This window comes from Pseudomonas sp. B424, from assembly GCF_055408345.1.
The window spans coordinates 1-57105 of sequence record NZ_JBUZTL010000007.1 but is presented as its reverse complement, the minus strand read 5'-3'; the positions used below and the strand labels follow the sequence as shown (position 1 = coordinate 57105).

Annotated in this window: 52 protein-coding genes and 1 pseudogene (1 of these 53 only partly in view); 24 read left to right on the top strand and 29 right to left on the bottom strand. The window is 57.8% G+C overall.

What is annotated here, in order from left to right:
• Together ACZRMS_RS10655 and ACZRMS_RS10650 are read left to right on the top strand one after the other, a co-directional pair.
• Window positions 1–47: the 3' end of a DUF1826 domain-containing protein gene (locus tag ACZRMS_RS10655; RefSeq protein ID WP_463995318.1), read on the top strand. The gene continues 604 nt to the left of window position 1, outside the view; the window shows 47 of its 651 coding nt (coding positions 605–651); its start codon lies off the left edge, out of view; it ends in the stop codon at window positions 45–47.
• A 40-nt stretch (window positions 48–87) separates the two neighbouring features.
• On the top strand, window positions 88–1062 hold the full coding sequence (locus tag ACZRMS_RS10650; protein ID WP_463995317.1) for a CobW family GTP-binding protein: 975 nt from the start codon (window positions 88–90) through the stop codon (window positions 1060–1062).
• A gap of 196 nt (window positions 1063–1258) precedes the next feature.
• Here the strand turns inward: ACZRMS_RS10650 and ACZRMS_RS10645 are convergent, their stop codons facing one another.
• Window positions 1259–1660, bottom strand: coding sequence for a DUF3301 domain-containing protein (locus ACZRMS_RS10645; RefSeq protein ID WP_463995316.1), 402 nt, complete (start codon window positions 1658–1660; stop codon window positions 1259–1261).
• Between the two features lie 113 nt (window positions 1661–1773).
• Between ACZRMS_RS10645 and pdxY the strand changes: the two genes are divergently transcribed.
• On the top strand, window positions 1774–2646 hold the full coding sequence (pdxY, locus tag ACZRMS_RS10640; RefSeq protein ID WP_463995315.1) for a pyridoxal kinase PdxY: 873 nt from the start codon (window positions 1774–1776) through the stop codon (window positions 2644–2646).
• Window positions 2647–2755: 109 nt separating this feature from the next.
• Here the strand turns inward: pdxY and ACZRMS_RS10635 are convergent, their stop codons facing one another.
• Window positions 2756–3241, bottom strand: coding sequence for an acyl-CoA thioesterase (locus ACZRMS_RS10635; RefSeq protein ID WP_019826917.1), 486 nt, complete (start codon window positions 3239–3241; stop codon window positions 2756–2758).
• 287 nt (window positions 3242–3528) lie between these two features.
• Here ACZRMS_RS10635 and ACZRMS_RS10630 point away from each other — a divergent pair, with 287 nt between their 5' ends.
• Window positions 3529–5289 (top strand): cation:proton antiporter, encoded by a 1761-nt coding sequence (locus ACZRMS_RS10630; RefSeq protein ID WP_463995314.1) that lies wholly within the window; start codon window positions 3529–3531, stop codon window positions 5287–5289.
• A 95-nt stretch (window positions 5290–5384) separates the two neighbouring features.
• On the opposite strand, the gene ACZRMS_RS10625 is transcribed toward ACZRMS_RS10630, so the two are convergent.
• The 3 genes from ACZRMS_RS10625 to uvrD all read right to left on the bottom strand — a co-directional run bounded on the left by ACZRMS_RS10625 (window position 5385) and on the right by uvrD (window position 9232).
• Entirely contained in the window at window positions 5385–5792 is a 408-nt protein-coding gene (locus tag ACZRMS_RS10625) for an SMI1/KNR4 family protein (protein ID WP_016782918.1), read from the bottom strand.
• A gap of 134 nt (window positions 5793–5926) precedes the next feature.
• Window positions 5927–6778, bottom strand: a complete 852-nt coding sequence (locus tag ACZRMS_RS10620; protein WP_463995313.1) for a Tim44 domain-containing protein — start codon at window positions 6776–6778, stop codon at window positions 5927–5929.
• A 270-nt stretch (window positions 6779–7048) separates the two neighbouring features.
• The gene (gene uvrD, locus ACZRMS_RS10615) at window positions 7049–9232 is read right to left on the bottom strand and encodes a DNA helicase II (RefSeq protein ID WP_463995312.1); all 2184 of its coding nucleotides are present in this window, start codon (window positions 9230–9232) and stop codon (window positions 7049–7051) included.
• Between the two features lie 203 nt (window positions 9233–9435).
• On the opposite strand from uvrD, the gene ACZRMS_RS10610 reads away from it, so the two are divergent.
• The 3 genes from ACZRMS_RS10610 (at window position 9436) to ACZRMS_RS10600 (ending at window position 12403) form a co-directional block, all read left to right on the top strand.
• Complete coding sequence (locus ACZRMS_RS10610; protein ID WP_463995311.1) at window positions 9436–10974, top strand: putative bifunctional diguanylate cyclase/phosphodiesterase; 1539 nt, start codon at window positions 9436–9438, stop codon at window positions 10972–10974.
• Window positions 10975–11131: 157 nt separating this feature from the next.
• Window positions 11132–11998, top strand: a complete 867-nt coding sequence (gene hexR, locus ACZRMS_RS10605) for a transcriptional regulator HexR (RefSeq protein ID WP_048362251.1) — start codon at window positions 11132–11134, stop codon at window positions 11996–11998.
• A gap of 192 nt (window positions 11999–12190) precedes the next feature.
• Complete coding sequence (locus tag ACZRMS_RS10600; protein ID WP_463995310.1) at window positions 12191–12403, top strand: PA3496 family putative envelope integrity protein; 213 nt, start codon at window positions 12191–12193, stop codon at window positions 12401–12403.
• On the opposite strand, the gene ACZRMS_RS10595 is transcribed toward ACZRMS_RS10600, so the two are convergent.
• A complete protein-coding gene (locus tag ACZRMS_RS10595; RefSeq protein ID WP_463995309.1) occupies window positions 12345–13307 on the bottom strand; it encodes a LysR family transcriptional regulator in 963 nt (320 codons plus the stop codon). The two genes, ACZRMS_RS10600 and ACZRMS_RS10595, sit on opposite strands and share 59 nt — an antisense overlap.
• Before the next feature lie 189 nt (window positions 13308–13496).
• Between ACZRMS_RS10595 and ACZRMS_RS10590 the strand changes: the two genes are divergently transcribed.
• Window positions 13497–14912: an acetyl-CoA carboxylase biotin carboxylase subunit gene (locus tag ACZRMS_RS10590; protein ID WP_019826929.1), complete on the top strand. Its 1416-nt coding sequence runs from the start codon at window positions 13497–13499 to the stop codon at window positions 14910–14912.
• 11 nt (window positions 14913–14923) lie between these two features.
• Window positions 14924–16732 carry a sodium-extruding oxaloacetate decarboxylase subunit alpha gene (gene oadA, locus ACZRMS_RS10585; RefSeq protein ID WP_463995308.1) on the top strand — a complete coding sequence of 603 codons (1809 nt, stop codon included), beginning with the start codon at window positions 14924–14926 and terminating at the stop codon, window positions 16730–16732.
• Between the two features lie 329 nt (window positions 16733–17061).
• On the opposite strand, the gene ACZRMS_RS10580 is transcribed toward oadA, so the two are convergent.
• The 3 genes and pseudogenes from ACZRMS_RS10580 to ACZRMS_RS10570 all read right to left on the bottom strand — a co-directional run bounded on the left by ACZRMS_RS10580 (window position 17062) and on the right by ACZRMS_RS10570 (window position 18831).
• The gene (locus tag ACZRMS_RS10580; protein WP_463995307.1) at window positions 17062–17742 is read right to left on the bottom strand and encodes a GNAT family N-acetyltransferase; all 681 of its coding nucleotides are present in this window, start codon (window positions 17740–17742) and stop codon (window positions 17062–17064) included.
• Window positions 17743–17756: 14 nt separating this feature from the next.
• The gene (locus ACZRMS_RS10575) at window positions 17757–18206 is read right to left on the bottom strand and encodes an N-acetyltransferase family protein (protein ID WP_463995306.1); all 450 of its coding nucleotides are present in this window, start codon (window positions 18204–18206) and stop codon (window positions 17757–17759) included.
• A gap of 5 nt (window positions 18207–18211) precedes the next feature.
• Window positions 18212–18831, bottom strand: a pseudogene (locus ACZRMS_RS10570) (FMN-binding negative transcriptional regulator).
• 89 nt (window positions 18832–18920) lie between these two features.
• Between ACZRMS_RS10570 and pdxR the strand changes: the two are divergent.
• On the top strand, window positions 18921–20477 hold the full coding sequence (gene pdxR / locus ACZRMS_RS10565; protein WP_463995305.1) for a MocR-like pyridoxine biosynthesis transcription factor PdxR: 1557 nt from the start codon (window positions 18921–18923) through the stop codon (window positions 20475–20477).
• A 54-nt stretch (window positions 20478–20531) separates the two neighbouring features.
• Here pdxR and ACZRMS_RS10560 read toward each other — a convergent pair whose 3' ends face one another.
• The 7 genes from ACZRMS_RS10560 to aspA all read right to left on the bottom strand — a co-directional run bounded on the left by ACZRMS_RS10560 (window position 20532) and on the right by aspA (window position 28441).
• Window positions 20532–21368, bottom strand: a complete 837-nt coding sequence (locus ACZRMS_RS10560; RefSeq protein WP_463995304.1) for an IS3 family transposase — start codon at window positions 21366–21368, stop codon at window positions 20532–20534.
• Window positions 21365–21667, bottom strand: a complete 303-nt coding sequence (locus ACZRMS_RS10555; protein WP_463995303.1) for a transposase — start codon at window positions 21665–21667, stop codon at window positions 21365–21367. Before ACZRMS_RS10555 ends, ACZRMS_RS10560 begins: the two co-directional genes overlap by 4 nt.
• Window positions 21668–21826: 159 nt before the next feature.
• Complete coding sequence (locus ACZRMS_RS10550; protein WP_463995302.1) at window positions 21827–22858, bottom strand: histone deacetylase family protein; 1032 nt, start codon at window positions 22856–22858, stop codon at window positions 21827–21829.
• A 138-nt stretch (window positions 22859–22996) separates the two neighbouring features.
• Window positions 22997–23989, bottom strand: a complete 993-nt coding sequence (locus tag ACZRMS_RS10545; RefSeq protein WP_463995301.1) for an AraC family transcriptional regulator — start codon at window positions 23987–23989, stop codon at window positions 22997–22999.
• 53 nt (window positions 23990–24042) lie between these two features.
• On the bottom strand, window positions 24043–25047 hold the full coding sequence (locus ACZRMS_RS10540; RefSeq protein ID WP_463995300.1) for an asparaginase: 1005 nt from the start codon (window positions 25045–25047) through the stop codon (window positions 24043–24045).
• A gap of 56 nt (window positions 25048–25103) precedes the next feature.
• Window positions 25104–26525 (bottom strand): alanine/glycine:cation symporter family protein, encoded by a 1422-nt coding sequence (locus ACZRMS_RS10535; protein WP_463995299.1) that lies wholly within the window; start codon window positions 26523–26525, stop codon window positions 25104–25106.
• 491 nt (window positions 26526–27016) lie between these two features.
• A complete protein-coding gene (gene aspA, locus ACZRMS_RS10530) occupies window positions 27017–28441 on the bottom strand; it encodes an aspartate ammonia-lyase (RefSeq protein ID WP_463995298.1) in 1425 nt (474 codons plus the stop codon).
• A 180-nt stretch (window positions 28442–28621) separates the two neighbouring features.
• On the opposite strand from aspA, the gene ACZRMS_RS10525 reads away from it, so the two are divergent.
• Window positions 28622–29527 carry a LysR substrate-binding domain-containing protein gene (locus tag ACZRMS_RS10525; protein ID WP_463995297.1) on the top strand — a complete coding sequence of 302 codons (906 nt, stop codon included), beginning with the start codon at window positions 28622–28624 and terminating at the stop codon, window positions 29525–29527.
• Between the two features lie 21 nt (window positions 29528–29548).
• Here the strand turns inward: ACZRMS_RS10525 and ACZRMS_RS10520 are convergent, their stop codons facing one another.
• Window positions 29549–30118, bottom strand: coding sequence for a M12 family metallo-peptidase (locus ACZRMS_RS10520; protein WP_463995296.1), 570 nt, complete (start codon window positions 30116–30118; stop codon window positions 29549–29551).
• 379 nt (window positions 30119–30497) lie between these two features.
• Here ACZRMS_RS10520 and purE point away from each other — a divergent pair, with 379 nt between their 5' ends.
• From purE to ACZRMS_RS10500, 4 genes are all read left to right on the top strand, one after another.
• The gene (gene purE / locus ACZRMS_RS10515) at window positions 30498–30989 is read left to right on the top strand and encodes a 5-(carboxyamino)imidazole ribonucleotide mutase (protein WP_003438120.1); all 492 of its coding nucleotides are present in this window, start codon (window positions 30498–30500) and stop codon (window positions 30987–30989) included.
• An 11-nt stretch (window positions 30990–31000) separates the two neighbouring features.
• On the top strand, window positions 31001–32086 hold the full coding sequence (locus ACZRMS_RS10510; protein ID WP_463995295.1) for a 5-(carboxyamino)imidazole ribonucleotide synthase: 1086 nt from the start codon (window positions 31001–31003) through the stop codon (window positions 32084–32086).
• 108 nt (window positions 32087–32194) lie between these two features.
• Window positions 32195–32443: a GlsB/YeaQ/YmgE family stress response membrane protein gene (locus ACZRMS_RS10505; protein WP_047279090.1), complete on the top strand. Its 249-nt coding sequence runs from the start codon at window positions 32195–32197 to the stop codon at window positions 32441–32443.
• An 83-nt stretch (window positions 32444–32526) separates the two neighbouring features.
• A complete protein-coding gene (locus ACZRMS_RS10500; protein WP_463995294.1) occupies window positions 32527–33063 on the top strand; it encodes a DUF3299 domain-containing protein in 537 nt (178 codons plus the stop codon).
• Between the two features lie 113 nt (window positions 33064–33176).
• Here ACZRMS_RS10500 and ACZRMS_RS10495 read toward each other — a convergent pair whose 3' ends face one another.
• Together ACZRMS_RS10495 and ACZRMS_RS10490 are read right to left on the bottom strand one after the other, a co-directional pair.
• The gene (locus ACZRMS_RS10495) at window positions 33177–34076 is read right to left on the bottom strand and encodes a D-hexose-6-phosphate mutarotase (protein ID WP_463995293.1); all 900 of its coding nucleotides are present in this window, start codon (window positions 34074–34076) and stop codon (window positions 33177–33179) included.
• 33 nt (window positions 34077–34109) lie between these two features.
• Window positions 34110–34511, bottom strand: coding sequence for an acyl-CoA thioesterase (locus tag ACZRMS_RS10490; protein ID WP_003438129.1), 402 nt, complete (start codon window positions 34509–34511; stop codon window positions 34110–34112).
• Between the two features lie 375 nt (window positions 34512–34886).
• Here ACZRMS_RS10490 and ACZRMS_RS10485 point away from each other — a divergent pair, with 375 nt between their 5' ends.
• The 7 genes from ACZRMS_RS10485 (at window position 34887) to ACZRMS_RS10455 (ending at window position 44285) form a co-directional block, all read left to right on the top strand.
• Complete coding sequence (locus tag ACZRMS_RS10485) at window positions 34887–36176, top strand: MFS transporter (protein WP_048362270.1); 1290 nt, start codon at window positions 34887–34889, stop codon at window positions 36174–36176.
• 166 nt (window positions 36177–36342) lie between these two features.
• Window positions 36343–37329 (top strand): phosphate ABC transporter substrate-binding protein PstS, encoded by a 987-nt coding sequence (locus ACZRMS_RS10480; protein ID WP_463995292.1) that lies wholly within the window; start codon window positions 36343–36345, stop codon window positions 37327–37329.
• Between the two features lie 218 nt (window positions 37330–37547).
• Complete coding sequence (locus ACZRMS_RS10475; protein ID WP_463995291.1) at window positions 37548–39833, top strand: ABC transporter permease subunit; 2286 nt, start codon at window positions 37548–37550, stop codon at window positions 39831–39833.
• Between the two features lie 15 nt (window positions 39834–39848).
• Window positions 39849–41519, top strand: a complete 1671-nt coding sequence (pstA, locus tag ACZRMS_RS10470) for a phosphate ABC transporter permease PstA (RefSeq protein ID WP_463995290.1) — start codon at window positions 39849–39851, stop codon at window positions 41517–41519.
• A 132-nt stretch (window positions 41520–41651) separates the two neighbouring features.
• Window positions 41652–42485, top strand: coding sequence for a phosphate ABC transporter ATP-binding protein PstB (pstB, locus tag ACZRMS_RS10465; RefSeq protein WP_463995289.1), 834 nt, complete (start codon window positions 41652–41654; stop codon window positions 42483–42485).
• 85 nt (window positions 42486–42570) lie between these two features.
• Window positions 42571–43332 carry a phosphate signaling complex protein PhoU gene (gene phoU / locus ACZRMS_RS10460; RefSeq protein ID WP_463995288.1) on the top strand — a complete coding sequence of 254 codons (762 nt, stop codon included), beginning with the start codon at window positions 42571–42573 and terminating at the stop codon, window positions 43330–43332.
• A 77-nt stretch (window positions 43333–43409) separates the two neighbouring features.
• Window positions 43410–44285, top strand: a complete 876-nt coding sequence (locus ACZRMS_RS10455; RefSeq protein WP_463995287.1) for a response regulator — start codon at window positions 43410–43412, stop codon at window positions 44283–44285.
• Between the two features lie 108 nt (window positions 44286–44393).
• Here the strand turns inward: ACZRMS_RS10455 and ACZRMS_RS10450 are convergent, their stop codons facing one another.
• The 10 genes from ACZRMS_RS10450 to gcvA all read right to left on the bottom strand — a co-directional run bounded on the left by ACZRMS_RS10450 (window position 44394) and on the right by gcvA (window position 54187).
• On the bottom strand, window positions 44394–46355 hold the full coding sequence (locus ACZRMS_RS10450; RefSeq protein WP_463995286.1) for a DUF7844 domain-containing protein: 1962 nt from the start codon (window positions 46353–46355) through the stop codon (window positions 44394–44396).
• On the bottom strand, window positions 46352–46672 hold the full coding sequence (locus ACZRMS_RS10445; RefSeq protein WP_048362278.1) for a DUF2388 domain-containing protein: 321 nt from the start codon (window positions 46670–46672) through the stop codon (window positions 46352–46354). The genes ACZRMS_RS10450 and ACZRMS_RS10445 overlap by 4 nt, the downstream gene beginning before the upstream one ends.
• Before the next feature lie 26 nt (window positions 46673–46698).
• Complete coding sequence (locus ACZRMS_RS10440) at window positions 46699–46992, bottom strand: DUF2388 domain-containing protein (RefSeq protein ID WP_463995285.1); 294 nt, start codon at window positions 46990–46992, stop codon at window positions 46699–46701.
• Between the two features lie 149 nt (window positions 46993–47141).
• Window positions 47142–47459: a DUF2388 domain-containing protein gene (locus ACZRMS_RS10435; protein WP_463946586.1), complete on the bottom strand. Its 318-nt coding sequence runs from the start codon at window positions 47457–47459 to the stop codon at window positions 47142–47144.
• 300 nt (window positions 47460–47759) lie between these two features.
• Window positions 47760–47975, bottom strand: a complete 216-nt coding sequence (locus ACZRMS_RS10430) for a DUF1127 domain-containing protein (RefSeq protein ID WP_095031303.1) — start codon at window positions 47973–47975, stop codon at window positions 47760–47762.
• 317 nt (window positions 47976–48292) lie between these two features.
• The gene (locus ACZRMS_RS10425) at window positions 48293–49783 is read right to left on the bottom strand and encodes an acetyl-CoA hydrolase/transferase family protein (protein WP_463995284.1); all 1491 of its coding nucleotides are present in this window, start codon (window positions 49781–49783) and stop codon (window positions 48293–48295) included.
• A 181-nt stretch (window positions 49784–49964) separates the two neighbouring features.
• Window positions 49965–51401, bottom strand: a complete 1437-nt coding sequence (locus ACZRMS_RS10420; RefSeq protein ID WP_048362283.1) for an NAD(P)(+) transhydrogenase (Re/Si-specific) subunit beta — start codon at window positions 51399–51401, stop codon at window positions 49965–49967.
• A complete protein-coding gene (locus ACZRMS_RS10415; protein WP_003438157.1) occupies window positions 51398–51721 on the bottom strand; it encodes an NAD(P) transhydrogenase subunit alpha part 2 in 324 nt (107 codons plus the stop codon). The genes ACZRMS_RS10420 and ACZRMS_RS10415 overlap by 4 nt, the downstream gene beginning before the upstream one ends.
• Window positions 51722–51732: 11 nt before the next feature.
• Entirely contained in the window at window positions 51733–52854 is a 1122-nt protein-coding gene (locus ACZRMS_RS10410) for a Re/Si-specific NAD(P)(+) transhydrogenase subunit alpha (RefSeq protein WP_463995283.1), read from the bottom strand.
• Window positions 52855–53290: 436 nt separating this feature from the next.
• Window positions 53291–54187 (bottom strand): transcriptional regulator GcvA, encoded by an 897-nt coding sequence (gene gcvA, locus ACZRMS_RS10405; protein ID WP_463995282.1) that lies wholly within the window; start codon window positions 54185–54187, stop codon window positions 53291–53293.
• Between the two features lie 158 nt (window positions 54188–54345).
• Here gcvA and ACZRMS_RS10400 point away from each other — a divergent pair, with 158 nt between their 5' ends.
• Window positions 54346–55527 (top strand): acyl-CoA dehydrogenase, encoded by a 1182-nt coding sequence (locus ACZRMS_RS10400; RefSeq protein WP_463995281.1) that lies wholly within the window; start codon window positions 54346–54348, stop codon window positions 55525–55527.
• Between the two features lie 14 nt (window positions 55528–55541).
• Window positions 55542–56762 carry a CaiB/BaiF CoA transferase family protein gene (locus ACZRMS_RS10395; protein WP_463995280.1) on the top strand — a complete coding sequence of 407 codons (1221 nt, stop codon included), beginning with the start codon at window positions 55542–55544 and terminating at the stop codon, window positions 56760–56762.
• Window positions 56763–57105 lie beyond the last annotated feature (343 nt).

Below are 57105 nucleotides of genomic sequence, written 5' to 3'. Positions count from 1 at the left end.
CGCAGGGCGAACGACGTCTGATTTTGACCCTCGACTGGCTGGCCTGAGGCATATTGCTTGCTTGGACCTCTACAGAAGCTGGCGATCATGCTGCAGAACATTCCTACCCACTTGATTGCCGGGCCCCTTGGCGCCGGCAAAACCAGTCTGATTCAGCACCTGATGGCGCACAAGCCCGCACACGAACGCTGGGCGGTACTGGTTAATGAGTTCGGCCAAATCGGCCTGGATGCCGCGCTGATGAGTCAGGCAGACGACGCAATCGCAATTGCCGAAGTAGCAGGCGGATGCGTGTGTTGCGTCAACGGCGCACCTTTTCAAATTGGCTTGAGCCGTCTATTACGCAAGGCTCGCCCGGATCGACTGTTTATCGAACCCTCCGGTTTGGGTCATCCCGTACAGCTTTTGAAACAACTCAGCGAAGCGCCCTGGCTCGGCGTTCTGGCCTTGCAGCCGTGTGTGATGGTGCTGGATGCGCAAGCAATGGCCCAGGGCAAATCCTTGCCTGAAACCCAGCAAGAGGCCCTGAAAAGTGCCGGTTTAGTGGTCATGAATAAATCTAATAGTGTCCCAAATGAGCAACGTGAACAGATTGCATACAGTCTGCCAAAGTGCCCTGTTTTATGGGTCGAGCATGGGCGAATCCCTTTAAATACGCTGCCTGCAGCCCACGTGAATATTGCTCATGCTGTGGATAACTCCTTGATTTATAAGGATTTTAATCAAGTTCACAGTGTGTTTTCCGATCCCCGGACACCGATTGTGATGACTCAGTCGCAGCCCGAAGGGTGGAGTGTGGGCTGGCGCTGGCATGCCTCGCGGCAATTCGACTTGGGCTTGCTGGAACAGTGGCTTCAAAGCCTGGACTGGCGACGTGCGAAGTTGGTTATTCACGGCTCGGGAGGCTGGTTTTCAACTAATTCTGTGGATAACTCGATCGCACAATGGAAGTCGAGCGAGTGGCGCAAGGATTCACGCCTGGAACTGATCTTTGATCGCCCACAAAATCTGGAATTGCTACGGTCAGGACTGGAAAACTGCCTGCTAAAAGAAGTTTTTTAGGGGGGAGGGGGGTGACGCGACCCTGTAATCAGGGGGTTTTAGGCTAAATCTGTGCTGGTAAAATTGTCCTACAATTAAAAGTGTTCGCACTGCATTTTCTGGCTAAAACCCTTTCGATGTGTCTATCTCAGGGGTTTTAGCTTGGTTGACGGAAAAGTTATCCACAGGCAAGAGGTGTTGGCACGGTCGGGCAGGGTCAGTGGCGTGTCTTGCTGTGTTCCTGACGCCATTGGCTGAGCTCAATCACCTGAGCAGTGGGAATTTCGCTCGGCTGGGGCTCAGTCTGCATCGGGTAGGGTGGCAATTCGATTTTTGCGCTATGGGCGCCGAATTGGGTAATGGACCCCGTATGGCGCTGATCGCCTGTGACCGTGAATTCGAAGTTATACACACGGGCCAGACGCTTGTTGCCGCTGGCATCGGCGATAAAGCCAATCTTTTTAAGGGCCACGTTTTCATCCAGCAACTCGATATCAAGTTTTTTACAGTGCTGTTTGACTCGTTCCAGCGCCCGCTCGCGCATGCCGTGGTTATGCCACAGCCAGGCAGCAGCCGTTGCCAGCAGCATCAGCACAAACATATTTCCAAGGGTCAGCATTACATGTGCTCCAACAGATTGTGCTCAGCTTAACTGCGTGTTCAACCTGTCGTACAGGCCGCGTTTCGTCGCATACTGCGTGGCTTGAATCCACCCGTAGTCTGGAATCCGGCATGAAACGTACACCTCATTTACTCGCCATCCAATCCCACGTGGTTTTCGGCCATGCCGGCAACAGCGCAGCGGTTTTTCCTATGCAGCGCGTCGGGGTGAATGTCTGGCCTTTGAACACGGTGCAGTTCTCGAACCACACTCAGTATGGTCAGTGGACAGGCGAAGTGTTGGCTCCCGAGCAAATTCCTTCGCTGGTCGACGGGATCGCCGCCATCGGTGAGCTGGGTAACTGTGATGCGGTTTTGTCCGGTTATCTGGGCAGTGCGGCTCAGGGGCGAGCCATTTTAAGCGGTGTGGCGCGCATTAAAGCCGTCAACCCACATGCGCTGTATCTGTGTGACCCGGTCATGGGGCACCCCGAGAAAGGTTGCATCGTCCCACAAGAAGTCAGTGATTTTCTGCTTGAAGAAGCCGTCGCGATGGCGGATTTCCTGTGCCCCAATCAGCTGGAACTGGACAGTTTCTGCGGTCGCCACCCGCAATCCTTGTTCGACTGCCTGGCCATGGCCCGCAGCTTGCTGGCCCGAGGTCCGAAAGCGGTGCTGGTGAAGCATTTGTATTATCCCGGCAAACCGGCAGAAAATTTTGAGATGCTGTTGGTAACGGCAGAGGGGAGCTGGCATTTACGCCGTCCGTTGCTGGCCTTCCCGCGTCAGCCCGTGGGCGTGGGCGATTTGACGTCAGGGTTATTTCTGGCTCGGGTTTTACTGGGTGACAGTCTGGTGGCTGCGTTTGAATTTACGGCGGCGGCGGTGCATGAAGTGTTGCTGGAAACCCAGGCATGCACCAGCTACGAATTGCAACTGGTGCGGGCCCAGGACCGCATCGCTCATCCGCGTGTGCGGTTTGAGGCGGTGCCGATCAGTTTGTAAGCAAACTAAAAAAAATTTGTGGGAGCGGACTTGCTCGCGATTCTGGCGACTCGGTTTATCTGTAAGACCGAGGTGATGCAATCGCGAGCAGCCCGTTCCCACAGATCATTTACACCGTTTCGTCTTTCAGTTCGCGATAACGCTGCTCCAGCTCCTGACGGATCTGGCGGCGTTGCTTGCCCTGAATAAAGCGGCGCTTGTCTTCGCTGTTCAATGGCTGCAACGGCGGAACAGCGGCCGGTTTGCGATCATCGTCCACCGCCACCATGGTGAAAAAGCAACTGTTGGTGTGGCGCACCGAGCGTTCACGAATATTTTCAGTGACGACTTTGATCCCGACTTCCATCGAGGTGTTGCCGGTGTAGTTGACCGATGCGAGGAAGGTCACCAGCTCTCCGACATGAATTGGCTCACGAAAAATAACCTGGTCCACCGACAGGGTGACCACATAGCGCCCCGCATAGCGGCTGGCGCAGGCATAAGCGACTTCATCGAGGTACTTGAGCAGGGTTCCGCCGTGAACATTGCCAGAGAAATTGGCCATATCCGGGGTCATCAAGACCGTCATCGACAGTTGGGCGTTTCCGGGTTCCATAGCAGCAGGCTCGCGGTTGTATTGCAGCAGTGAAGTGGGTATCTCTGCGGATACTTGTCGATTTTTGAAACAGTTAATAACGGGACGTTGCCGTTTTGACTGCCGTCACGCTTATGTCCATCTGTTTCCATATATTGCACCGCCTTTCCGCTGGAAGTCGCGGTGTTAACCTGCAAAAGCCCATTTATTGGGTAATTCCTATATTTAAAACAGTCGATGCTCACCGCCTGATAAGTGGTGTGTATCGTCTTGTTGCCTGATGAAAATTAAACAAGGAGTACCGCGCCATGCATGCCATCAGTTTTATTCAGGATCTGGCAGTCATCATGCTGGTCGCAGGTGTGGTGACGATTCTTTTTCACAGGTTCAAGCAGCCAGTGGTGCTGGGCTACATCGTGGCGGGTTTTATTATTGGCCCGCACACACCGCCGTTTGGCCTGATCCACGATGAAGAAACGATCAAGACCCTGGCCGAGCTGGGGGTGATTTTTTTGATGTTTTGCCTGGGTCTGGAGTTCAGCCTGCGCAAATTGTTCAAGGTCGGAGCTACCGCCTTTATCGCAGCGTTTATGGAAATTACGCTGATGATCTGGATCGGCTACGAAATTGGCCGCTGGTTCGACTGGAGCACCATGGATTCGCTGTTTTTAGGCGCCATCCTGGCGATTTCGTCGACCACCATCATCGTTAAGGCGCTTAACGACCTGAAGATGAAAAACGAGCGCTTCGCGCAGCTTATTTTTGGCGTGTTGATCGTTGAAGACATCCTGGGTATCGGGATTATTGCGCTGTTGTCGAGTATCGCTGTCAGCGGCAGTGTCAGCCCGGAGGAAGTATTTTCGACGGTCGGTAAATTGTCGTTGTTCATGATTGTGGCGCTGGTTATCGGCATTTTGCTGGTGCCGCGTGTGCTGGCGTATGTGGCCAAATTCGAAAGCAATGAGATGCTGCTGATTACCGTCCTGGGGCTGTGCTTTGGCTTCTGCCTGCTGGTGGTCAAGCTGGAATACAGCATGGTGCTCGGTGCGTTTTTGATCGGTGCGATCATGGCCGAGTCGCGTCAGTTGCTGAAGATTGAACGTCTGATCGAGCCGGTACGTGATTTGTTCAGCGCGATCTTTTTTGTCGCCATCGGGCTGATGCTCGACCCGGCAATCCTGCTGGAATACGCGCTGCCAATCGTAGTGATCACCATCGCGGTGGTACTGGGCAAGGTGCTGTCCTGCGGGCTTGGGGCGTTTATCGCAGGCAATGACGGGCGCACCTCGCTACGGGTTGGGATGGGGCTGTCTCAGATTGGAGAGTTTTCTTTCATCATTGCGGCGCTGGGTATGACACTGCAGGTCACCAGCAGCTTCCTGTACCCCGTGGCGGTTGCGGTATCGGTGTTGACCACCCTGATGACGCCTTACCTGATTCGCGCCGCAGACCCGCTCTCACTCAAGCTGGCGCAGGTGGTACCTGATCGCCTGTCGCGGGTTTTGGGGTTGTATGGCGAATGGCTGCGCAGTATTCAGCCCCAGGGTGAGGGCGCGCTATTGGCAGCAATGATCCGAAAAATCTTGCTGCAAGTGGGCGTCAATCTGGCTTTGGTTATCGCTATTTTCTTCGCCGGCGGTTATTTCGCCCCGCGCATCGGGCGCTACCTGCAGGGCTGGATTCTGGAGCCGAGCTGGCAAAAAGGGATGATCTGGGGCGCGGCCTTGCTGTTGTCGCTACCGTTCCTGATCGCGGCATATCGCAAGCTCAAAGCGCTGTCGATGCTGCTGGCGGAGATGGGGGTCAAGCCTGAAATGGCCGGGCGCCATACACAGCGCGTGCGTCGGGTGATATCTGAAGTGATCCCGATTTTGTCATTGCTGGTGATTTTTCTGCTGCTGTCGGCATTGTCGGCGAGCATCTTGCCCACCAATGAATTACTGATGGTGATTGCAGTGGTGGCCGCGGGGGTAGCTGCACTGTTGTGGCGCTGGTTTATCCGGATTCACACGCGGATGCAGGTTGCACTCCTGGAGACCCTGGATAACCACAAGGAGGGTGGGCACTGACTGCCCGCTGACCAAGGGCTGGAAAGCGGGCATGCCCAGGGCCTGTTGACGTTTCGTTGTGAGCCACAATGAAGCGTCAACAGGCCCTGGCGGTATCAGCTTTCCAGCCAGACGTCCCGCGCCCAGTGCCAGACCGATTCCCAGGTCTCTTCGGTGACGAGTTCTTCTTCGCCGGACCACAGCACCACGGTGCCGTCTTCTTCCACGCAGTAGTAGTCGTCGCCGTCCTGGCAAATAGGGATCAAGCTGCGATCAACGCCGGCATCCCAGGCGTTGGCCGCCACTTCCGGCAGGTAGGTATGCGACTGCGGGTCGGTCACGGTGACCGGCTCCAGGCTGCCATACACCACGTCACTGACGGTCAGCAAAAACTCTCTGAAGACAAACGGGATATCAATGAACAGCTGTTCTTCGATTTCCACCAACTGGTCTTCTTCAGGCAGTTCCAGAGGAACTGGTACAGGCTCGTTTTTTTCGCGTAGCTCTTCGATGATCTCTTCCACGACCTCAATCCTCATACTCTATGGCGCGGTTTATATGACGCGCTTTATACAGTAGCTCGTTATAAGTGCAATCGTGAAATGCAAAGCCCCGGACAAGTCCGGGGCTTTGTTTAACGCATGTACAGCCTGTGGGATCAGCCGTTCTGGCGGATACCGGCAACCAGCCAAGGCTGGTTATCGCCTTGTTGACGTTCCATGTTCCAGCTTTCGCTGAAGGCTTCGCCCTGGTCAAAGCGCGAGTTTTTCGACACGCCGCTGAAGGTCAGGGTTGCGATGGTTTTGTCCGCCCGATCGTCCAGGCCGTCCAGTTGAACGCTCAGGTTGTCGATGTAGGTGGACTGGAAGCCATCACCCAGCTCAGCGCGTTCACGCTTGAGGAAGTCGAGCATCTGTGGCGTCACGAACTCGGCGATCTTGTCCATTTCGTTGGCATCCCAGTGCTGTTGCAGGGACTGGAAATGGCTGCGCGCAGCTTCAAGGAAGTTTTGTTCGTTGAACCAGGCCGGAGCATTGATTACCGGACGGGCCGCAGGTGCAGCCGAACCGCCACCGAAGATCGACGAAGGAGCAGGTTTGTCTTCGAACACCTGACGCTGCATTGGCGAGTGACCCGCTGGGGCCATGTCAGCCTGTTGCTTGCGGCGACGGGCGGCAATGAAGCGAAAGATCAGGAAGGCGATGACGCCCATGATCAGGATGTCGAAGAACTGCATGCCCTGGAAGCCGCCGCCCATGAACATGGACGCCAGCAGGCCACCGGCAGCGAGGCCGGCCAGAGGGCCGAGCCAGCGCGAAGCACCACCGGCTTTAGCGGCTGCGCCTGCAGCGCCGGCAGCCGCAGGGGCTGCAGCTGGAGCGGCCTGGCGCGTTTGGTGGCTAGGCGCTGCACCGGCGCTTTTGCCGCCGCCGAAGCGTTTGGCGTTCGCGTCGAGGCTCATCGTCAAACCGATGCACAACGCCATGGCGATGCTAAGAAAGCGTTTCATAAGGGGTTCCCATTTGTGGATACACGCGCGCCATGTTGCACAGGTGAGGTGTGACTGGCTAGGTGTGAAGTGTTTCGGGCTTTTGCCTAATTGGCTGTAAGAGATGGTTTTTTTTGGTGTAGGACGTATGTAATTGTGGGAACGGGCTTGCTCGCGATAAATACAACTCGGTACATCAGACCTCCGAGGTAATCCCATCGCGAGCAAACCCGCTCCCACATCTAGTTATCTATTAACCCAGACTATTCCCGGAAAGCTGTCGGGTTGCTGTCAGACAGCTTCAAGTTTGGCGTAGCCCATCATCAGCCACTTGCTGCCTTCCGAGAAATTCACCTGCACCCGGGCCTGCGCGCCTGCGCCCTCGAAGTTGAGGATGACGCCCTCGCCGAAGACCGCATGCTTGACCATCTGGCCAAGCTTGAACTCGGTCTCTGGAATCTCCGAGCCACCAAACAGGCTGCTGGCGCTCTGCTTTTGGCCGCCACCGAAAGGACGGCTGACACTGTTGGACAGCCGTACTTCCTGAATCAGGCCTTTTGGCACTTCGCGCACGAAGCGCGAAACCTTGTTGTAGGTCTCGCTGCCGTACAGGCGTCGGGTTTCAGCGTAAGTCATCACCAGATTTTGCATTGCACGGGTAATGCCCACGTAAGCCAGGCGTCGCTCCTCTTCAAGGCGGCCGGGTTCTTCCAGGCTCATCTTGTGCGGGAACAAACCTTCTTCCATGCCGACCAGGAACACATACGGGAACTCCAGACCTTTGGCGCTGTGCAGCGTCATCAGCTGAATACCGTCTTCATGCTCTTCGGCCTGGGTATCGCCTGCTTCCAGCGAGGCATGACCGAGGAAGGCGGCCAATGGCGACAGCTCTTCGTCTTCGTCATTGTTTTCGAAGTTGCGAGCCGCGCTTACCAGTTCCTCAAGGTTTTCTACCCGGGCCTGGCCTTTTTCACCTTTTTCCGCCTGATGGTAGGCAATCAGCCCGCTTTGCTCGATCACGGTCTGGGTCATCAGATGCAGTGGCATCTCCATGACTTTTGCCGCGAGGCTTTCAATCAGTTCGATAAAGCCGGCAATGGCGCCCGACGCACGACCGGGCAGGGCTTTATTGGCAATCAACTGGCGCATCGCCTCCCACATCGACACATCGCTGTGGCGGGCGTGATCGCGAATGGCTTCGACGGTTTTTTCACCGATGCCGCGGGCCGGTACGTTAATCACCCGTTCCAGCGCCGCATCGTTGCCACGGCCTTCGAGCAGGCGCATGTAGGCCATGGCATTTTTGATTTCAGCGCGTTCGAAGAAGCGCTGGCCGCCATAGATACGGTATGGAATACGCTCGCGCAGCAAGGCTTCTTCAAGCACCCGCGACTGGGCGTTGGAGCGATACAAAATAGCGATGTCGCTGTGGGCCAGGCCGGTTTTCAGGGCGCTTTCGATGGTCTCGACCACGTAGCGTGCTTCGTCGTGTTCGTTGAACGCGGCGTACAAGTTAATTGCTTCGCCTTCGCCGCCGTCGGTCCACAGCTCTTTGCCCATGCGCCCGGTGTTGTTGGCAATCAGGGCATTGGCCGCTTTGAGGATGCCGGCGGTGGAACGGTAGTTTTGTTCCAGGCGGATGGTTTCGGCGTCCGGGAAGTCGGTCGAGTACTGGTAAATATTCTCGATTTTCGCGCCGCGCCAGCCGTAGATCGACTGGTCGTCATCGCCTACTACCATCAGGCTGTCGCCGCCCTGGGCCAGTAGTCGCAACCAGGCGTATTGAACGGCGTTGGTGTCCTGGAATTCGTCCACCAGGATGTGCCGGAAGCGCTTTTGGTAGTGCGCCAGCAAGCCCGGGTTGTCGCGCCACAGGTCCAGGGCGCGCAGCAGCAACTCGGAAAAGTCGATGACACCGGCGCGTTGGCACGCGATCTCATAGGCTTCGTAGATGTTGCGCATGGTGGCCAGGAACAAATCACCACTGGCCTGGATATGTTTGGGGCGCAAGCCTTCGTCTTTTTGGCCGTTGATAAACCACTGTGCCTGACGTACGGGCCAGCGTTGTTCATCTAGCCCCAGTTCACGGATCACACGCTTGACCAAACGTTGCTGGTCATCGCTGTCGAGGATCTGGAAGGTCTGGCTCAGACCGGCTTCTTGCCAGTGAGCCCGCAACAGGCGGTGCGCCAGGCCGTGGAAGGTGCCGACCCACATGCCGGCCGGGCTGATGCCCATCAACTGCTCGATGCGGTGACGCATCTCGGCAGCGGCCTTGTTGGTGAAGGTCACCGACAGCACGGAGTGTGGGGATGCGTTTTCGACCTGGATCAACCAGGCGATACGGTGCACCAGCACACGGGTTTTGCCGGAACCTGCGCCGGCCAGAACCAACTGACGCCCAACACTGGCCGTGACGGCCTGACGTTGGGCATCGTTGAGAGAATTTAACAAGAGAGAGAGATCATCGCGCATCGGGGCATTTTAGGGGCTGTTGCCGTTTCAATGCTAGCTACTGGGCCCAGTGGTCAAAAAGGTTGCCGGCCTGGAGCACGGGGAGGGAGTGACGGTGCCCTGTTTATTTCGCCGGATTAATGGTGTCTCTGCGTTTGGTCGCACGCATTGCTTGTGTATGCTCGGGCGACTTTTTGGCTCATCTACTGATAAGAATTTTGCCGATGGTTCAGAGTTTAAATTCGCCGGGTAATTTTTTCGGCATAGGGTTCGGCTTTTTTGTGCTGCTGCTGGGTGTTGCGGGTTGGCAAGTCAGGAAGATCAAGCTGCGCAACAAGGTGCGTCGCTTGCGTCGCCAAGGCTTGTTCGAGGACTTGCAGCAAGCCAATGTGCGCAGCGAGCAGCTCAATACCGAACTTGCGCGGGAAGTGGAGCAGCGCCGTCTGGTAGAGGCGCGTGTGCGCCGCCTTACCCATTTTGATGAGCTGACCGGTCTGGCCAATCGTCTCTTGTTCAAGGAGCGTCTGGAGGAGGCCAGTCGGCGGGTGCGCCAGGGCTCGTGCAACCTGACGTTGCTGCATATCAATCTCGACCGTTTCAAACTGCTCAACGACAACCTCGGGCACGAGCTGGCGGATCATGTGCTGCAAAAAATGGCTGAACGCATTACCAAGGCCTTGCCTGAGGCCGATACCATCGCGCGACTGTCAGGCGATGAGTTTGGTGTGCTGTTTGATGCCTACACCAGCCTGACCAGCCTGGCGCGGGTATCGACCCGCTTGCTGGAAAGGCTGGGTCGGCCGCTGGTGGTGGATGGCCATGAGCTGATCATCAGTGTGTCGATGGGCATCAGTCTGTTGCCTGACAGTGCGCGTGACATTGCCACTCTGGTTCATCAGGCCAACAAGGCCATGCAGCAAGCCAAACACCTGGGTGGCGGCACTTTTCAGTTCTACAGTCACAGCTTGCAACGCAGCACCCTGGAGAGCTTGCAGCTCGAGAACCAGCTGCGCAAAGCCATTGCCGAGCGCCAGCTCAACGTTCTCTACCAACCCAAGTTATGCCTGGCTACCGGGCAGTTGCACGCGGTTGAAGCGCTGGTGCGCTGGGATCATCCACAAATGGGCAGTGTCCCTCCGAGCGACTTTATCGCCCTGGCCGAGGAGACCGGCCTGATCAGCACCATCGGTGAGTTTGTGCTGCGTCAGGCCTGCCGTCAGGCGTGTGAATGGCAGCGTGCCGGGCTGGCGCCGATCCGGGTGTCGGTGAACTTGTCCGGGCATCAGTTGCGACAGGGCAAGCTGGTCAGCCTGGTGCGTCAGGTGCTGGAAGACACCGGTCTGGCGCCTCACTGCCTGGAGCTGGAACTGACCGAAAGCCAGTTGCTCGACAACGTTGAATACGTCATCGCGACTTTTCAGCAGTTGCACGAGTTGGGGGTGAAGCTGGCGATTGATGACTTCGGTACCGGCTATTCATCGCTCAGCTACCTCAAGCGCTTTGCCGTGGATTACGTGAAGATCGATCAGACCTTTATTCACGGCGTGGGGCGTTGCAGTGAAGACGAGGCCATCACCAACGCGATTATCGCCATGGCCCACAGCCTGGACCTCAAAGTGGTGGCCGAAGGTGTTGAAAACGAAGCGCAAATGGCATTTCTCAAAGCCCGAAAGTGTGACGAAGTGCAGGGTTATTTGATCAGCCGTCCGGTAAACGCTGTGGAATTGGGTGATTTGCTGCGTACCCGGGTTGCTGTTTTGTAGTGCCAAAAAGGGCTACACAGCCTTCAGGCGGCTTGATTTCAGGGGGAGGGCGGGTATTTGGGTGGTGTATTGACTGGGCAGAAAACGAATTCTTGTAGTATAACTACAAGATTGCTACATCCCCGGCGCCCGCCGCTTACAGACCGAGTCCTGCCCTTTGAACCTGCTGCAACATATCGCCCAGTCACGCCACCTGTTACGTAAATCGGAACTCAAGGTCGCCGATCACGTGCTGCTTGATCCTGCGGCTGTAATGCACAGTTCCATGGCCGACCTTGCTCACAGTGTCGGCATCAGTGAACCCACCATCGTGCGTTTTTGCCGGGCGATTGGCTGTTCCGGGTTCCAGGACTTGAAGCTCAAGCTGGCGCAAAGCCTGGCAGCGGGCGCCAGTTTTGGTCAGTTCGCTATCCATGAAGACGATTCGGTTGCGGACTACAGCCTGAAAATTTTCGACACCACGTTGCACACCTTGATGGACGTGCGCGAGAAGCTTGATCCGGTAGCGCTGCAGCGCGCCGTGACGGCCATGTCGCAAGCGCAGCGGGTCGAGTTCTACGGTTTTGGCGCATCGGGTGCCGTTGCTGCGGATGCCCAGCACAAGTTTTTCCGTCTGTTGCTGACGGCGGCTGCGTATTCCGACCCGCACATGCAAGCGATGTCGGCCGTGACCCTTAAACCTACTGACGTGGCGATTTGTATCTCCCAGTCGGGTCGCTCCAAGGACTTGCTGATTACGGCCAACCTGGTGCGTGAAAGCGGCGCGACCTTGATCACTCTTTGCCCAAGCCAGACGCCGTTGGCGGAGCTTGCGACCGTCAATCTGGCGATCGATGTGCATGAAGACACCGAAATCTATACCCCGCTGACCTCTCGTATCGCTCACCTGGTGGTTATTGACGTGCTGGCGATGGGTGTTGCCATGGCCCGCGGCCCGAGCCTGGTCAACCACCTCAAGAGCGTCAAGCGCAGCCTGCGCAGCTTGCGCCTGTCGCCCAAGTCGTTGAAGAACCACGACGACTAAGCGCACCTGAAATCTATTGCGGGAGCAGGCTTGCTCGCGATCCAGGCACCGCGGTCCTCCAGATACACCGCGTTGATACCATCGCGAGCAAGCCCGCTCCCACAGTTTCATCGCGCTGTCATCGAGCTTTCGCCAAGTCGTCACAAACAAAGTCCATCTTGAAACTCCCGTACACGCCTTGGGAGACTCGAAATGGCTCAGCCTTACGAAGAACGCAACAGCGCCGTCAAAACCCGCCGTCAGCAAGAAGATCAGCGCCGCATGGTCTTTCGCCGCGCGATTGAAGACCATGACAATCAGCGCCAGCTGACCCTCGAGACCGCGGACTACCCCGACCTCAACGCAATCAATTATTGGCAGGCAGCCCCGGCAAGTGGCCGTCGAAGCGCTCAACCAGCGCGCTGATTTGCAGGCGTTCGCTGCGAATAAACCCCAGAAATGCATGCGCTACCGGTGACAGGCGCTTGGCTTTGGCCTGTACCACGCACCAGCTGCGATACAGCGGCAACTCTTCGACCGGCAGCTCGCGCAGCAGGCCGGTCGCCAGCTCCAGGCTGACGGCGTGGCGTGTCAACAGCGCTACGCCCAACCCGGCCACTGCACATTCACGCTGGGACTCGTTGGACGCCACCTCCAGCGTTTGACTGAAGTGCACACGCTTCTCCTTGAAGTACTCCTCACACGCCATGCGCGTGCCTGACCCCTGCTCGCGCATCAGCAAGGTGTAGGGCTCCAGATCCTGCAAATGCAGCGGGCCCCGGTCGCACAGCGGATGGTCCGCCGGCACGACGGCAACGATCGGATTATTCAGGAACGGCAGAAATTCCAGGCCCATGTCCTGCGGCACCATCGACATGATCACCAGATCGTCACGGTTGTCTGAAAGCCTGCGAATGGCTTGTGCCCGATTGACCACCGTCAGCTGTAAATTGACTTCCGGGTGCTGGCGCTTGAACGCGGCAAACAGATGCGGGACGAAATACTTCGCACTCGATTCAACCGCCAGTTTCAGTTGGCCCTGCAACGACCCGAGCATGTCCGAAAGTTGCATGTCGAGGTTTTCCAGGCGCCCGAAAATATCTCGGCTGGCCAACTGAAGCGCTTCAGCCGCTTCGGTCATGTACAGTTTTTTGCCCACGTAATCGAACAAAGGCTGGCCAATCAGCTCTTCAAGCTGGCGAATTTGTAGACTTACGGCGGGTTGCGTCAGCGACATTTCCTCTGCGGCCCGGCTGTAAGAGCGTAAATCACAGACTTCGTTGAATACTTGAAGTTGACGAAAAGTTATACGCATCAATGACTTACGCATTTTTTATTAATTATCCGAGTTTGTCAGTGGCTCAACTATAAGTCTTTACTTATGGTAGACCCAAGAAAGATTGATTTTTGTTTATTGCTGCGTGGGTCTAGTGTGACGACACAACGGTTCAGACACATTTGGACACGTGCCGACCTGGTCTAGCAGGTCGTTTGTTCATGGGCTTTAGGGAAAATCCAAGTGATAAAAAAGATCCTGATCGCCAACCGCGGAGAAATTGCCGTCCGCATCGTGCGTGCTTGCGCCGAGATGGGGATTCGCTCTGTAGCGGTCTACTCCGAAGCTGACCGGCATGCCTTGCACGTCAAACGCGCTGACGAAGCACACAGCATTGGCGAAGACCCGCTGGCCGGTTATTTGAATCCGCGCAAGCTGGTGAACCTGGCTGTCGAAACCGGTTGTGATGCCCTGCATCCCGGTTACGGTTTTCTGTCAGAAAACGCCGAGCTGGCTGATATCTGCGCCGAGCGCGGGATCAAGTTCATCGGCCCGTCCGCTGAAGTCATTCGCCGCATGGGCGACAAGACCGAAGCGCGCCGCAGCATGATCAAGGCCGGTGTCCCGGTGACGCCCGGCACTGAAGGCAACGTTGCCGACATCCACGAAGCATTGCTCGAAGGCGAGCGCATTGGCTATCCGGTCATGCTCAAAGCCACCTCGGGTGGTGGCGGTCGCGGGATTCGTCGCTGCAACAGCCGTGAAGAACTGGAACAAGCCTTTCCTCGAGTGATCTCTGAAGCCACCAAAGCCTTTGGCTCGGCAGAAGTGTTCCTCGAAAAATGCATCGTTAACCCCAAGCACATCGAAGCGCAGATCCTCGGTGACAGTTTTGGCAACGTGGTGCACCTGTTTGAGCGCGACTGCTCGATCCAGCGTCGCAACCAGAAGCTTATCGAAATCGCCCCAAGCCCTCAGCTGACCCCGGAACAGCGCGCCTATATCGGCGATCTGTCAGTGCGCGCAGCCAAGGCGGTGGGTTACGAGAACGCCGGTACCGTGGAGTTCCTGCTCGCCGAAGGCGAGGTGTACTTCATGGAGATGAACACCCGGGTGCAGGTGGAACACACCATCACCGAAGAAATCACCGGCATCGATATTGTTCGTGAACAAATCCGCATCGCCTCCGGCCTGCCGTTGTCGATCAAGCAAGAAGACATTCAGCACCGCGGCTTTGCCCTGCAGTTCCGGATCAACGCTGAAGACCCGAAAAACAACTTCCTGCCCAGCTTTGGCAAGATCACCCGTTACTACGCGCCCGGCGGTCCAGGTGTGCGTACAGACACGGCGATCTATACCGGCTACACCATCCCTCCGTATTACGACTCCATGTGTCTGAAACTGGTGGTATGGGCACTGACCTGGGAAGAAGCGATGGACCGTGGTTTGCGCGCCCTGGACGACATGCGTCTGCAAGGGGTCAAAACCACCGCCGCGTATTACCAGGAAATCCTGCGTAACCCGGAATTCCGTAGTGGCCAGTTCAATACCAGCTTCGTAGAAAGCCATCCGGAACTGACCAACTACTCGATCAAGCGCAAACCCGAAGAGCTGGCCCTGGCCATCGCTGCCGCCATCGCCGCCCACGCAGGCCTGTGAGGAATATTTTCATGTCCAAGAAGATCTTTGTAACCGACACCATCCTGCGTGACGCTCACCAGTCGCTGCTGGCTACCCGCATGCGCACTGAAGACATGCTGCCGATCTGCGACAAGCTCGACAAAGTCGGCTACTGGTCGCTGGAAGTCTGGGGCGGCGCAACGTTTGATGCCTGTGTACGCTTCCTTAAGGAAGACCCGTGGGAGCGTCTGCGCCAACTGCGTGCAGCCTTGCCCAACACGCGTCTGCAAATGCTGCTGCGCGGCCAGAACCTGCTGGGCTATCGCCACTACAGCGATGACGTGGTTAAAGCCTTCGTCGCCAAAGCAGCCGTGAATGGTATCGACGTATTCCGAATTTTCGACGCCATGAACGACGTGCGTAACCTGCGCGTTGCTATCGAAGCGGTCAAGGCTGCCGGCAAGCACGCTCAGGGCACCATCGCCTACACCACGAGCCCGGTGCACACCACCGAGGCGTTTGTGGCCCAGGCCAAGCAAATGGAAGCCATGGGTTGCGACTCGGTGGCGATCAAGGACATGGCTGGCCTGCTGACCCCTTACGCCACCGGCGAACTGGTCAAGGCGCTGAAAGCAGAAATAACCCTGCCGATCTTCATCCACTCCCACGACACTGCCGGCCTGGCTGCCATGTGTCAGTTGAAGGCTATCGAGAACGGCGCCGAGCATATCGACACCGCGATCTCCAGCTTCGCGTGGGGCACCAGCCACCCGGGCACCGAGTCGATGGTTGCCGCCCTTAAAGGCAGCGAATACGACACCGGCCTGGACCTGTCGCTGTTGCAGGAAATCGGTATGTACTTCTACGCAGTGCGTAAGAAGTACCACCAGTTTGAAAGCGAATTCACCGCTGTCGACACCCGAGTTCAAGTCAATCAGGTACCGGGCGGGATGATCTCCAACCTCGCCAACCAGCTCAAAGAGCAGGGCGCCCTGAACCGCATGAGCGAAGTGCTGGCCGAAATCCCGCGTGTGCGTGAAGACCTGGGCTTCCCGCCGCTGGTGACACCGACCTCGCAAATTGTCGGCACCCAGGCGTTCTTCAACGTACTGGCTGGCGAGCGCTACAAGACCATCACCAACGAAGTGAAGCTCTACCTGCAAGGCGGCTACGGCAAGGCTCCGGGCGTGGTCAACGAGCAACTGCGTCGTCAGGCCATCGGTAACGAAGAACTGATCGACGTACGCCCGGCTGACCTGCTCAAGCCAGAAATGGTCAAGTTGCGTGGCGAAATTGGCGCGTTGGCCAAGTCCGAAGAAGACGTGCTGACCTACGCCATGTTCCCGGATATCGGCCGTAAATTCCTCGAAGAGCGTGCGGCGGGCACCCTGTCACCAGAAGCATTGCTGCCAATCCCTGAAGCGGGCGGCGTGAGCAAGGCGGGCGGCGAAGGCGTACCGACCGAGTTCGTTATCGACGTACACGGCGAAAGCTACCGCGTTGATATCACCGGTGTCGGCGTCAAGGCTGAAGGCAAGCGTCACTTCTACCTGTCCATCGACGGCATGCCGGAAGAAGTGGTGTTCGAGCCGCTCAACGAATTCGTCGGCAGTGCCATCGGCAAGCGCAAGCAAGCCAGCGAACCGGGCCATGTCAGCACTGCCATGCCGGGCAACATCGTTGATGTACTGGTTGCTGTAGGCGACGTCGTCAAGGCTGGCCAGTCGGTACTGATTACCGAAGCGATGAAAATGGAGACCGAAGTACAGGCCGCCATTGCAGGCAAAATTGTCACCATCCACGTGATCAAAGGCGACCGCGTTAACCCGGGCGAAATTCTGATCGAAATCGAAGCCTGATACCGCCTTTGATGTAAACGCTTTAAACCTCGGGGGAGCATGTGCTCCCCTTTTTTTTGCCCGGGTTTTGAGGTGTCTCATAACGCCTGTAATCGTTGAGGGTCGTAACGAGGCTGCGGTCGGTTGCGCAACAGGCGCGAAACCATGCCGCACTGCGCCTCATGCACACCACAACAATCAGGCTGAAAATGACTTCGCGATGGTGCGCTCTTCTTCAATCGCAGCCTCGCTACGTCCCTTCGCGACTAACTACGAGGTTAGTACCGGAAATGTCCTCACTCTGAATACAAAAACGCCCAACAGTTCTTGCCGGGCGTATTGATCAAATTTTATACAGTTGATGCTCTGCATTCTTCCAGGGACTTTATTTGGCCGCTTTCTGGTTGGTTATCCAGTGCCAGCCATTTTTCGAAGCCTGCCGCTATAGAGGGCCATTCCGTACTGATAATGCTGTACCACGTGGTATCTCGATTCTTGCCTTTGGCCACCATATGCTGGCGGAATACGCCTTCGTATGTGTACCCCAATCGTACTGCCGTACGCTTTGATCGCGCATTGTCGTTGTTGCACTTCCACTCCAGGCGTCGGTTGCCCAATGCGAAGGCCTCCTTGGCCAGCAGGTAAACCGCCTCGGTACTTTTTGGCGAACGCTGCATGGGGGCGCCAAAGGTCACGTGGCCGATCTCGATGCGCCCGTGTTCTGGAACGATGCACATCAGGCTGATCAAGCCTTGCGCCTCTGCGCTCGACTTATCAATAACGGTATAAAAATGCGGGTCACGGCTGGCAGCATGGTTTTGCAACCAGGTATCAAAGGTCGGACGCTCATTGAAGGGCCCGTAGGGTAAATAGTCCCAAAGCTTGGGATCGGCCTGCGGTCCTTGTAAGGCTAGCCATAGTTCATCGCCATGCCGTGTCGGGTCGAGCTTTTCCAGACGAATGAATTGCCCTTCAAGGGTTCGGGTGTCGGGTGTTTTGGCCGCCAGCCAGTGTTCTAGAGAGTCGGGCATTGCGCGTTCCTTAGTTATGACAAGGTTTTGCGAAACTGAATAAAGCCGGAGCGCTCGGCAATGCGTTCATACAGCTGGATCGCCGTGGCGTTGGTTTCCTGGGTCATCCAATAGACTTTGGCACAGTCTTTATCGTGAGCAACGCCATATACGTGCTCGATCAGCTGGCGACCAACGCCTTTGCCGCGCACCTGAGGGCTGACAAACAGGTCTTGAAGGTAGCAGGCGTTTTTAATGCTCCAGTTGGTGCGGTGATAAACGCACTGGACCATGCCCACGGCTTTATCGTCCTGCCAGGCCAGGGCCAGGGAAGTCGGTTCTGCCGGATCGAAAAAACGTGCCCAGGTGGTTTGGGTTATTTCGTCGGACAGCTCGGTTTTGTAGAAGCGCAAATACGCCTGCCAGAGGGGGAGCCACTGTGCGTGATCGGCGGCGGTTGCGGGTTTGATCCGGATTTGAGTCATGGGGGCTATTCCTTGGCCATTAAGTGAGCGAGTGCGTGGTCTTGCGGGTTGCTGTTGGCCAAGAGTCCCTTGCGTACGCCTGCCTGGTCGGCGGCGTCGCGGTTCTGGCTGAGTTTGCGTTTGCCGTCCAGGCGGGTGATGGGCAGGCGAAAACCCACGATGGCCTTGAGCATGCTGTCGATGTAGTCCACGGGTGCATCACTGACTGACCAAGGGTCAGATCGGTCTGCCTCGTGCCTGTTGCTCAAGCGGCTGACCAGCGCCAGTAAGCGTTCGGCATCATCGAAGACTTCGGCGGTGCCATAAGCGTGCACGGCGAGGTAATTCCAGGTAGGCACTGCTTTGCCGTGCTCAGCCTTGCTGGGATAGAAAGACGGACTGATGTAGGCCTGTTCTCCGGCGAAAATCACCAGGGTCTCGGCTCCTTCGGCCAGCGCCTTCCAGTGCGGATTGGCACGGGCAAGGTGGCCGTACAGCGTGCCGTAGGCACCTTCATCCGTAAAGGCACATGGCTTGCGATCAAGCCTTGGCTGGCGTGGGTAACGAGCACGGGCAGGGGCGTGGCCAGTATTTGCTGATGCAGGGCTGGAACGTCGTCTACTGCGAAGGCGCGGGGAACGTACATAGAAATTATCCTTGGCGAATGGCTTCATCCTAGGCAGGCTATTGGTTTGTTGTAAGAGCCATTAATGGTCATTTTCATAGGTCCAATCCATGACGGATTCAGCGCTGTCCATCGCCTTCAACCCAGCCGGAATTGAGCTTGATCCGAAAAAAGGCCTGAGTCGCCAGCTGTATCAGGCATTGCGCCAACGCGTGCTTGATGGCCGTTTGAGTGGCGGTGCGCGGCTGCCCGCCAGCCGCGATCTGGCCTGCGCCCTCGGTATTTCCCGCAATAGCGTGGTGCGGGCCTATGACCAGTTGTATGCCGAGGGTTTTATTGAGGGGCGAGTAGGGGATGGCACTTACGTCGCAAAACTGCCTGAAAAAGCGCTGCCGATAAAAAAGTTGTCCACCAACTTGTCCACAGGGTTTTCAACAGGCTTATCCCCAGGGTTATCCACAAAACAGGCCGAATTACCTGTAATTACATCCAGTAAAGTTATCCACAGCACAGCCTTGAGCAGGGTCGCAAAGCACGCATTGGACCTCCCTCCCAGCGGCGTTCCGCGTGCATTTCGAGTGGGCGTTCCGGCTTTTGACTTATTCCCTTTCGAGGTATGGAGCAAGCTGCAGGCGGCTTTTTGGCGTAAGCCGGACTTGGAGCAACTGTGTTACGGCGATCCGGCTGGGGATGAGCGCTTGCGTGGACTGATTGCGGCGTATTTGCGCACTTCGCGGGGTTTATCGTGTACGACTGATCAAATTTTGATCACCTGCGGCGCGCAGCAGGGGATTAGCCTTTGTGCACAGCTGCTGGTAGAGCCGGGCGAGGGGGTGGCTGTGGAGAACCCTGGCTACCGCGCAGCAGCCCATGCGTTCGCGATTGCCGGAGCCCATGTCCAGGGTGTGGCGGTGGATCAGGACGGCATGGATTGTTCGGCATTGGCTCACTTGAGTAACTGTCGACTGGCCTACGTGACCCCCTCTCACCAGTACCCCAGCGGTGTCACTTTGAGCCTGGCCCGGCGTTTGGAGCTGTTGGCCTGGGCTGAGCGCACCCAGGGCTGGATAGTCGAAGACGACTACGATGGCGAGTACCGTTACAGCGGTGCGCCGCTGGCCCCGTTGGCTGCGCTGGACCGCAGCGGGCGAGTGATTTATGTCGGTACCTTCGGCAAGGTCGCCTTTCCGGCGCTGCGCTTGGGGTACCTGGTGCTTCCCAAAGGCTTGACCGAGCCGTTTGCCCGGCGCCGCTCTCTCGATATGCGCCATTCGGAAGTCAGCACCCAAGCGGTGATGGCTGAATTTATGGCATCGGGGCATTTTCAGCGGCATATCCGGCGGATGCGTCGCGCTGCCTTGAGCCGGCGCGATGTGTTGCTGGCAAGCTGGCCCCATGAGCTGGCAGGAGTGGGGCTGATGCCGGCAATAAACGCGGGGTTGCACGTTGCTGTGCCGGTGAGCAGTTTGGCCCGTGAGCAGGAACTGCTGGCGCAGGCCAGGGCGGTGGACGTGGAAATCAACGGGCTGAGCAGTTATTGGCTGCAGGATTCGATCGAGCCTGTGGATAACCGTGCCGGATTGGTGCTGGGGTTTGCGGCGGTGCCGGAGGCGGATATCAAGGCGGCGCTGGGGCGGCTGCGCAAGGTATGGAATGGCAGCCGTTGAACCTGTGGGAGCGGGCTTGAACTGGTCAAGTAATCTTGGACACCGATTAAGGTTTCACGCCGCCAACTTCTCCTTGGCGACTGGTGACCGATAGTCATTGTAGCTATGCGGCCTGGTGATGTTGTAGCGCGATACATAGCGCTGCACATCCGCCCGGGCCTCATGTTCCGATCCGTAGCCTACTTCTGGCACCCACTCTGATTTCAAACTACCAAAGAAACGCTCCATCGGAGCGTTGTCCCAGCATTCGCCTTTACGGCTCATGCTCTGCCGGAGTCCATGTTTCAGCAGCTCATTTCTGAATTTATGGCTGGTGTACTGGCAACCTTGATCGGAGTGAAACAGTACGTCTTTTGGGCGCCCGCGTAGTTCAATCGCCATCCGCAGGGCTTCGCAGGTCAGCGTGGCATCGGAGATCATCGAAAATGACCAGCCCACGATCCGGCGAGCGAACAAGTCCAGAACTGCCGCGAAATACAGCCAGCGCTTGCCGACTTTGATGTACGTCACGTCCCCACACCACACCTGATTGACCGCCGTAACCTCAAACTTGCGTTTGAGCACATGCGGTGCCACCAAAGCTTCCACGCCGGGTGACTTGTACTTATGGCGCCGGCGTTGACGGCTGACAATGCCTGCTTCTCGCATCAAACTGCGAGCCATGAACCGCCCGACATCATGCCCGTCGGCTTGCAGTTGCCTGGCCAAGGTGCGAGCGCCCGCAGACTCTCTCGACGCCCTGTGGTGCTTGACCAGTATGGCCTTGAGCTTCTCTCGCTTAGGGTTCACTTTGCCCTGGCGCTGACGCCATGCGTAAAAGCTACTGCGGTTTACTCCGAACACACGACAACAATCATTAACGCCGTACTGCTCGCCCAGCTCACAGATCAACGAGAGTGATCTTTGGCGTCCAAAAGCAGGAGAGCACTGGCCTTTTTTAGGATTTCGATATCCCGGTCTCTTTGCCTGAGCAAGGCTTTAAGTTCCTGGATCTCTCGCTGGTCCGCGGTGATCGCCCTGGCTCCCACCGGAGTCGAGCCCAAGCGTTCCTTGCAAACCTGATCGACCCAGCGACGCAAGGCCGTAGGGCCAATATCCAAACTGGCACAGACCTCGGGAACCGACTGCCCCTCGTCCAGCACCATGCTGGCAGCCTTGAGTTTGAACTCACATGAATAAGATTTACGCATATCCAAACACCTCAGATTTGGGCGCCATCATAGCGCCCGATTGAGGTGTCCAAAATCATTAGGCCAGTTCAGCTTGCTCGCGAGAGGAGCACCGCATTAATTCAGACAGACCGCACTGACTTAATCGCGAGCAAGCCCGCTCCCACAGGAAGGGATTGATCATTGCGCGCTTTCAAACCCTTCCAGCACGTTCACCGCATTCACACCGATTTCTTCTACCGCGTAGCCGCCTTCCATCACGAACAGAGTCGGTTTACCCAGGCGCGCAATACGTTCGCCCATGCGCAGGTAGTCCGGGCTGTCGAGCTTGAACTGGGAAATCGGGTCGTTCTTGAAGGTATCCACACCCAGCGAGACCACGATTACGTCAGCGTCGTAGCTTTCGATTTCGGTGCAGGCCAATTCGAGTGCAGCGCTCCAACGATCCCAGGCTGAGCCCGCTGGCAGCGGATAGTTGAAGTTGAAACCTTCGCCCGGCCCATCGCCGAGCTCATCTTCGTAGCCCAGAAAGAACGGAAACTCGGCTTCAGGATGACCGTGGATCGAGGTGAACAGGACGTCGCTGCGGTCATAAAAAATCGACTGCGTGCCATTACCGTGGTGGTAGTCCACGTCGAGGATCGCCACTTTGCGGCGGCCCTGATCCAGAAATGCCTGCGCGGCAATGGCGGCGTTATTCAGATAGCAGTAGCCGCCCATCAAATCGCTGGCGGCGTGATGGCCGGGTGGTCGGCACAAGGCGAAGGCGCTGTAGGCCCCGCTCTGGATTTCGGCCTGGGCGGTCAGGGCCACTTGCGCGGCACTGTAGGCCGCCTGCCATGTGCCGGCAGTAATGGGTGCGCCGCCGTCGAAGCTGTAATAACCAAGCTGGCCGTGCAGGCTGGTGGGCAAAACGGCGCGCAGGGTACGGGCTGGCCAGGTGTAGGGCAGCAAGTCGCCGTCGCGGCCATGCTCGGTCCAGCGAGCCCAGGCCCCATGGAAAAAGTCCAGATACGCTGCGCTGTGGACCCGCTCTATCGGGCCGCGACCGAAGTCTTGCGGAGCGCGTACCGGCCCGAGTTCGCGGGTTTGCACGCGCTGCAAAATATGGTCGGCGCGCGAGGGCATTTCGAAGCAGGGCATCAATTGCCCGTCCATCAACTCACAACGGCCATGATGCAGGTGATGATCATCCGAGTAGATCGTCAGCATTTTCTTGTTCTCCCAGGGCTTGGTCGGTGGCCTACAGTTTTGCGTCGCGGGGTGCTTGAGAGAACGGCAGGAGCGGCCAAAAGGAGATGGATACGGCCAAAATAGCTGACCGCAATTCGCCCCCGAATGTGTGAGGTTTCAAGCGCGGAACTGGCTGGGCGCGACCCCGCTCCAGCGTACGAAGGCATGGCGAAAGCTCGCGGTTTCACTGAAGCCCAGGGTTTCGGCAATCCGGTAAATGGGCCACTCGGTTTCATTGAGCAGCAACTTGGCCCGCTCAAAGCGCAGGTCGTCGAGCAGCGTCTGATAGCTGCACCCCACCGCGTGCAAATGGCGGCGCAGGGTGCGCGGGGAGCAGTTCATTTGTGCGGCCAGGCCTTCGAGCCCCGGGGCGGCGTGCAGTTGTGCACCGAGGAGCTGGCGGATTCGCTCCAGCCAGGTTTGACGCCCGGTGAACTCAAGATTCTGTTTGCGGCAGCGCTCGGCCATTGCCTGATGGGTGACGGTATCAGCCAGTGGCAAGGGTTGGTCGAGCCAGCTTTTGGCGAACGAGAATGCATTGTCGCCGGCATCGAATGTGCGCAGGCAAGGGAAGCTTTGCCCGTAGCTGGCGTGATAGTCCGGGGCACTGTGGCTGAAACGTGCACCCTCCAGTGGCAACGGCCGGCCGAGCAAGTCTTCGCAAATGACTTTGAGCGAGACCAGGCACAGCTCGGTATTGAATACGGCCAGTTGTGGGTTCTCGCCATAACCGTTGGCGCAGAACCACACCTGCTCGCCTTCGATCTCAAGGCTCAGTTCAAAAAGTGTTCCCAGCAGCGCCGGGTAGCGCAACGCCAGACGCAATGCGTCACCTAAGGTGGCACTGGTGAGTAGGGCATAACCGAGCATGCCGTAAGAAGACACATGCATGCGCCGTCCCAGTTCCAGGCCGATTTCGCGACGCAAGGCCACGGCGTTGGCGCACACGCGCATTTCCTGATTGGTGGTAATGCGCGTGTCTGCGCGGCTCAAGTCCGCCGCCCGTATGCCACTGCCCGCCAGCAGCGCTTCGCTGGGCAAGCCTTCATCCTTGAAAGTGTTGAGCACCAGCGAGACGGCGTTGAGGGTAGTGAGATGAGAGTGCAGCATGCCGGCTTCCTGCGTGAGGGTGCAGGAAACCAGCAAGTTGTGTGCCGGGAGAGTTAAGCCAGTTCGCCGCACACGTCCAGTTCGATCAGGCGACGCACTTCAGCCAGTGGCAAGTCTGCACCGAGCAAGGCATGCAGTTTGCCGAACACGGCCTCACGGGTCATGCCACCCCCCGACAGCACGCCAACCCCACGCAAGCGGCTGCCTGCTTCGTACACGTCCAGTTCCACACCGCCTTCATGGCATTGGGTGATGGCCACCACCACAATGCCGTTCTCCTGCGCCCGTTGCAGGCTGGCGAGGAAGTCCGGGTTATCGCTGGGGCCGGTGCCGCTGCCGAAGCACTCGAGCACCAGCGCTTCGATCCCGCTGTTGAGCAGTGCGTCGAGTTGGGCTGCTCCAATACCTGGTACCAGCGGCAATACGCCCACGCAGGCTTCGTGCTTGGGATGGTTGTAGGCCAATTCGCCCGGCAGTGACTTAGCCTTGGCCCCGCCGCCATTACGGGTAAGCGCCACAAACGGGTTACGCCCAAAGCTGCGCACTTTGGCGCAACGCGTCGGTGCCATCAGCTTGCCGTGGAAGTACAGCTGAACCCCGTGAGGCTGGCCTTGGCCCAGGGCAATCAATGCCCCGCTGACGTTTTCCCAGGCGTCGCTGTCGGGTACGCCTGCCGGCAGCATGGAGCCGGTGAACAGCACTGGTGCCGGCAAGCCCAGCAACTGAAAGCACATCGCCGCGGCGCTGTAGGCCAGCGTGTCGGTGCCATGCAGCACCAGTACGCTGTCGCAGCCATCCTGCTCGATCGCTTCGATGATCGCGGCGCGCAAACGCAGCCAATAGGCAGGCGTCATGTTGGCGCTGTCGATCAGCGGGCTCATCTCGCGAAAGGACCACTGCGGCACTTTCAGCGCCGGTTGGCTGGCGAGGTGCTCGCTCATGCGCGCTTCAAAACCCGATGCAGGTGCCAGGCCGCTGGCGCTGGCTTGCATGCCGATGGTGCCGCCGGTGTAGAGCACCATGACGCGTTGGGAAGGGTGGTGAGTGGCTGCGGTCATTGTTGAGTCCCCATAAGCAAAAACGCGGCGGTTCTGGAGAACCGCCGCGTCAAGTATCAGCGTTTTGTTTCTTCGACCTTGGCGGCCGGTTTTGGCGGCCAGGCTTTCAGGTCCAGATCCAGATCCGGGAATTTACTGGAATCGAACACCGGTGTCTTGATCCCCGCACGGCGCTGGTCATCGTAGTCCTTGAGCACGCGCATGCAAATCTTGAACAGCATCGCCAGGGCAACCAGGTTAACGAAGGCCAGCATGGTCATGGCGATGTCGGCGAACGCGAAAACGGTTTGCAGGTTTTCGATCGAGCCCCAGAAAATCAATACCAGCACCAGAACGCGGTAGCCGATCAACGCCTTGCGGCTTTCACCGACCAGGAAGCGCAGGTTGTTTTCACCCAGGTAGTAGTTGTAGAGCATCGAGGTGAACACGAACAACGCCAGGGCCACGCTGATAAAGATGCGGCCCCATTCGCCCACAACCGCTGCCAGCGAGTTCTGGGTCAGGGCAATGCCGTCGCCTTCAAAGCCCGGGGTGTAAAAGCCCGACAGCAAGATCAGCAAGGCGGTGCAGGTGCAGATCACGAACGTGTCGAGGAATACGCTGAACGCCTGAACCACGCCTTGGGCGATCGGGTGTTCAACATCGGCCACCGCTGCCACGTTCGGGGCGCTGCCCAGACCGGCTTCGTTGGCGAATACGCCACGTTTGACGCCCATCACGATCGCGCTGCCGATAAGGCCGCCAAACACCGGGTCGAGGCCGAAGGCGCTCTTGACGATATGGCCCAGCATGGCAGGCACGTGGTCGAATTGCAGCACGATCACATACAGGGTAACCGCGATGTAGGCCAGGGTTTTGACCGGTACCAGCAGGTCAGCTACCGAAGCGATACGCTTGATACCACCGATAAACACCAGGCCCAACAGAATGGCGATGGCCAGACCTGAGTAGCTGACATCGAAACCGAAGGCATCTTGCAGCGAGTGGGTGACGGCATGGGCTTGCAGGCCCATAAAGGCAAAGCCGAAAGTGATCAGCAGCAGCACGGCCATCAGCTGGCCCATCCACAATTTGCCCAGGCCATGCTTCATATAGAAGGACGGACCGCCACGCAGTTGGCCTTCAGCGTCGCGACGCTTGTACAACTGGCCCAGCGAGCATTCGATCAGGCTGCTGGACATGCCGACCAGAGCGGTCACCCACATCCAGAACACCGCACCGGGACCACCGAGCGTTACGGCAATGCCGACGCCGGCAATGTTGCCCGCACCCACACGGCCCGCCAGGCTCAGCATCAAGGCCTGAAACGAGCTCAGCTCACCGGCGCTGCTGCGCAGGCTGTCTTTGAATACCGCAAACATGTGCAGGAAGTAACGAAACTGAACGAAACGCGAGCGGATCGTGAAGTAGCCACCGAGCCCGACCATAAGCACGATTAGCACTTTCCCTGAGAGGAAGTCATTGATGACTTCAAGCATGGATTATTCCTCGCTGTTTTTATCTGATGGCAACACGGGCGGATCAAATCAACGCGTTACGCACCTTTAGGCAGGACATAAAGGTAGGCGACCACATTGACCCTGGCCATGTTGCTGCTTGGTTTACGATGCTGTTTGCGCGTTGTCACTGGCCGCTGTTGCAGGGCCTGCGCACGGCAAGAGGGCCGGCACTATACCTAGGAGTGCAGGAAGCGTCTGCATAAGTGATTGATTTTTCATGTACGAGTGGCCAGCAGGAAAGGTTTTAACGTTGTTGTGGGAGCGGGCTTGCTCGCGAAAGCATCGCCGCAATGCACCTGACACAACGGCTTGCCTGCATCGCAGGCAAGCCAGTTCCCACAGATTTTGCGTAGCTCCCCAAGCCGGCAAATAACAGGCAAAAAAAAGGGCCCGCAGATAAATCTGCGAGCCCTCAAAAGGTGAGAGGTGTCTAGTCCCTCGACCTGGTGAGCGTTGAGCGTGTTACTGCATCAGGCCTTGAGAGGCACCAGACGCGGGGCAATCATGTTTTCCGGGCGCAGGATGTCGTCGAGCATGGCGTCGTCGAGCAAGCCTTCTTCGCGCACCAGTTCCAGCACGCCGCGGCCGCTTTCAAGGGCGATGCGGGCGATGCGGGTGGCGTTTTCATAGCCGATGTACGGGTTCAGTGCAGTGACCAGGCCAATCGAGTGCTCGACCAGTTCGCGGCAGCGTGCTTCGTTGGCGGTGATGCCGACGATGCAGTGTTCGCGCAGCATGTCCATGGCGCGTTGCAGCAGGCGGATCGAGTCGAAGATCTTGAACGCGATCAGCGGCTCCATCACGTTCAGTTGCAGTTGGCCGCCTTCGGCTGCGATGGTCAGTGCCAGGTCGTTACCGATGATCTGGAACGCTACCTGGTTGACGGCTTCCGGGATTACCGGGTTGACCTTGCCTGGCATGATCGAGCTGCCTGGCTGACGTGCAGGCAGGTTGATCTCGTTGATGCCGGTACGTGGGCCGCTGGACAGCAGGCGCAAGTCGTTGCAGATCTTCGACAGCTTGACCGCGGTGCGCTTGAGCATGCCGGAGAACAGGACGAATGCGCCCATGTCCGAGGTAGCTTCGATCAAGTCGGCTGCCGGTACCAGCGGGTGACCGCTGATGATTGCCAGACGGTTTACGGCCAGCATTTGGTAGCGCGGATCAGCGTTGATGCCGGTACCGATGGCGGTGCCGCCCAGGTTCACTTCGGTCAGCAGCTCTGGCGCCAGTGTTTTCAGGCGGGCCAGATCTTCACCCAGGGTGGTGGCGAAGGCGCGGAACTCTTGACCCAGGGTCATAGGTACGGCGTCTTGCAGTTGGGTGCGGCCCATTTTCAGTACGTGGCTGAATTCGTGACCTTTGGCAGCGAAAGCCTGGATCAGGCTGTCGAGGCTGGCGAGCATGGCGTCGTGACCCAGCAGCAGACCCAGACGGATTGCAGTCGGGTACGCATCGTTGGTCGACTGCGCCATGTTCACGTCGTTGTTCGGGTGCAGGTATTGGTACTCGCCTTTCTGATGGCCCATGGCCTCCAGCGCGATGTTGGCGATAACTTCGTTGGCATTCATGTTGGTTGAAGTGCCAGCGCCGCCTTGAATCATGTCGACCACGAATTCTTCGTGGAAATCACCGCGGATCAGGCGTGCACAGGCTTCGCTGATGGCAGCGTGCTTGGCGTCGCTCAGATGACCCAGTTCGCGGTTGGCGTCAGCAGCGGCTTGTTTAACCATGGCCAGGCCCACAACCAGCTTCGGGTAGTGCGAGATCGGGACGCCGGAGAGACGGAAGTTATGCACCGCTCGCAGGGTCTGGATGCCGTAATACGCTTGAGCGGGTACTTCGAGTACGCCAAGCAGGTCTTTTTCGGTACGGAAAGATGCAGCGGAGGACATGATGGAAATCATCTCGATAAGGACCCGGTCTGAGCCGGAACGCTGCGAATCCTAGGCCTGTGGACTATTTTGGGCCAATGCCTTTAAACACTATCCTATGCATAAACGGCATAATGACGACGTGACGCGACAAGCGCGTCGAGCGTGTGACCCAATTTGGTGCGCGTCCGGGAGGACTCGATGAATCTCGAAAGCAAATGGTTGGAGGACTTCAGTGCCCTGGCCGCGACCCGCAGTTTTTCCCAGGCGGCAGAGCGTCGCTTTGTGACTCAGCCGGCTTTTAGCCGACGTATTCGCAGCCTTGAAGCGGCGTTGGGGCTGACCTTGGTGAATCGTTCCCGCACCCCGGTGGAGTTGACTGCGGCCGGTCAGCTGTTTTTGGTGACGGCGCGCACCGTGGTCGAGCAACTGGGCGAGGTGTTACGTCACTTGCATCACCTGGAAGGCGGGCAGGGCGAGGTCATGCAAGTGGCTGCCGCGCACTCTCTGGCACTGGGTTTTTTCCCGCGCTGGATCGCTCAATTGCGTAACGAAGGGCTGAACATCGCGACACGTCTGGTTGCGACTAACGTCGGAGACGCGGTGCATGCCTTGCGCGAAGGCGGCTGCGATTTGATGCTGGCTTTCTACGATCCGGATGCGGCATTGCAAATGGACCCGGACATTTTTCCGTCCCTGCACCTGGGCAATACCGAAATGCTCCCGGTGTGTGCAGCGGATGCAGACGGCAAGCCGTTGTTCGATCTGGAGGGCGAAGCCAGCGTGCCGCTGCTCGCTTACAGCGCTGGCGCCTTTTTGGGCCGTTCGGTGAATTTGTTGCTGCGCCAGCGCAGCCTGCGCTTTACCACCATTTATGAAACCGCCATGGCTGACAGCCTTAAAAGCATGGCACTTGAAGGGTTGGGCATCGCCTGGGTGCCGCACTTGAGTGTGCGGGCAGAGCTGGCGCGCGGTGAACTGGTGATCTGCGGCGGTCCGCAGTGGCACGTGCCGCTCGAAATTCGCCTGTACCGCTGCGCCCTGGTGCGCAAGGCCAACGTGCGGCTGTTGTGGCGCAAGCTGGAAAGTGGCACTCAGCCAGAATAAGCCTCGCGCGGTAAGCGCCTGCTAGTCCTGCTTGTCGAGAAAGTTCTGGATGCGCTCTCGGTTGATCGTGCTGTACCGGTAAAGGTTGCATGGCCCTTCATCTTCGCCAGTTGCCATGTAGCTTGAGCACACTTGGCCACGATTGACCGGGTTGGGTGATTGCATGATGCCCGAGTGCCTGGCGGTAAAGGTGTGTCCTACCTCATGGGCGATGGTGGTGCTATCAATAGTGGAGGCAATCAGCGAATTGCCTGTCTTGCCTCCCCATTGGGCGATCCCCGCGACGCGGTCGTGGATGAAACCTTCAATAATCAGCAGGTAGCGGTCTGTCTGATAGGAGGTGATTCTCACGTCGTAGGCGTATTGACTAGCTAAACGATTCCACTCATTGACGGTTGCGGCGACATCGGTGCCTGTGTAGTCGAAGTCAGTGACTCCAGGGATGTGCTGGTGAATATGAACTCTGACTGCTCGCTCACTGATGGTGGCCAGCTCCTGGGTGAAATGATCGAAGTGCACCGCTTTGAGTTTCTGCAGCGTTGCAGCGCTGACACTGTCGTGGATAAAGGTGTGGAGGTTGATTGGACGCATAGTTACTTCCTGTATGTATGGGTCGTTAAGTACGAGCGCTTGCTCATTTGAAAGTTAAGTGTCTGATCGATGATTTCGCGTGGAAGCTGTGAGGCTAAAGTGTGTGATTTCCTGTCACCCCCGGAATGCTTTGCAGCACGCTTTTTCAGGGTGTGCCTGGCTTGACCTCAAGGTCAGTAAAACCGGGCGTTTACGCAAAAAATGGGGCTGCAGACAGATGGTCGCCAAAGGTGCTTTCAAGGCAGTTCTTTGGGGTATACTGCGCGGCCTTCGGCCGGCTCGACCGGCCTTAATTCCTATAACAAGCCACGTCGGTTTCCCCCACGTGGCTTGTTGTTTTTTGACGCGCCTGCGGGCGCCCAAGAGAAGAGGCGCGACGATGAGTGCACTGGTAGGCGTGATCATGGGCTCCAAGTCCGATTGGTCCACCCTTAGCCACACCGCCGATATGCTGGAAAAACTCGGCATCCCTTACGAAGTGAAAGTGGTCTCTGCCCACCGCACTCCGGATCTGCTGTTCCAGTATGCCGAAGAGGCCGAAGGCCGCGGGATCGAGGTCATCATCGCCGGTGCCGGTGGCGCTGCCCACTTGCCAGGCATGTGTGCGGCCAAAACCCACTTGCCGGTGCTCGGCGTGCCGGTGCAATCGGCCATGCTCTCGGGCGTCGATTCGCTGTTGTCGATCGTGCAAATGCCTGCGGGCATTCCGGTTGCCACCCTGGCCATCGGCAAGGCCGGCGCGATCAACGCTGCTCTGTTGTCGGCGAGCATCCTGGGTGCCAAACACCCGCAATTTCATACCGTTTTGAAAGCATTCCGTGCTGAGCAGACAGACAGCGTTCTGGACAATCCAGACCCGCGCGAAGCCTGAGGTTTTTGACGATGAAAATCGGTGTAATCGGTGGCGGCCAGTTGGGCCGCATGCTGGCCTTGGCGGGTACTCCGCTGGGCATGAACTTCGCTTTCCTTGATCCGGCACCCGATGCCTGCGCTGCAGCTCTGGGCGAACACCTTCGCGCGGACTACAGCGACCCGGATCATCTGCGCCAATTGGCCGATGAAGTAGACCTGGTGACGTTTGAGTTCGAAAGCGTTCCGGCTGAAACCGTGGCATTCCTGTCGCAATTTGTCCCGGTGTATCCGAGTGCCGAAGCGTTGCGCATTGCCCGCGATCGCTGGTTCGAAAAGAGCATGTTCAAGGACCTGGGCATCCCGACGCCGGCGTTTGCCGACATCCAGTCCCAGGCTGACCTGGATGCAGCGGTGGCGACCATTGGCCTGCCGGCCGTGCTCAAGACCCGCACCCTGGGTTATGACGGCAAGGGCCAGAAAGTTCTGCGCACGCCTGCAGATGTGGTGGGTACGTTTGCCGAGCTGGGCAGCGTGTCGTGCCTGCTGGAAGGTTTTGTACCGTTCACGGGCGAAGTGTCGCTGATCGCCGTGCGCGGTCGTGACGGTGAAACGAAGTTCTACCCGTTGGTACACAACACTCACGACAGCGGCATTCTCAAACTGTCGGTTGCCAGCACGGATCACCCGCTGCAGGCCCTGGCCGAGGATTACTCCAGCCGTGTGCTCAAGCAGCTGGATTATGTGGGCGTGATGGCGTTCGAGTTCTTTGAAGTCGACGGTGGCCTCAAGGCCAACGAAATTGCTCCGCGTGTGCATAACTCCGGGCACTGGACTACTGAAGGCGCCGAGTGCAGCCAGTTCGAAAACCACTTGCGGGCCATTGCCGGCTTGCCGCTGGGGTCGACGGCCAAGGTCGGCGAAAGCGCGATGCTCAACTTCATTGGCACCGTGCCGCCGATTGAGAAGGTGATTTCGATTGCCGACTGCCATTTGCATCACTACGGCAAGGCTTTCAAGGTCGGCCGCAAGGTCGGTCACGCCAACCTGCGCTGCGCCGACATGGCGACCCTGCAAGCGCAAATCCTCAAGGTTGAAGCGTTGATCGGCGAAGCGTAAATCGCCTGTCTGCGGGAACCATTGGGTTGTCGTTGCTCTCTGATGGCGTGATGCCAAAGTGCTGACTAGGCTTTGGTTGAACGCCATCTAATTTGAGAGGAAGCGCCCATGGGCATCATCGGAACCATTTTTATCGGCTTGATCGTTGGCCTGCTGGCCCGTTTCCTGAAACCGGGCGACGACAGCATGGGCTGGATCATGACCATCCTGCTGGGTATCGGCGGTTCGCTGGCGGCCACCTATGGTGGTCAGGCGCTGGGTATCTACAAGGCGGGTGAAGGTGCCGGCTTTATCGGTGCGGTGGTGGGTGCCGTGATCTTGCTGGTCATTTACGGCCTGGTGTCGAAAAAGAGCTGATCAAACGCTTTGGCCCTCTCTGCGCGAGTCGCAGAGAGGGCTAAACTGCGCGGCGATTAACCCTCTTTTTGATTGAGCCTTTCATGCGCCGTTTTCTACTGACTTTCCTTTTATTGGGCAGCAGCCTGGTACACGCGGCAGAACTGCCCGAAACCGACTGGCTTGAACTGATGCCCAAGTCTGATCAAAAAGCCCTCGAGCAAATGCCCGAAATTGACCATGACTCGCCCGAGGCCAATGGTACGTTTACCGACACGGGTGGCTTGAAACAGAGCAAGGGCCTGCCGGCCGTGATGTATTCCAGCAAAACCGTCGCCGGCATGAACGGCAAGAATATCCGCTTGGGCGGTTACCCCGTGCCATTGGAAACGGATGCCAAGGGGCGCAGCACCCTGTTTTTCCTGGTGCCGTACCCGGGCGCCTGCATCCATGTGCCGCCGCCGCCGCCCAATCAACTGGTGCTGGTGCGCTATCCAAAAGGCCTGAAACTGGACGACATCTATACGCCGTTGTGGGTGATGGGCACGCTGAAGGTCGAAAAAGTCAGCAATGACCTTGCCGATGCGGCCTATGCGCTGGATGCGAGCAAGGTGCGGGTGGTGGTTGAGGACGATTTGTAGGGCTTGCAACCTTAGTGGGAGCGGGCTTGCTCGCGATGCAAGCGACTCGGTACGACAGGCCTATCGAGTTGACGCCATCGCGAGCAAGCCCGCTCCCACAGGTTTTGTGTGTATCAAACCTTCAGGCGCTTGCTCGCAATACTCACGCCCATTGAGTGGCTGGCGCCCGGTTGCAAGGTGATCACGTCGTCCATCACGTTGGCGGTTTCGATGCAGAGCATGCGCTGCCAACCGTCTGTTGCCATGTCGCTGAAGCTGGCGGTCTTGTCGACCCACGGGTTCCAGATCACCGCAGTGCGCGAGCCGTGGCTGGTCAGCTCAAGGGTTCGCGACCAGTCCGGGTCGGCGATGCTCAGTTGCTGCGGGGTGTCGAGGTAGATACGGTCGGTCTCGCCGCTAAAGGTCAAGTCGCCCGCTTGCTTGAGGTGCGCCCAGTCGTTGAGTGTGTCGATGTACGTTAAACCGTCGACCCCTTTAACCTGGACCTTGCGCACGTCGCTGACCGCGAAATAGCTGTGCAGCGCCTGGCTGATGCTGACAGGGATGTCGCTGCGGTTATGGCTGGTGAGGCTGATGTGCAGCTGCGTATCGAGGCGAATGCTCAGGGTCAGCGCCACATCGTGAGGCCATCCCGGGAGGCCGCCTTCGATGTGGGGCAGGCCCAGTTCAATATGCAGGGCTTCGCCCGCGTCATCGATTTCCAGCACTTCCCATTCACGGGTGCGGACCAGGCCATGGGCGGTGGCGGGCTCAGTGCTTTGGCGCATGGCCTGGACGCTTTGCGGGTTCAGCGCAAAATTGCCAAACCACGGCCAGCACACAGGCACGCCGGCACGAATGCCCTTGCCCTGCTTGTACTGGGCTTTTTCGTTGAGCCAGATAATCGGAGGTTCATCGCCTATCTGATAGCTAAGTACCTGCGCGCCTTGTTTGGCGACCAGCAACTGTGCCTGACCATGCTGGAAGTGCCAGCACTCCAGTTCATCCAGGGTGACTGACTCTATGTGGTGCATGGCAGGCTCTCTATTTCAGTGGCAAGGCAAGGTTTAACGGCGCGGCGGTACGGAGCGGGTGCGACCGCTGCCATCAATGGCGACAAATACAAAGACCGCTTCAGTCACTTTGCGCCATTCGCTGGACAGCGGATCGTCGCTCCACACTTCAACCATCATCTGGATGGAGCTGCGGCCGATTTCCAGTGCCTGGGTGTAGAACGACAATTGCGCTCCAACAGCCACAGGCACCAGAAACGCCATACGATCAATGGCGACAGTGGCTACACGGCCACCAGCAACCTTGCTGGCCATTGCGGTGCCAGCCAGGTCCATTTGGGACACCAGCCAACCACCGAAAATATCGCCGAAACCATTGGTTTCGCGCGGCAGGGCGGTGATTTGCAAGGCCAGGTCGCCTTGCGGGATTGGATCTTCTTGTTCGAGCTCTAACATGCCTAAGGGCCTCTGACCCGTGATTCTTCATAAGTACTGCGGGTGAATAAGCGTCTTTAGAAAAACGATTCAGCCCGAACATACTACGTTCGTCACGTTCTTCATAAGCCGCGCCAAGGGGAAACTCTGCGAAATCGGCTGCAAGCATCCAGCGAGCGTTTTCGCACAGCAACCCCAAAAGTTACCAAGTGTTTCTTATGATCGCGAGTATATCGGGCGACAGGCCAGCCGACGACCTTCTGATTCTGCTTTTTGAATGCGCTACGCGTCTAGCTCTGTGCTTTTGTAAACAATTTGTTATCTTTCAAAACCTGCCCAGCCCCTGCCGGCGAAGTTGCAGCTTTTTGCCGAGCCTAATAAGAGAAGCATTACCCCATGATTACAGAGTCTTCCAGTGCTGCGCCGCCTTCGCGGCCGTTAACCCGTAATGACTATAAAACCTTGTCGCTGTCTGCCCTGGGTGGTGCGCTGGAGTTTTACGATTTTATTATTTTTGTGTTCTTTGCCACGGTGGTCGGCAAGCTGTTTTTCCCGGCGGACATGCCGGAGTGGCTACGCCTGATGCAAACCTTCGGCATTTTTGCCGCCGGGTACCTGGCCCGCCCGTTGGGCGGCATCGTGATGGCGCACTTTGGCGACCTGCTGGGGCGCAAAAAGATGTTCACATTGAGCATCTTCATGATGGCCGTTCCGACCTTGATCATGGGGCTGCTGCCTACTTATGAGCAGATTGGCATGTGGGCGCCGATCCTGTTGCTGCTGATGCGGGTTATTCAGGGCGCTGCCATTGGCGGTGAGGTGCCGGGGGCCTGGGTATTTGTGGCCGAGCACGTTCCGCCACGCCATGTGGGCTATGCCTGCGGCACGCTGACCTGCGGGCTGACAGCCGGTATCTTGCTGGGCTCGCTGATGGCCACTGCCATCAACACGATCTACACGCCGGCAGAAGTGTCTGATTTCGCCTGGCGGATTCCATTCCTGATGGGCGGTGTATTCGGGTTGTTCTCGGTGTACCTGCGTCGCTGGCTGCATGAGACGCCGGTGTTCGCCGAGCTGCAGTTGCGCAAGGCACTGGCGGCTGAAGTCCCGCTCAAGACCGTGCTGCGTGACCATCGCGGGGCGATCGTGATCTCGATGCTGCTGACCTGGTTGCTGTCCGCCGGGATCATCGTGGTGATCCTGATGACACCGACGGTTCTGCAAACCATTTACGGCTTTTCTGCGACCACTTCGTTGCAGGCCAACAGCCTGGCCATCGTCTTCTTGAGCCTGGGCTGCATCGCCTCGGGCGCCCTGGCTGACCGCTTCGGTGCGGGCAAAGTGTTTGTGCTGGGATGTGCCGGGTTGCTGGTGACCTCGTGGACGTTCTATCACAGCCTGCTGCAACACCCGGACTGGCTGTTCCCGTTGTATGCCTTGAGCGGTCTGTTTGTAGGCACCATCGGTGCCGTGCCATATGTAATGGTTAAAGCCTTCCCGGCCGTGGTGCGCTTCAGTGGTCTGTCGTTCTCATACAACCTGGCCTACGCCATCTTTGGCGGCCTGACTCCGATGGCCGTTACCTTGTTGCTCAAGGAAAGCCCGATGGGCCCGGCGTATTACGTGGCAATCATTTGCATCATGGGTTTGCTGGTTGGCGCCTATTTGTGGAAGAAGGGCCGCTGATCGGCTCCTGATTCCTCGTAACACCTCGTTCGCCTCTCCCCGAAGGCCATCATTTGTAACGAATGATGGCCTTTCATCTAATTGTCACAATCGGTTCATAGAGTAGTCACATGGCCTGCAGATACTGGCCCCCGATTCATCTAACCCCGTTTGCTAGGAGTAAGGCATGAAACTGAAGCGTGTTATGGCGGCCCTGACTTTTGTTGCCGCTGGCGTTGCAACTGCCAATGCGGTTGCCGCTGGTGTTGACCCGGCTATTGCGCCCTACGTGAAGACCACCGGTGTGTCGGGGAACCTGTCCAGCGTTGGTTCCGATACCCTGGCGAACTTGATGACTTTGTGGGCTGAGGCTTACAAGAAAGAATATCCAAACGTAAACATCCAGATTCAAGCTGCCGGTTCTTCGACCGCGCCGCCTGCGATTACTGAAGGCACCGCTAACCTGGGCCCGATGAGCCGCAAGATGAAAGACAACGAACTGGCTGCTTTCGAGCAGAAGTACGGCTACAAGCCAACCGCTATCCCGGTGGCAGTGGATGCCCTGGCCGTGTTCGTGCACAAGGACAACCCGATCAAGCACCTGACCATGGAACAGGTTGATGCGATCTTCTCCTCGACGCGTCTGTGCGGCGCCAAGGCCGACGTTAAAACCTGGGGTGACCTGGGTGTGACCGGCGACCTGGCCAACAAGCCAGTGCAACTGTTCGGTCGTAACTCGGTATCCGGCACTTACGGCTACTTCAAGGAAGAAGCCCTGTGCAAGGGCGACTACAAGCCTAACGTGAACGAACAGCCGGGCTCCGCTTCGGTAGTGCAGTCGATCAGCAGCTCGCTGAACGGTGTGGGTTACTCGGGCATCGGTTACAAGACCGCCAGTGTGAAGACCGTGCCTTTGGCTAAAAAAGGCAGCACCGAGTTCGTCGAAGACACCGAAGAAAACGCACTGAACGGCAAATACCCGCTGTCGCGTTTCCTCTACGTGTACGTGAACAAGGCGCCGAACAAGCCGCTGAACCCGCTGGAAGCCGAGTTCATCAAACTGGTTCTGTCCAAGCAAGGCCAGGAAGTGGTTGTGAAGGATGGCTACATCCCGCTGCCAGCCAAAGTGGCTGCCAAAGCCCTGGCTGACCTGGGCCTGAAAGAAGGCGCATAAGCCGGATCCATGTGGGAGCGGGCTCGCTCGCGATGGCATCAACTCAATATGTCTGATGTTCCGAGTTGCCTGCATCGCGAGCAAGCCCGATCCCACAGGTTTGTCCCGCAGCCGCTTCACCTCATTTTTTAACTCCGCTGCCAGCACCGTTGGGCGGCGGCTTTTTTGCGTCACTGCTTTGTCATCTTTCTGTCATACAGGACCGCTAGGGTGTGCGCATGAATGATCTGGCCAATTCCCCAATGACTACGACATCCGCTCCCAAGCGCATTGATTTCAATACGCCTGAACTCAAGCGCAAGCGCCGCATCCGCGCGCTTAAAGATCACCTGACCCGCTGGTATGTATTTATCGGCGGTCTTGCCGTGCTCGGCGCGATCACCCTGATTTTCTTCTTCCTGGGTTATGTGGTGTATCCACTGTTCCAGGGCGCCGACCTGAACGCCAAACAGGCGATTACGCCGGTGTGGATGCAGGATGCCGGCAAGCCGCTGATGATCTCCGTCGAGGAGCAGAATCAGGTCGGTATGCGTGTATCGGACAAGGGCATGGTGCTGTTCTTCAATGTGAAGAATGGCGAAGAGCTGTCGCGGGTTAACTTGCCGCTGCCAGCCGGCACGCAAGTGACGTCGCTGGGTCAGGATCAGCCGGGTAACCCGGTAGTGGTTCTGGGCTTGTCCAATGGTCAGGCCCTGGTGTTCCGTCACACTTACCGGGTCAGTTACCCGGACAGTAAAAAGACCATCACCCCGGCGATTGAATACCCCTACGGCGAAACGCCGATCGTACTCGACCCGCAAGGTCGCGCACTGGATCACGTTAACCTCAGCGTGAACGATTCGACGCTGGTATTGGCAGGTTCGGCCGGCACGCAATTGAACGTGCTGTCGCTGGCCCGCGAAGAAAACATGATGACCGAAGAGGTCACCACTACAGAGACCCGCATCGACCTGCCGCAGATGACCGAACAGGTCAAGGCGCTCTACGTCGACCCGCGTCAGCAGTGGCTGTACGTGGTCAACGGCCGAGCGCAAGCCGATGTATTCAGCCTGCGCGACAAGAGCCTCAACGGTCGTTACAAGCTGGCTGATGACGCCACGACCGAGATCACGGCCAGTACGCAGTTGGTGGGTGGCATCTCGCTGATTTTCGGTAATTCCACCGGTGGCCTGAGCCAATGGTTCATGGCTCGCGACCCGGATGGCGAACAGCGCTTCAAGCTCATCCGCAGTTTCCAGATGGGCACTTCACCGATTGTTGAAATCACCGCTGAGCAACGCCGTAAAGGTTTCCTGGCCCTGGACGCTGCCGGTGAAATCGGTGTGTTCCACAGTACGGCGCACCGCACCCTGCTGGTCGAAAAAGTTGCTGAAGGCCCGGGTGTGATGGCGCTGTCGCCACGTGCCAACCGCATCATTGTGGAAGAGGGTGGCAAGCTGCTGCCACTGACCTTGAAGAACCCGCACCCGGAAGTGTCCTGGAGCGCGCTGTGGAGCAAGGTCTGGTACGAGAACTACGACGAGCCTAAATACGTCTGGCAATCGACCGCAGCCAACACCGACTTCGAACCGAAGATGAGCCTCGCGCCATTGACCTTCGGTACCTTGAAGGCGGCGTTCTACGCCATGTTGCTGGCCGCGCCGCTGGCTGTTGCTGCCGCGATTTACACCGCTTACTTCATGGCTCCGAGCCTGCGCCGCAAGGTCAAGCCGGTGATCGAGCTGATGGAAGCGATGCCGACGGTGATCCTGGGTTTCTTCGCCGGTTTGTTCCTGGCGCCGTATGTCGAAGGGCACTTGCCGGGGATTTTCAGCCTGCTGATGTTGATGCCGATTGGTATTTTGGTCGCCGGTTTCACCTGGAGCCGTCTGCCTGAGTCGATCCGCCTGCGAGTACCGGATGGTTGGGAAAGCATGATCCTGATCCCGGTGCTTCTGTTTGTGGGCTGGTTGTCGCTGTACATGAGCCCCTACATGGAAGCCTGGTTCTTCGGTGGCGACATGCGCATGTGGATCTCCCACGACCTGGGCATCACCTACGACCAGCGCAATGCACTGGTAGTCGGTCTGGCAATGGGTTTTGCGGTTATCCCAAACATCTACTCGATTGCTGAAGATGCCGTATTCAGCGTGCCTCGCGGCCTGACCCTGGGTTCGCTGGCGCTGGGTGCCACGCCATGGCAGACCATGACCCGCGTAGTGATCCTGACCGCCAGCCCGGGCATCTTCTCGGCACTGATGATCGGTATGGGCCGTGCGGTCGGCGAGACGATGATTGTGTTGATGGCCACCGGTAACACCCCGGTCATGGAAATGAACCTGTTCGAAGGCCTGCGTACCTTGGCGGCGAACGTGGCGGTGGAAATGCCGGAGTCGGAAGTGGGCGGTAGTCATTACCGTGTGCTGTTCCTCTCGGCGCTGGTGCTGCTGCTGTTCACCTTCATCATGAACACTCTTGCCGAGCTGATCCGTCAGCGTCTGCGCAAGAAATATTCGTCGCTTTAAGGAAGGTAGAAGTCTGTGAAACAGAATTCCCTCAAAGGCTGGTTCAAAAGCGGCGCTCCTGGCGTCTGGATCAGCGGTGGTGCGGTGTCCATCGCCGTCATCATGACCATCGGTTTGCTGTCGGTGATTGCGGTACGTGGCCTGGGTCACTTCTGGCCTGCTGATCTGATACACGCGGAGTACAACGTGCCGGGTGATGCCAATCACCTGGTTATCGGCGAAGTGGTTCAAAAGGAAGAAGTGCCCCGCGAGCGACTAAAAAGCGCGGGCTTGCCAGTACCTGATCAAGGCCCCGAGTTCATGACTCGCGAGCTGATCAAGGTCGGCAACCGTGACCTGAACGGCAACGACTTTACCTGGGTGGTCGGCGAGTGGCTGACGAACCAGAGCACGCCGCCAGAGCTGATGGCCATTGAGCGTCGTGAGTGGGGCAACTTTTACGGCTACCTGGTTAACGTAAAAGAAAACGGCAAGGTAGTGGCAGAAGGTGCCGCTGCCTGGCCAGAGCTGCAGGCCAGGGTCAAACGCGTTAATGATCTGGCGGCTCAACTGAGCCAGCTGGAGAAGAAAGACATCGGTGCGATCAACTATGGGCTGGAGCGCATCCGTCTGCAGGGTCGCAAGCTGGAGCTGGAAGGCAAGCTGACCCCGCAAGCACAGGCGGACATGGACGCTGAACGTGCCGAGTTGAATGCACGTTACAAGGCTATTGAAGATCGCCTGGGCGAGCTGCATGCGCAGTTCAATCGCGACAGCCTTACGGCCCGCGATGCCAATGGCAAAGAGCTCGTGATCGACATCGGCAAAGTGGTCAAGGCCTACCAGCCGAACGCCATGAACAGCTGGCAAAAACTGGCCATGTACTTCAGCAACATCTGGGAGTTCCTGAGCCAGGACCCACGTGAAGCCAACACCGAAGGCGGGATCTTCCCGGCGATTTTCGGCACCGTGATGATGACGTTGATCATGGCCGTAATCGTGACCCCGTTCGGCGTGCTGGCAGCGGTGTATCTGCGTGAATATGCCAAGCAAAACACCCTGACCCGGGTGATCCGTATCGCAGTCAACAACCTGGCGGGTGTACCGGCCATTGTTTACGGTGTGTTTGGCCTGGGCTTCTTTGTATATGTGCTGGGTGGTTCGGTTGACCGCCTGTTCTTCGCTGAAGCCTTGCCCGCACCTACCTTTGGTACGCCGGGCCTGATGTGGGCCTCGCTGACCCTGGCGCTGCTGGCGGTACCTGTGGTGATCGTGGCCACCGAAGAAGGGCTGGCGCGGATCCCGCGTACCGTTCGCGAAGGCTCGCTGGCGCTGGGTGCGACCAAATCCGAAACCTTGTGGAAGATCGTGCTGCCGATGGCCAGCCCGGCCATGATGACCGGCATGATCCTCGCCGTGGCTCGCGCCGCAGGTGAAGTGGCGCCGCTGATGCTGGTGGGTGTGGTCAAGCTGGCGCCGTCGCTGCCGCTGGACGGCAACTACCCGTACCTGCACCTTGACCAGAAGATCATGCACCTGGGCTTCCATATTTATGACGTCGGCTTCCAAAGCCCGAACGTTGAAGCTGCACGCCCGCTGGTGTACGCCACGGCGCTGCTGCTGGTACTGGTCATCGCGACCCTTAACCTGTCGGCGGTGTGGATTCGTAACCACCTGCGCGAGAAGTACAAGGCGCTGGAAAGCTGATTAAACAACTGAATCTCAAATGTGGGAGCGGGCTTGCTCGCGATGCAAGCAACGCGGTCCTGCAGATAGACCGCAGCGATTAGATCGCGAGCAAGCCCGCTCCCACAGACTAAATAGCGTATGGAGTAACCCATGCAGCATGAATCCTCAACCCACGGCATCAACATGTCAGCCTTGGGTCGCACCAAACAAAGCTTGAACCTGGAAAATGAAGAAGTCGCCATTGAAGTACCGGGCCTGAATCTTTATTACGGCGAAAAACAGGCGCTGTACGACGTGTGTCTGAATATCCCGAAACAACGGGTGACGGCGTTTATCGGCCCGTCGGGTTGCGGTAAATCCACGCTGCTGCGCACCTTCAACCGCATGAACGACCTGGTGGATGGCTGCCGCGTCGAAGGCGAGATCAACCTGTACGGCAACAACATCTACCGCAAAGGCGAAGATGTGGCCGAGCTGCGTCGCCGCGTCGGCATGGTGTTCCAGAAGCCCAACCCGTTCCCCAAGACCATTTACGAAAACGTGGTTTACGGTCTGCGGATTCAGGGCATCAACAAAAAACGTGTTCTGGACGAAGCTGTCGAGTGGGCACTCAAGGGCGCGGCGTTGTGGGATGAGGTCAAGGACCGCCTGCACGAGTCGGCACTGGGTTTGTCCGGTGGTCAGCAACAGCGTCTGGTGATTGCCCGTACCATCGCGGTGGAGCCTGAAGTGTTGCTGCTCGATGAACCGTGCTCGGCACTCGACCCGATCTCTACGTTGAAAGTCGAAGAGCTGATCTACGAACTCAAGTCCAAGTTCACCATCGTGATCGTGACCCACAACATGCAGCAAGCGGCCCGGGTTTCGGACTACACCGCGTTCATGTACATGGGCAAAATGGTTGAGTACGGCGATACCGACACCCTGTTCACCAACCCGGCCAAAAAGCAGACCGAAGATTACATCACCGGGCGCTATGGCTAGTTTGTGTGGCAGTGACTGTTTGACGTAACAACAATTTGGCTAGCCGCTTATAGCGCGCAGCTCACAGCTTTTGCGGAGCAGAACCATGATTTCAAAGGATGGCCTCACCCATCACATTTCCGCGCAGTTCAACGCGGAACTCGAAGACGTGCGCAGCCACCTGCTGGCGATGGGCGGCCTGGTCGAGAAACAGGTCAACGATGCAGTTACTGCGTTGATCGAGGCCGACTCGGGTTTGGCTCAGCAGGTGCGCGAGATTGATGAACAGATCAATCAAATGGAGCGCAACATCGACGAGGAGTGCCTGCGCATTCTGGCCCGTCGTCAGCCTGCGGCGTCTGACCTGCGTTTGATTATCAGCATCTCCAAGTCAGTGATCGACCTTGAGCGCATCGGTGACGAAGCCACCAAGATCGCCCGCCGTGCAATCCAGTTGTGCGAAGAGGGTGAGGCACCACGGGGTTACGTTGAAGTGCGCCACATTGGCGACCAGGTGCGCAACATGGTGCGCGATGCACTGGACGCCTTTGCCCGCTTCGATGCAGACCTTGCGCTGTCGGTCGCGCAGTACGACAAAATCATCGACCGCGAATACAAGACCGCGCTGCGTGAGCTGGCCACTTACATGATGGAAGACCCACGCTCGATTTCGCGCGTGTTGAGCATCATCTGGGTGCTGCGTTCGCTGGAGCGTATCGGTGACCACGCCCGCAATATCTCGGAGCTGGTGATTTATCTGGTGCGCGGTACCGACGTGCGGCACATGGGCCTCAAGCGCATGCGCGAAGAAGTTCAAGGCACGGGCGCCGATAACGCTAATGTTGCGCCGCCGCCTGACGATAAATAAGACAGCCTGATCTAAAAAGCGCCCGGCTCATTGCCGGGCGTTTTGGTTTTCGGGCGTTCATATCCAAGGAGCAGTCGATGAGCAAGGTTAGTGTGCTGGTGGTGGATGACGCGTCGTTTATTCGTGATCTGGTTAAGAATTGCCTGCGTAACTATTTCCCGGGCATCAGGATCGAAGACGCAGTCAACGGCCGCAAAGCCCAGGCCCTGCTGAACCGCGAAGCATTCGATCTGGTGCTGTGTGACTGGGAAATGCCGGAGATGTCCGGCCTTGAGCTGTTGAGCTGGTGCCGTGAGCAGGAGCATCTGAAAACGTTGCCATTTATCATGGTCACCAGCCGTGGCGACAAAGAGAACGTGATCCAGGCAATTCAGGCGGGGGTTTCGGACTTCGTCAGCAAACCCTTCACCAACGAACAGTTGCTGTCCAAGGTGAAGAAGGCATTTACCAAGGCCGGGTTGCTCGACGCAGTGATGGCCAGTGCGCCGACACGCATGAGCTCGGCGTTCGGCAATGATTCGCTGAATGCGTTGACCGGTGGCAAGGCACAGGTGGTAACACCGGCGGCGTCAGCTCCGGCGGCTGCCCCGGCGCCACGGCCGGCCCAGGCCCTGACAAGTCGTGGCCAGGGGCAACTGCGTTTGCCCAGTGGCACTCAGACGTGTGTGATCAAGGCGCTGAGCCTTAAGGAGGCGCTGCTGGTGGTGCGTCGTGGCGAAGTTCTGCCTCAGGTGCTGGACAGCGCGGTGTTGGACCTTGAGCAAGGCGAGAGCGCCGAGGTGGCGCGTTTGAACGGCTACTTGCACGCCATCGTGGCTTACGAGCCAAAGCCGGACAGCGCCTGGTTGCAACTGACGTTCCGTTTTGTCGACCAGGATGCCGAGAAAATGAACTACCTCTCGCGGCTGATCGCCCACGGCACGACGCAGAAGCATTTTGTGCCGGGGGCGTGAAGTGCCCTTGTGGGAGCGGGCTTGCTCGCGATGTGGACGCCGCGTTTTTTCAGTCGAGCCGCGTCGATGCCATCGCGAGCAAGCCCGCTCCCACACGTCATATGTGGATCAGGGCAGCTGCAACCCGCCTGAAGCTTTGTGAAGTGCGCGCAGGTGTTCGCCGATCTGTTTGACGTTGGCTTCAGTGGCTGCAATTTCGGCAGCGCGGGCGGGTTCAAGCAGCTTGCGCACCTCGGTGTCCAGCTCGCCGGTCAGGCGCAGTAACTGCTGCTGGCGCTGGCTGCTTTCGGACTCGAGCATTTCCCACTCCTTGGCCTGGGGCAGGCCGTAGCCGCTGCTGCCGAGCAGCTCAGCCGGGCGACTGAGGTAGCCACTGCTGGCGAGAATTTCCTGCAGGGTCTTATTGGCTTTGTCCATGCCGCCATCCTTGAGCCCGCGCGCCCCCAGGTACTTTTGTTTGACCTCATCCTGGGCCAGCAGCAGTTGGCGGCGAAAGCTGGCCTGCTCCAGCAGCAGCAACGCTGCGCTTGAGCGCAGGTCAGCTTGCTCGATCCATGGGCGACGCTCGTCCGCGTTCAGGGCCAGCCAGTCTTCAACAGTGGTTTGCTTGATCTGCAGGCGGGTTTTGAGCACGTCGAACATCGCCTGGTAGCGATCGCGGTATGAGTCAAAGCGATAACCCATGCGCAACGCTTCTTTGGGATCGTCCAGCACGCTGGTGTCGGCCAGCCCACGGGCCTTGAGCACCTCAAGCAAACCATTGGGCACGATGCTGTCCAGGCCCTTGAGCTTGGCATTGTCACTGCCACTGCGCAGCAGCTTCAGCGTTTCAACCGCGCAGTTGTTGGAGATGAAGTAGTAGTCGCCGTCATAGCTCCAGTGCATTTCGGCGGCGTGTTCAACCACCTCCTCGATTTCAGGGCGGCTCAGTTTGAGCGGCACGGAAGCCAGGCTGCGCAGTTCGGTTTTGGTGTACTCGTCGATCACCTGGGCCAGCGGCAATACAAACAGGCGCGACGGGTAGGCACCGGTCAGGCCGTCCCAGCTTGAGAGCTGTACGTCATTGACGAACGCCCGGTAGGACAACACCAGATGTTCTTGCAGGTCGAGTCGGCAGTCTGGTCCGCGCGGGCGCCCGGGTGCACAGATCACCAGACGTAACATGCTGTGGCCCCAGCGGCTGGCCCATTCCTGGTTGGCTTCGGCCAGCAGGTAGTCGACGGCGTACACCCGCTCCGGGTCTACGGTGCCCAGCGGCGTTTTGGCGAAGTCGTTGCCGGCATTGAGGAAGGCAAAACCCTTGGGGCATTCGTCCCTGGCTGCGGGTGCCCAGCCGAAATGCTCTTTGTAATAGCGATACAACGCTGGTCGGCGACAGGCGTAGGCCGGGTCGAGGAGAAAGTACTCCATGTTGACCGCGACAAATTCTTTGGGGCTGGTGACTTCGTAAAGATCAGGGCTGCGCACCACCTGATGGTTATCTTGCTCGCGCTCGCCGCGGCGCCCCACGTATTGCTGCCAGCCGGCCAGATCGAGCAAACGCGGATCATCACTGAGGGTGAAGCGGCGATCGGTTTGCCCGCGACATTGATCGGGCAGGCCAATCTGCCCGGCGTTGCTGTTTTGTCGGGTACAGCGCCGTATCAGCGTGCGTTCTGCGCCGGGCCAGAGGCGGGCACGGTCGTAGATGTGCGTCAGCTCGTGCAGCACGGTGGCGAGCATTTCACGGCGCACGGTGCCATGGGGGCGGTTGGTCTGCCGGGTGGCGGCCGATCTATCGGTCAGCGCGGCCAGCAGGTTGCGATTAAGGTCCAGCTCGGAGGTCAGCGATGCCTGGCCATAGGCGTTGTCAGGCATGTCATCGGTCCAGCCCACCAGAATCTGGCGGTCCAATTGTTCGATAAAACGCGGTGGCAGGCTCTGCATGGCCTCATCCAGCAGGGCTTGGCTGGCCTGTTGTTCGGCCGGGCTCAGGCCCTCGGTCTTGAGTTGCAGATGCAGCGCAGCCTGGGCGTTGCCGGCGATCAGCAGCAAGCCACAGGCGGCGAGCCAGCGCGTTAGCGGCCTCACAGTGCGAGGATGGCTTCGGCGAGAACCTGGTCGCTGGCGTTGCGGGCTTCAGGCACGCGGTCGCGCAGGGTGCTGAAGGCTGACTCCAATTGCACACCGCGAATGTCGCCCTGGCTGGCAACGAAGGTGGCTGCGTCGTCGTGGGCTTCGCGCACCACTTTAGAGTCGCGGATGGAGGTCGTGGTGTCAGACGTGAAGTCGATGGTGCGACCAAACGCGCGCACGATGATGTTACTGGTCTGCACGACGGTCTGAGCCTGTGCCACATCGGCGAGCAGCAACAGGCCGAGGGTGGCGACGATTAAAGGGCTACGCATGAAACATCTCCAGAAGAAGCGGGTATTTATTGGACGAGAATTGCTTGTGCCAGTTCAAGATCGCTGGCACTGAATTTTGGCGGGTGCTGGCGCAGATAACGCAGGGCAGACTCCAGCTGCACCCCCCGTGTTTGGCCATCACTGGCAATAAAGACGGCGGCGTCATCCTGGGCGGCACGTATCAGTTTGCGATCAAAAGGCGCGGACGTCACTTTACTGGTGACGTAACCACTGAGCACCAGATTCTGGGTGGTCAGGTCGAAGGCGTTGGCTGATTGAGTCCAGCAGAGAGCGAGCAGAGCAAATAAGGAAAAGCGCATGGGTCTCGAGGCTGTTTGAATGAGATCCAAGGCTAGCGTAATGGCCGGGGCAGGGCCAGCGTGGGGGAGTTCCTGAAATATTTCTTCATGCAGGCCCGGTACTTGTGGGAGCGGGTTTGCCCGCTCCCACAGGAGCCGATCCCGGGTACTTAGATCGTCAGGATGGCCTGGGCCAGTTGAGCGTCAGTGGCTTGCAACTGGGGCGCGTGCTGGCGGATGGCCTCAAAAGCGCTTTCGAGCTTTACGCCACGGATAGTGCCTTCGCTGGCCACGAAGCTGGCAGCGTCGTCACGTGCCGCGCGTACGATCTTGTTGTCACGGAACGAGCCGGTGGCATCGGATGTCAGGTCGGACGTCGCTTTGAGGGTGCCCACGATGCCATCGGTGGTAACGATGAAGCTTGTGGCGTTGGCGCTGGCAGCAACGGCCAGCAAAGCCGCCGCGCTCAGTAGGCGAAGTGTGGACATGGTAAGACTCCTGAAGATGAACATATAAAATAGACGGTTATGGGCCGAATAGTAGGCTCAGGGTCGCCTCAGGCAAAGGATGTTTTAACCGGTACCGCAGTTAAAGTGCTCTAGACCAGGTATTTGGCAAACTGTACCTGTCTTATTTTTAATAATTTAAAACTGTACCTATTGCATGACAAGCACTCAAAACCTTGTCCCATAAACGACAAAACCCGTCAGCGGTGACCCGCGACGGGTTTTGTTTTTTCAATTCTGGGTGCTGGCGTTGGACCGGTGGTCAGGGCCAGCGAGCGCTCATTAGCGCCAGAACGGCTTGCTCAGCTCTTCGTAACGCTGTGCTTCGCTAATCCCGGCATCAGCCAGAAGACGCGAGTCCAGGCGAGCCAGTTGATGGCGGCTGGAGATACGGCGCTGCCACAACATCAGGTTGGCAAGTACGCGCAAAGGCATGGAAGCCTGGCTGTTTACAGTGTTGCTTTCGCTGAACAGTTCGGAACTGAGTGTACGTTCCATGGTGTCATCCTTCCGCTTGTGGCGGCATTGGCTAGTGGTTTAACTGATGCCAATGATCCTCCTCTTTGTCCAGGGTCTCTAGATACAGTTCACTTGTATTGCGATAGGCCAGTTAACTGTTTATAGGGGCTGTACGGCTAGAAATGAGCGTAACTGTACCTGTGCGCACTTAAATGGTGCATAAGTGACGATATTGGCAGGGCGGGGGAGTGGTTTTAGCGGAATATGACCAGTACAGCAGTACAGTTTTTGAAACTACAGCCCAAAAAAACCGCCAACGAAACAGTGTTTACGTCAGCGGCTGTCTAGTCCGGCTGTTACGGCAGCATCTTCCCGGTTTCTTCCAGGTTGATATGCCAGCTCAGGGCTTCACGCAGGATGTGCGGCGTGTGGCCGCCAATCGCGCAGGCCCTGGCGAAGTAGTCGTTCAGGGCTTCACGGAAGTCCGGGTGAACACAGTTGTCGATAATCACGCGTGCGCGCTCACGTGGGGCCAGGCCGCGCAGGTCCGCAAGGCCTTGTTCGGTGACCAGGATGTCAACGTCGTGTTCGGTGTGGTCGACGTGGCTGACCATTGGCACCACGCTGGAGATCGCCCCGGCCTTGGCAATGGATTTGGTCACGAAGATGGCCAAATGTGCGTTGCGGGCGAAGTCCCCCGAGCCGCCGATGCCGTTCATCATCCGCGTGCCGCAGACGTGGGTGGAGTTGACGTTGCCGTAGATGTCGAACTCCAGGGCCGTGTTGATGCCGATGATGCCCAGACGGCGAACCACTTCGGGGTGGTTGGAGATCTCTTGCGGGCGCAGCACCAGTTTGTCCTTGTAGCGCTCGAGGTTGCCGAAGACGTCCGAGTTGCGACGTTCCGACAGGGTGATCGAGCTGCCTGACGCAAAGGTCATCTTGCCCGCGTCGATCAGGTCGAAGGTCGAGTCCTGCAGTACTTCGGAGTACATGGTCAGGTCTTCGAACGGCGAATCGATCAGGCCGCACATCACCGCGTTGGCGATGTTGCCGATCCCGGCCTGCAGCGGGCCGAGCTTGTTGGTCATGCGGCCTGCTTCGACTTCCTGCTTGAGGAAGTTGATCAGGTGAAAGGCGATACCGTCGGTTTCGCTGTCAGGTTCGGACACGGTGGACGGTGAATCCGGTTTGTTGGTGATCACGATGGCGACGATTTTTTCCGCCGGGATCGGGATTGCGGTGCTGCCGATGCGGTCGTCGACTTTCACCAGCGGAATCGGTGTGCGGGTCGGACGGTAGGTCGGTATATAGATGTCGTGCAGACCTTCCAGGTTCGGGTTGTGCGCCATGTTGATCTCGACGATCACCTGTTTGGCGAAAATCGCGAAGCTGGCGGAGTTGCCCACGGAGGTCGTTGGAACGATATGGCCTTGTTCGGTAATGGCAACGGCTTCGATAACCGCGATGTCTGGCAGCTTGAGCTGATTGTTTCGCAACTGCTCAACGGTTTCGGACAAATGCTGGTCGATAAACATCACTTCGCCAGCGTTGATTGCCTTGCGCAGGGTGCTGTCTACCTGGAATGGCATACGGCGCGCCAGTACACCGGCTTCGGTCAATTGCTTATCGAGGTCGTTGCCCAGGCTGGCGCCGGTCATCAGGGTGATTTTCAGTGGCGACTTTTTAGCCCGCTCGGCCAGGGCCTGAGGGACGGCTTTGGCTTCACCGGCACGGGTAAAACCGCTCATGCCGACGGTCATGCCGTCTTGGATAAGGGCGGCGGCTTCTTCGGCGCTCATGACCTTATCGTGCAGGGAATTTAGGCGAATACGTTCACGGTACATGGATTGTTATCTCGGGCAACGGAAGCAAGAGGCGCAGTCTATTCATTTTCAGAGCCTTTCGTCCCGCTACCATGGTCGAATGCCAGCGGCCGATTTAGAGCCTTTGGTCGGGTTCTTCGGAAAAAGAAAAACCCCGGCCAATCCAGCGCCGGGGTTCTCGGTATTGCGGTGATGCAGGATGTTACTCGACCGCTTTAACCATATCTTCAATAACTTTTTTGGCGTCACCGAAGACCATCATGGTTTTATCCAGATAAAACAATTCGTTATCCAGACCGGCATAACCACTGGCCATGGAACGCTTGTTAACGATGACGGTTTTGGCTTTGTAAGCTTCGAGGATCGGCATGCCTGCAATCGGCGATTTAGGATCGTTCTTGGCTGCCGGGTTAACTACGTCGTTGGCGCCCAATACCAGCACCACATCCGCCTGGCCAAACTCGGAGTTGATGTCTTCCATCTCGAACACCTGGTCGTAAGGCACTTCGGCCTCGGCCAGCAATACGTTCATGTGGCCAGGCATACGGCCGGCAACCGGATGGATCGCATACTTCACGGTCACGCCACGGTGGGTCAGCTTTTCGGTCAGCTCTTTGAGCGCGTGTTGCGCCCGCGCTACCGCCAGGCCGTAACCCGGAACGATGATCACGGTGTCGGCGTTCATCAGCAGGAAGGTGGCATCATCGGCAGAACCGGATTTCACCGGGCGTGCTTCCTTGGCGCCTGCCGGACCTGCGGTGTCTACTGCGCCACCAAAGCCGCCGAGGATCACATTGAAGAACGAACGGTTCATCGCCTTGCACATGATGTACGACAGGATCGCACCCGAAGAACCTACCAGCGAGCCGGCAATGATCAGCATCGAGTTGTTCAGCGAGAAGCCGATACCGGCCGCTGCCCAGCCCGAGTAGCTATTAAGCATCGACACCACGACCGGCATGTCGGCGCCGCCAATCGGGATGATGATCAGCACACCCAGTACGAACGCCAGAGCCAGCATCAGCGCGAACGCGTTGAGGTTGCCGGTCAGCATGAAGGTGATGCCCAGGCCCAGCGTGGCCAGGCCAAGCACCAGGTTCAGCTTGTGCTGGCCGCTGAACTGTACCGGTGCACCCTGAAACAGGCGGAACTTGTATTTGCCCGACAGCTTGCCGAAAGCGATCACCGAACCGGAGAAGGTGATTGCGCCAATGGCTGCGCCCAGGAACAGCTCCAGACGGTTGCCTGCCGGGATAGCGTCGCCAAGGTGCTTGACGATGCCCAGCGATTGCGGCTCAACCACGGCCGCGATGGCAATGAAGACGGCAGCCAGGCCGATCATGCTGTGCATGAAAGCAACCAGCTCAGGCATTTTGGTCATTTCGACACGCTTGGCCATGATCGAGCCAGCGGTGCCGCCGACCAACAGACCGACAATCACGTAGCCGATACCGGCGGTGGCAATCTCTGCACCCAGCTTGTAGATCAGGCCGACCGTAGTAATGATCGCCAGGCCCATGCCGAGCATGCCGAACAGGTTGCCGCGCCGCGAGGTGGTGGGGTGCGACAGGCCTTTGAGGGCCTGAATGAAGCAGATCGATGCAACCAGATACAGAACAGTGACCAGGTTCATGCTCATGGCTTGCGCACCTCTTCTTTGGCTTTAGGTGCTTTCTTCTTGAACATTTCCAGCATGCGCCGGGTGACCAAAAATCCACCGAATACGTTTACGGCAGCCAGCGCAACCGCCAGGGTGCCCATGGTTTTACCCAGTGGGGTAACAGTCAGTGCGGCGGCAAGCATGGCGCCCACAATCACGATCGCCGAAATGGCGTTGGTAACGGCCATCAAGGGGGTGTGCAGCGCAGGCGTTACGTTCCAGACCACGTGATAGCCCACATAGATGGCCAGCACGAAGATGATCAGGTTGTAGATACCGGGGGAGATGAGCTCTTCCATTATTTTTATCCTCAGCCGTTTTTGCGCACGACTTGACCGTCGCGGCACATCAGGCACGCGGCGACGATGTCGTCTTCAAGGTTGATCTGGAACTGCCCTTCGGGTGTGAAGACCAGCTTGAGGAAGTCCAGCAGGTTGCGGGCGTAGAGCGCCGAAGCATCAGCGGCAACCATGGCGGCCAGGTTGGTGTGGCCGACGATGGTCACGCCGTGTTCAACCACCACTTGATCGGCGACGGTCAGCGGGCAGTTGCCCCCTTGGGCCGCGGCCAGGTCGATGACCACAGAGCCGGGCTTCATCTGCGCCACGGTTTCGGCGCTCAACAGTACAGGCGCCTTGCGGCCCGGAATCAGGGCGGTGGTGATCACGATGTCAGCCTGTTTGGCGCGTTCGTGAACAGCCAGGGCCTGGCGCTGCATCCAGCTGGCGGGCATCGGACGGGCATAACCCCCTACGCCGACTGCGCATTCGCGCTCTTCGTCGGTTTCATAAGGCACGTCGACAAACTTGGCACCCAGGGATTCGATCTGCTCTTTAACGGCAGGTCGTACATCGGAAGCTTCGATCACGGCGCCCAGGCGCTTGGCGGTAGCAATCGCCTGCAAGCCAGCAACACCTGCACCCAGAATCAACACGCGAGCGGCTTTTACAGTCCCGGCGGCGGTCATCAGCATCGGCATGAAGCGCGGATAGTGGTGGGCGGCGACCAAGACGGCTTTATAACCGGCAATGTTGGCTTGGGATGACAGCACATCAAGACTTTGCGCACGGGAGGTGCGCGGGGCGGCTTCAAGAGAGAAGGCGGTGATCCCGTGCTCGGCCAGTTTGGCAATAGTTTCATTGCTGAACGGGTTGAGCATGCCAATCAGCACGGCGCCGGCTTTAATCAAGGCCAGTTCGCTGTCGCTAGGGGCGACAACCTTGAGGATCAGCTCTGCGCCGAAAGCATCTGTGGCGTTACCAATAGTCGCGCCGGCGGCTTCATAAGCACTGTCAATAACACTGGCATTAATGCCGGCGCCGTTTTGAACAGTCACTTTATGGCCTTGGCCGATCAGCTTCTTGATGGTTTCCGGGGTTGCAGCAACCCGCGTTTCACCCGTTTGGGTTTCGAGAGGAACACCAATGTGCACGTCATATCTCCTGCGTGATCTTTTATAAGAAAGCCAGCGCACTACGGATGGTGCGACTGGGGCGGCCGATCAGCACGATCCCGCCAAAGTATGGGCGGGGCGAGGCATTCTGCTGGCAATTTTTTTACCCTTCAAGAACTTATGAAGGGTGACGGGATATTAACTACAAGTCATGCAGTGACCGAATGTCGCAACGGCAGGCTACATGCCTTTAAATACGTGGCTTACAGCGTTTTTAGATGTTTTCGTAGTTTTTTTCACATTTCTTTTGGTTATCGCTGCATAACTTTGAGAAATACCCTGCAGGCCGCGTGGTTACTGGTCTCTAGGTTTATCAAGTTAGACTTAAGTACACAGTATTTAATGGCGACATTTACTTATATATGTAGTGCAATTATAGGTGTCGCTACATGGTTTGTCTGGACGATGCGGCACTTTAAATCAGGCTGTAGCTCTCGGCCTGCTTGATCAGCCAGTCTCGAAAGGCCTGCAGTGAGGCTGACTCGATTTTGCGTTCGGGGATCATCAGGTAGTAAGCCTTGGTGCTGAGCAGGGAGTGTTCATTGGCAATTACCAGACGGTTCTCGGCCAGTTCGCGCTGAATCAGAAAGGGCGGGATCAGGGCGACCCCCATCTCGTGCATGGCGGCCTGGGCCAGCATCGAAAACAGTTCATAGCGTGGCCCGGTCATATCGCGTGGCACGTTCATGTCCTGGGCGTTAAACCATTGGCGCCAGGCATAGGGGCGTGTGGTTTGCTGCAGCAGGGGAAGTTCGGCGAGGGTCTGAGGGCTAAGGCGCTGGCGTGTGCCCAGTAATGCGGGGCTACACACCGGCACAGGGTTTTCGCCCATCAGGCGATAGGACGATGTACCAGACCAGTCGGCATCACCGAAATAGATGGCCGCATCAAAGTCGGTATCGGCAAACAGAAAAGGGCGGGTGCGGTTTGTCAGGTTAACCGTGACGTCCGGGTGTTGCTGCTGGAAATCCTTGAGGCGAGGCAACAGCCATTGCGTACCGAAAGTCGGCACTACGGCCAGCTCAATCACATTGGCGCCTTGTTGGCCCATAACGGACAGCGTATCCCGCTCTACGGCATCCAGCTGGGTTGCAATCCGCCGGCTGTAGGAAAGGCCTGCTTCGGTCAGCTTTACGCCGCGCCTGGAGCGTCTGAAGAGTTCTACACTCAAGAACTCTTCCAGGCTGGCGATCTGTCGGCAAATAGCCCCTTGAGTGAGGGATAGCTCGTGTGCGGCCTTGGTAAAGCTTTCATGGCGTGCCGCGGCTTCGAAGCTGATCAGGGCTGTCGTGCTGGGGATCTTGCGGCGCATGTACGGCTTCCTCACTAAATACAGTCAGAAATGGCTATCTTGCGGGTTACGGAGTGAGAAATCATCACAAGATGGTGCTGAATCCTCGTTTGTCCTTCTATATAGAAGGCGCCTAGGATCGGCACACGACATTTGATCTATTACGCGAGGGTTCACTCATGGCGGGTAAAGCAAGCTTCAACTGGATTGATCCACTGTTGCTGGATCAGCAGCTCACTGAAGAAGAGCGCATGGTGCGTGACAGTGCGGAGCAGTTTGCTCGGGACAAGTTGGCACCGCGTGTTCTTGAAGCTTTCCGTAATGAGAAGACCGATCCTGCAATCTTTCGCGAAATGGGTGAAACCGGTTTGCTGGGTGCAATGATCCCTGAGCAATACGGCGGCAGTGGTCTTAACTACGTCAGCTACGGCCTGATCGCCCGTGAAGTGGAGCGGGTCGACTCGGGTTACCGCTCGATGATGAGTGTTCAGTCGTCTTTGGTAATGGTGCCGATCAATGAGTTTGGTACCGAGGCCCAAAAGCAGAAGTATCTGCCTAAGCTGGCGTCTGGCGAGTGGATTGGCTGTTTTGGTCTGACGGAGCCCAACCATGGTTCCGACCCTGGTGCGATGATCACCCGTGCTCGCTCTGTGGATGGCGGTTACAGCCTGACTGGTAGCAAGATGTGGATCACTAACAGCCCTATCGCCGATGTGTTTGTAGTGTGGGCGAAAGATGATGAGGGTGACATTCGTGGCTTTGTTCTGGAAAAAGGCTGGAAAGGTCTGACTACCCCTACGATTCACGGCAAGGTCGGTTTGCGTGCGTCCATTACGGGCGAGATCGTGATGGATAACGTGTTTGTGCCGCAAGAGAACATCTTCCCGGATGTGCGTGGCCTGAAAGGTCCTTTTACCTGCCTCAACTCGGCCCGCTATGGCATCTCCTGGGGGGCGCTGGGTGCGGCGGAGTTTTGCTGGCACACGGCACGCCAGTACACGCTGGATCGTCATCAGTTTGGCCGGCCTCTAGCTGCGACCCAGTTGATACAGAAAAAACTGGCCGACATGCAGACCGAGATTACATTGGCCCTGCAAGGTTGCCTGCGTCTGGGACGGATGAAAGATGAAGGTACGGCGGCTGTTGAAATCACCTCGATCATGAAGCGCAACTCGTGTGGCAAGTCGCTGGATATCGCACGCATGGCCCGTGACATGTTGGGCGGCAACGGTATCTCGGATGAGTTCGGGGTGGCTCGCCATCTGGTCAACCTGGAAGTTGTGAACACCTATGAAGGTACGCATGACGTGCATGCCTTGATCCTGGGTCGTGCGCAGACCGGTCTTCAGGCGTTCTATTAACAGGAGCTCGGCTCATGGGTGCTTTGTCGCATTTGCGGGTGTTGGATTTGTCTCGGGTACTGGCAGGGCCGTGGGCGGGGCAGATACTGGCGGACCTTGGAGCTGAGGTCATCAAGGTTGAGCGCCCCGGCAATGGTGATGATACGCGTGCCTGGGGGCCGCCCTTCCTTAAAGACGCCGACGGCGAAAGTACGGGGGAGGCAGCCTATTACCTGTCGGCCAACCGCAACAAGCAATCGGTAACTATCGACTTCACAAAGCCAGAAGGGCAGCAGCTGGTTCGTGAGCTGGCGGCCAAGTCCGACATCTTGATCGAGAACTTCAAGGTAGGTGGTCTGGAGGCATATGGGTTGGACTATGCGTCGCTGAAGGCGTTGAACCCTGATTTGATCTATTGCTCGATTACCGGATTTGGTCAGACCGGTCCATATGCCAAGCGGGCGGGTTATGACTTTATGATTCAGGGGTTGGGCGGTTTGATGAGTCTGACCGGCCGTCCTGAGGGGGATGATGGCGCGGGTCCGGTGAAGGTTGGGGTTGCGCTGACAGATATTTTGACCGGGCTCTACTCTGCGGTCGCAATTCTGGCCGCTCTTGCTCATCGTCAGCATGATGGTGGCGGGCAGCATATCGATATGGCCCTGCTGGATGTGCAAGTGGCGTGTTTGGCGAATCAGGCGATGAACTATCTGACAACGGGTGTAGCGCCGCAGCGTCTTGGAAACGCTCATCCGAATATCGTGCCTTATCAGGATTTTCCGACTGCGGATGGAGACTTTATCCTCACTGTTGGGAACGACAGTCAGTTCCGCAAGTTTGCTGAAGTGGCTGGTCGGGCTGAGTGGGGGGGTGATCCGCGCTTTGTGACTAACAAGCAGCGGGTGGCCAACCGTTCGGTGTTGGTGCCACTTATCAGGCAGGCAACGGTTTTCAAGACGACAGCCGAGTGGGTGTCGCAGTTAGAGGCGGTGGGTGTGCCTTGTGGGCCGATCAATGATTTGGCGCAGGTGTTTGCGGACCCTCAGGTGAAGGCTCGGGGGTTGGAGATGCAGCTGCCGCATGCGCTGGCGGGTCTGGTGCCACAAGTGGCAAGCCCTATCCGGTTGTCCGGGACGCCTGTGGAGTACCGTAATGCCCCTCCTTTATTGGGTGAGCACACCCAGCAGGTATTGGAGCAAGTGTTGGGGTTGAAGCCGGGGGCTGTAGAGGCTTTGCGTTGCAATGGCGTGCTGTAGCTATATATAGGGGGATATAGGGGGCGTTAGCTCCCTCTATATGGGTGTATTTTGGGGTATTTGCAGTTAATTGATAGTTTCGCTCAATTAACCCTTGACTCAGATTTCCAGCGGCCTATAATTCGCCCACTTCCGGCGCAGTTGAAACGGAAAACTCCTTGAGTATCAATGAGTTGAACGGTTTTGACAGTGTCAGCTTCAAGTCATCGAAGCAGGAAATTAGGTGTTGACATCGGCGAGTAACGCTGTAGAATGCGCGCCTCGGTTCAGCGAAAGCTAACCAACCGCTCTTTAACAACTGAATCAAGCAATTCGTGTGGGTGCTTGTGGAGTCAGACTGATA

Bases quoted from the DNA above. Each gene is read 5' to 3' on its own strand.
- ACZRMS_RS10580 (WP_463995307.1), bottom strand. From the start codon at position 17,742: ATGCCCGACTCTCTAGAACACTGGCTGGCGGCCAAAACACCCGACACC.
- ACZRMS_RS10400 (WP_463995281.1), top strand. From the start codon at position 54,346: ATGGCGGGTAAAGCAAGCTTCAACTGGATTGATCCACTGTTGCTGGAT.
- ACZRMS_RS10480 (WP_463995292.1), top strand. From the start codon at position 36,343: ATGAAACTGAAGCGTGTTATGGCGGCCCTGACTTTTGTTGCCGCTGGC.
- ACZRMS_RS10440 (WP_463995285.1), bottom strand. From the start codon at position 46,992: ATGCGCTTTTCCTTATTTGCTCTGCTCGCTCTCTGCTGGACTCAATCA.
- ACZRMS_RS10395 (WP_463995280.1), top strand. From the start codon at position 55,542: ATGGGTGCTTTGTCGCATTTGCGGGTGTTGGATTTGTCTCGGGTACTG.
- ACZRMS_RS10545 (WP_463995301.1), bottom strand. From the start codon at position 23,989: ATGCTGCACTCTCATCTCACTACCCTCAACGCCGTCTCGCTGGTGCTC.
- ACZRMS_RS10620 (WP_463995313.1), bottom strand. From the start codon at position 6,778: ATGAAACGCTTTCTTAGCATCGCCATGGCGTTGTGCATCGGTTTGACG.
- ACZRMS_RS10595 (WP_463995309.1), bottom strand. From the start codon at position 13,307: ATGCGTAAGTCATTGATGCGTATAACTTTTCGTCAACTTCAAGTATTC.
- ACZRMS_RS10490 (WP_003438129.1), bottom strand. From the start codon at position 34,511: ATGTTAGAGCTCGAACAAGAAGATCCAATCCCGCAAGGCGACCTGGCC.
- ACZRMS_RS10520 (WP_463995296.1), bottom strand. From the start codon at position 30,118: ATGCGTCCAATCAACCTCCACACCTTTATCCACGACAGTGTCAGCGCT.
- ACZRMS_RS10635 (WP_019826917.1), bottom strand. From the start codon at position 3,241: ATGGAACCCGGAAACGCCCAACTGTCGATGACGGTCTTGATGACCCCG.
- ACZRMS_RS10630 (WP_463995314.1), top strand. From the start codon at position 3,529: ATGCATGCCATCAGTTTTATTCAGGATCTGGCAGTCATCATGCTGGTC.
- pdxR (WP_463995305.1), top strand. From the start codon at position 18,921: ATGACGGATTCAGCGCTGTCCATCGCCTTCAACCCAGCCGGAATTGAG.
- ACZRMS_RS10415 (WP_003438157.1), bottom strand. From the start codon at position 51,721: ATGGAAGAGCTCATCTCCCCCGGTATCTACAACCTGATCATCTTCGTG.
- ACZRMS_RS10600 (WP_463995310.1), top strand. From the start codon at position 12,191: ATGGCTCAGCCTTACGAAGAACGCAACAGCGCCGTCAAAACCCGCCGT.
- ACZRMS_RS10485 (WP_048362270.1), top strand. From the start codon at position 34,887: ATGATTACAGAGTCTTCCAGTGCTGCGCCGCCTTCGCGGCCGTTAACC.
- ACZRMS_RS10455 (WP_463995287.1), top strand. From the start codon at position 43,410: ATGAGCAAGGTTAGTGTGCTGGTGGTGGATGACGCGTCGTTTATTCGT.
- ACZRMS_RS10555 (WP_463995303.1), bottom strand. From the start codon at position 21,667: ATGCGTAAATCTTATTCATGTGAGTTCAAACTCAAGGCTGCCAGCATG.
- uvrD (WP_463995312.1), bottom strand. From the start codon at position 9,232: ATGCGCGATGATCTCTCTCTCTTGTTAAATTCTCTCAACGATGCCCAA.
- ACZRMS_RS10540 (WP_463995300.1), bottom strand. From the start codon at position 25,047: ATGACCGCAGCCACTCACCACCCTTCCCAACGCGTCATGGTGCTCTAC.
- ACZRMS_RS10650 (WP_463995317.1), top strand. From the start codon at position 88: ATGCTGCAGAACATTCCTACCCACTTGATTGCCGGGCCCCTTGGCGCC.
- ACZRMS_RS10575 (WP_463995306.1), bottom strand. From the start codon at position 18,206: ATGACTCAAATCCGGATCAAACCCGCAACCGCCGCCGATCACGCACAG.
- ACZRMS_RS10610 (WP_463995311.1), top strand. From the start codon at position 9,436: ATGGTTCAGAGTTTAAATTCGCCGGGTAATTTTTTCGGCATAGGGTTC.
- purE (WP_003438120.1), top strand. From the start codon at position 30,498: ATGAGTGCACTGGTAGGCGTGATCATGGGCTCCAAGTCCGATTGGTCC.
- ACZRMS_RS10550 (WP_463995302.1), bottom strand. From the start codon at position 22,858: ATGCTGACGATCTACTCGGATGATCATCACCTGCATCATGGCCGTTGT.
- ACZRMS_RS10445 (WP_048362278.1), bottom strand. From the start codon at position 46,672: ATGCGTAGCCCTTTAATCGTCGCCACCCTCGGCCTGTTGCTGCTCGCC.
- pstB (WP_463995289.1), top strand. From the start codon at position 41,652: ATGCAGCATGAATCCTCAACCCACGGCATCAACATGTCAGCCTTGGGT.
- ACZRMS_RS10535 (WP_463995299.1), bottom strand. From the start codon at position 26,525: ATGCTTGAAGTCATCAATGACTTCCTCTCAGGGAAAGTGCTAATCGTG.
- ACZRMS_RS10430 (WP_095031303.1), bottom strand. From the start codon at position 47,975: ATGGAACGTACACTCAGTTCCGAACTGTTCAGCGAAAGCAACACTGTA.
- ACZRMS_RS10500 (WP_463995294.1), top strand. From the start codon at position 32,527: ATGCGCCGTTTTCTACTGACTTTCCTTTTATTGGGCAGCAGCCTGGTA.
- aspA (WP_463995298.1), bottom strand. From the start codon at position 28,441: ATGTCCTCCGCTGCATCTTTCCGTACCGAAAAAGACCTGCTTGGCGTA.
- oadA (WP_463995308.1), top strand. From the start codon at position 14,924: ATGTCCAAGAAGATCTTTGTAACCGACACCATCCTGCGTGACGCTCAC.
- pdxY (WP_463995315.1), top strand. From the start codon at position 1,774: ATGAAACGTACACCTCATTTACTCGCCATCCAATCCCACGTGGTTTTC.
- ACZRMS_RS10495 (WP_463995293.1), bottom strand. From the start codon at position 34,076: ATGCACCACATAGAGTCAGTCACCCTGGATGAACTGGAGTGCTGGCAC.
- ACZRMS_RS10420 (WP_048362283.1), bottom strand. From the start codon at position 51,401: ATGAGCATGAACCTGGTCACTGTTCTGTATCTGGTTGCATCGATCTGC.
- phoU (WP_463995288.1), top strand. From the start codon at position 42,571: ATGATTTCAAAGGATGGCCTCACCCATCACATTTCCGCGCAGTTCAAC.
- ACZRMS_RS10505 (WP_047279090.1), top strand. From the start codon at position 32,195: ATGGGCATCATCGGAACCATTTTTATCGGCTTGATCGTTGGCCTGCTG.
- gcvA (WP_463995282.1), bottom strand. From the start codon at position 54,187: ATGCGCCGCAAGATCCCCAGCACGACAGCCCTGATCAGCTTCGAAGCC.
- ACZRMS_RS10425 (WP_463995284.1), bottom strand. From the start codon at position 49,783: ATGTACCGTGAACGTATTCGCCTAAATTCCCTGCACGATAAGGTCATG.
- ACZRMS_RS10645 (WP_463995316.1), bottom strand. From the start codon at position 1,660: ATGCTGACCCTTGGAAATATGTTTGTGCTGATGCTGCTGGCAACGGCT.
- ACZRMS_RS10475 (WP_463995291.1), top strand. From the start codon at position 37,548: ATGAATGATCTGGCCAATTCCCCAATGACTACGACATCCGCTCCCAAG.
- ACZRMS_RS10510 (WP_463995295.1), top strand. From the start codon at position 31,001: ATGAAAATCGGTGTAATCGGTGGCGGCCAGTTGGGCCGCATGCTGGCC.
- ACZRMS_RS10435 (WP_463946586.1), bottom strand. From the start codon at position 47,459: ATGTCCACACTTCGCCTACTGAGCGCGGCGGCTTTGCTGGCCGTTGCT.
- ACZRMS_RS10525 (WP_463995297.1), top strand. From the start codon at position 28,622: ATGAATCTCGAAAGCAAATGGTTGGAGGACTTCAGTGCCCTGGCCGCG.